The organism is Actinacidiphila cocklensis (assembly GCF_907177275.1).
In the GTDB taxonomy this organism is placed as follows: Bacteria; Actinomycetota; Actinomycetes; order Streptomycetales; family Streptomycetaceae; genus Actinacidiphila; species Actinacidiphila cocklensis.
In genome coordinates, this window is the sequence record NZ_CAJSLV010000103.1 from 57049 (window position 1) to 112429 (window position 55381).

At 73.3% G+C, this 55381-nt stretch carries 57 protein-coding genes (2 of these 57 running past the window's edge); 26 read left to right on the plus strand and 31 right to left on the minus strand.

Going from position 1 to position 55381, the window contains the following annotated elements:
* The 3 genes from NFU81_RS35450 to NFU81_RS35460 form a co-directional block, all read right to left on the minus strand.
* Positions 1 to 1046, minus strand: partial view of an ABC transporter substrate-binding protein gene (locus tag NFU81_RS35450; RefSeq protein ID WP_251499661.1) — the 5' portion only. It extends 631 nt beyond the left edge of the window; the window shows 1046 of its 1677 coding nt (coding positions 1-1046); its start codon is at positions 1044 to 1046; the stop codon falls past the left edge of the window.
* A 92-nt stretch (positions 1047 to 1138) separates the two neighbouring features.
* A complete protein-coding gene (locus NFU81_RS35455) occupies positions 1139 to 2053 on the minus strand; it encodes a carbohydrate ABC transporter permease (protein ID WP_422665379.1) in 915 nt (304 codons plus the stop codon).
* Between the two features lie 2 nt (positions 2054 to 2055).
* Positions 2056 to 3063 carry an ABC transporter permease gene (locus NFU81_RS35460; protein WP_251499663.1) on the minus strand — a complete coding sequence of 336 codons (1008 nt, stop codon included), beginning with the start codon at positions 3061 to 3063 and terminating at the stop codon, positions 2056 to 2058.
* A gap of 318 nt (positions 3064 to 3381) precedes the next feature.
* Here NFU81_RS35460 and NFU81_RS35465 point away from each other — a divergent pair, with 318 nt between their 5' ends.
* Positions 3382 to 4419: a substrate-binding domain-containing protein gene (locus NFU81_RS35465; RefSeq protein WP_251499666.1), complete on the plus strand. Its 1038-nt coding sequence runs from the start codon at positions 3382 to 3384 to the stop codon at positions 4417 to 4419.
* 44 nt (positions 4420 to 4463) lie between these two features.
* Positions 4464 to 5435, plus strand: coding sequence for an acetylxylan esterase (locus tag NFU81_RS35470; RefSeq protein WP_251499668.1), 972 nt, complete (start codon positions 4464 to 4466; stop codon positions 5433 to 5435).
* Here NFU81_RS35470 and NFU81_RS35475 read toward each other — a convergent pair.
* The 19 genes from NFU81_RS35475 to NFU81_RS35565 form a co-directional block, all read right to left on the minus strand.
* Complete coding sequence (locus NFU81_RS35475) at positions 5432 to 6376, minus strand: alpha/beta hydrolase (protein WP_251500130.1); 945 nt, start codon at positions 6374 to 6376, stop codon at positions 5432 to 5434. The genes NFU81_RS35470 and NFU81_RS35475 overlap by 4 nt on opposite strands.
* 257 nt (positions 6377 to 6633) lie before the next feature.
* Positions 6634 to 7338, minus strand: a complete 705-nt coding sequence (locus tag NFU81_RS35480; protein WP_251499670.1) for a 4'-phosphopantetheinyl transferase family protein — start codon at positions 7336 to 7338, stop codon at positions 6634 to 6636.
* The gene (locus NFU81_RS35485; protein WP_251499673.1) at positions 7335 to 8633 is read right to left on the minus strand and encodes an aminotransferase-like domain-containing protein; all 1299 of its coding nucleotides are present in this window, start codon (positions 8631 to 8633) and stop codon (positions 7335 to 7337) included. Before NFU81_RS35485 ends, NFU81_RS35480 begins: the two co-directional genes overlap by 4 nt.
* A complete protein-coding gene (locus tag NFU81_RS35490) occupies positions 8630 to 9766 on the minus strand; it encodes an alpha-hydroxy acid oxidase (RefSeq protein ID WP_251499675.1) in 1137 nt (378 codons plus the stop codon). The genes NFU81_RS35485 and NFU81_RS35490 overlap by 4 nt, the downstream gene beginning before the upstream one ends.
* Positions 9763 to 10668 carry a hypothetical protein gene (locus tag NFU81_RS35495; RefSeq protein ID WP_251499678.1) on the minus strand — a complete coding sequence of 302 codons (906 nt, stop codon included), beginning with the start codon at positions 10666 to 10668 and terminating at the stop codon, positions 9763 to 9765. The genes NFU81_RS35490 and NFU81_RS35495 overlap by 4 nt, the downstream gene beginning before the upstream one ends.
* Complete coding sequence (locus NFU81_RS35500) at positions 10668 to 10964, minus strand: phosphopantetheine-binding protein (protein ID WP_251499680.1); 297 nt, start codon at positions 10962 to 10964, stop codon at positions 10668 to 10670. The genes NFU81_RS35495 and NFU81_RS35500 overlap by 1 nt, the downstream gene beginning before the upstream one ends.
* A gap of 44 nt (positions 10965 to 11008) precedes the next feature.
* Positions 11009 to 11938 (minus strand): 3-oxoacyl-[acyl-carrier-protein] synthase III C-terminal domain-containing protein, encoded by a 930-nt coding sequence (locus tag NFU81_RS35505; protein WP_251499683.1) that lies wholly within the window; start codon positions 11936 to 11938, stop codon positions 11009 to 11011.
* Entirely contained in the window at positions 11935 to 13449 is a 1515-nt protein-coding gene (locus NFU81_RS35510) for a condensation domain-containing protein (RefSeq protein ID WP_251499685.1), read from the minus strand. Before NFU81_RS35510 ends, NFU81_RS35505 begins: the two co-directional genes overlap by 4 nt.
* A gap of 1 nt (position 13450) precedes the next feature.
* Positions 13451 to 15076 (minus strand): class I adenylate-forming enzyme family protein, encoded by a 1626-nt coding sequence (locus tag NFU81_RS35515; protein WP_251499688.1) that lies wholly within the window; start codon positions 15074 to 15076, stop codon positions 13451 to 13453.
* 58 nt (positions 15077 to 15134) lie between these two features.
* Positions 15135 to 16106 (minus strand): alpha-ketoacid dehydrogenase subunit beta, encoded by a 972-nt coding sequence (locus tag NFU81_RS35520; RefSeq protein ID WP_251499691.1) that lies wholly within the window; start codon positions 16104 to 16106, stop codon positions 15135 to 15137.
* Complete coding sequence (locus NFU81_RS35525) at positions 16106 to 17098, minus strand: thiamine pyrophosphate-dependent dehydrogenase E1 component subunit alpha (RefSeq protein WP_251499693.1); 993 nt, start codon at positions 17096 to 17098, stop codon at positions 16106 to 16108. Before NFU81_RS35525 ends, NFU81_RS35520 begins: the two co-directional genes overlap by 1 nt.
* Positions 17077 to 18012: a phytanoyl-CoA dioxygenase family protein gene (locus tag NFU81_RS35530; RefSeq protein WP_251499696.1), complete on the minus strand. Its 936-nt coding sequence runs from the start codon at positions 18010 to 18012 to the stop codon at positions 17077 to 17079. The genes NFU81_RS35525 and NFU81_RS35530 overlap by 22 nt, the downstream gene beginning before the upstream one ends.
* On the minus strand, positions 18012 to 19100 hold the full coding sequence (gene hppD, locus NFU81_RS35535) for a 4-hydroxyphenylpyruvate dioxygenase (protein WP_251499698.1): 1089 nt from the start codon (positions 19098 to 19100) through the stop codon (positions 18012 to 18014). Before hppD ends, NFU81_RS35530 begins: the two co-directional genes overlap by 1 nt.
* Positions 19101 to 19123: 23 nt before the next feature.
* Positions 19124 to 20389 carry a beta-ketoacyl-[acyl-carrier-protein] synthase family protein gene (locus tag NFU81_RS35540; RefSeq protein ID WP_251499701.1) on the minus strand — a complete coding sequence of 422 codons (1266 nt, stop codon included), beginning with the start codon at positions 20387 to 20389 and terminating at the stop codon, positions 19124 to 19126.
* Complete coding sequence (locus NFU81_RS35545; protein ID WP_251499704.1) at positions 20386 to 20607, minus strand: hypothetical protein; 222 nt, start codon at positions 20605 to 20607, stop codon at positions 20386 to 20388. Before NFU81_RS35545 ends, NFU81_RS35540 begins: the two co-directional genes overlap by 4 nt.
* An 821-nt stretch (positions 20608 to 21428) precedes the next feature.
* On the minus strand, positions 21429 to 22574 hold the full coding sequence (locus tag NFU81_RS35550) for a beta-ketoacyl synthase N-terminal-like domain-containing protein (RefSeq protein WP_251500132.1): 1146 nt from the start codon (positions 22572 to 22574) through the stop codon (positions 21429 to 21431).
* 34 nt (positions 22575 to 22608) lie between these two features.
* Positions 22609 to 22845: an acyl carrier protein gene (locus NFU81_RS35555; RefSeq protein ID WP_251499706.1), complete on the minus strand. Its 237-nt coding sequence runs from the start codon at positions 22843 to 22845 to the stop codon at positions 22609 to 22611.
* 116 nt (positions 22846 to 22961) lie between these two features.
* Positions 22962 to 23237 carry an acyl carrier protein gene (locus tag NFU81_RS35560; protein WP_251499709.1) on the minus strand — a complete coding sequence of 92 codons (276 nt, stop codon included), beginning with the start codon at positions 23235 to 23237 and terminating at the stop codon, positions 22962 to 22964.
* The gene (locus NFU81_RS35565) at positions 23227 to 24702 is read right to left on the minus strand and encodes a class I adenylate-forming enzyme family protein (RefSeq protein ID WP_251499712.1); all 1476 of its coding nucleotides are present in this window, start codon (positions 24700 to 24702) and stop codon (positions 23227 to 23229) included. The genes NFU81_RS35560 and NFU81_RS35565 overlap by 11 nt, the downstream gene beginning before the upstream one ends.
* A gap of 602 nt (positions 24703 to 25304) precedes the next feature.
* Here NFU81_RS35565 and NFU81_RS35570 point away from each other — a divergent pair.
* Genes NFU81_RS35570 through NFU81_RS35590 form a run of 5 tightly spaced genes read left to right on the plus strand, consistent with a single transcriptional unit; the run spans position 25305 to position 30432 of the window.
* Positions 25305 to 26513, plus strand: coding sequence for a methyltransferase domain-containing protein (locus NFU81_RS35570; RefSeq protein WP_251499714.1), 1209 nt, complete (start codon positions 25305 to 25307; stop codon positions 26511 to 26513).
* Positions 26513 to 27694 carry a glycosyltransferase gene (locus NFU81_RS35575; RefSeq protein ID WP_251499717.1) on the plus strand — a complete coding sequence of 394 codons (1182 nt, stop codon included), beginning with the start codon at positions 26513 to 26515 and terminating at the stop codon, positions 27692 to 27694. Before NFU81_RS35570 ends, NFU81_RS35575 begins: the two co-directional genes overlap by 1 nt.
* Positions 27691 to 28455 (plus strand): ABC transporter permease, encoded by a 765-nt coding sequence (locus NFU81_RS35580; RefSeq protein ID WP_251499720.1) that lies wholly within the window; start codon positions 27691 to 27693, stop codon positions 28453 to 28455. The genes NFU81_RS35575 and NFU81_RS35580 overlap by 4 nt, the downstream gene beginning before the upstream one ends.
* A gap of 34 nt (positions 28456 to 28489) precedes the next feature.
* Positions 28490 to 29446 (plus strand): ATP-binding cassette domain-containing protein, encoded by a 957-nt coding sequence (locus tag NFU81_RS35585; protein ID WP_251499722.1) that lies wholly within the window; start codon positions 28490 to 28492, stop codon positions 29444 to 29446.
* 2 nt (positions 29447 to 29448) lie between these two features.
* Positions 29449 to 30432 (plus strand): NAD-dependent epimerase/dehydratase family protein, encoded by a 984-nt coding sequence (locus NFU81_RS35590; protein WP_251499724.1) that lies wholly within the window; start codon positions 29449 to 29451, stop codon positions 30430 to 30432.
* Between the two features lie 34 nt (positions 30433 to 30466).
* Here the strand turns inward: NFU81_RS35590 and NFU81_RS35595 are convergent, their stop codons facing one another.
* A complete protein-coding gene (locus NFU81_RS35595) occupies positions 30467 to 32473 on the minus strand; it encodes an ATP-binding protein (RefSeq protein ID WP_251499727.1) in 2007 nt (668 codons plus the stop codon).
* Between the two features lie 498 nt (positions 32474 to 32971).
* On the opposite strand from NFU81_RS35595, the gene NFU81_RS35600 reads away from it, so the two are divergent.
* The 4 genes from NFU81_RS35600 to NFU81_RS35615 all read left to right on the plus strand — a co-directional run bounded on the left by NFU81_RS35600 (position 32972) and on the right by NFU81_RS35615 (position 38544).
* Positions 32972 to 34543, plus strand: a complete 1572-nt coding sequence (locus NFU81_RS35600; RefSeq protein ID WP_251499729.1) for a class I adenylate-forming enzyme family protein — start codon at positions 32972 to 32974, stop codon at positions 34541 to 34543.
* Positions 34544 to 34635: 92 nt separating this feature from the next.
* Positions 34636 to 35163: a cupin domain-containing protein gene (locus tag NFU81_RS35605; RefSeq protein ID WP_251499731.1), complete on the plus strand. Its 528-nt coding sequence runs from the start codon at positions 34636 to 34638 to the stop codon at positions 35161 to 35163.
* Positions 35164 to 35176: 13 nt separating this feature from the next.
* Entirely contained in the window at positions 35177 to 37168 is a 1992-nt protein-coding gene (locus tag NFU81_RS35610) for an FAD/NAD(P)-binding protein (RefSeq protein ID WP_251499733.1), read from the plus strand.
* Positions 37165 to 38544 carry a nitrosuccinate lyase gene (locus NFU81_RS35615; protein WP_251499736.1) on the plus strand — a complete coding sequence of 460 codons (1380 nt, stop codon included), beginning with the start codon at positions 37165 to 37167 and terminating at the stop codon, positions 38542 to 38544. The genes NFU81_RS35610 and NFU81_RS35615 overlap by 4 nt, the downstream gene beginning before the upstream one ends.
* Before the next feature lie 44 nt (positions 38545 to 38588).
* Here the strand turns inward: NFU81_RS35615 and NFU81_RS35620 are convergent, their stop codons facing one another.
* The gene (locus tag NFU81_RS35620) at positions 38589 to 39125 is read right to left on the minus strand and encodes a YceI family protein (protein ID WP_251499739.1); all 537 of its coding nucleotides are present in this window, start codon (positions 39123 to 39125) and stop codon (positions 38589 to 38591) included.
* Positions 39126 to 39375: 250 nt separating this feature from the next.
* On the opposite strand from NFU81_RS35620, the gene NFU81_RS35625 reads away from it, so the two are divergent.
* The gene (locus NFU81_RS35625) at positions 39376 to 39654 is read left to right on the plus strand and encodes a hypothetical protein (protein ID WP_251499742.1); all 279 of its coding nucleotides are present in this window, start codon (positions 39376 to 39378) and stop codon (positions 39652 to 39654) included.
* Positions 39651 to 40043 carry a type II toxin-antitoxin system VapC family toxin gene (locus NFU81_RS35630; protein ID WP_251499745.1) on the plus strand — a complete coding sequence of 131 codons (393 nt, stop codon included), beginning with the start codon at positions 39651 to 39653 and terminating at the stop codon, positions 40041 to 40043. The genes NFU81_RS35625 and NFU81_RS35630 overlap by 4 nt, the downstream gene beginning before the upstream one ends.
* A gap of 21 nt (positions 40044 to 40064) precedes the next feature.
* On the opposite strand, the gene NFU81_RS35635 is transcribed toward NFU81_RS35630, so the two are convergent.
* Positions 40065 to 40718, minus strand: coding sequence for a TetR/AcrR family transcriptional regulator (locus tag NFU81_RS35635; RefSeq protein WP_251499747.1), 654 nt, complete (start codon positions 40716 to 40718; stop codon positions 40065 to 40067).
* 109 nt (positions 40719 to 40827) lie between these two features.
* Between NFU81_RS35635 and NFU81_RS35640 the strand changes: the two genes are divergently transcribed.
* The 4 genes from NFU81_RS35640 to NFU81_RS35655 all read left to right on the plus strand — a co-directional run bounded on the left by NFU81_RS35640 (position 40828) and on the right by NFU81_RS35655 (position 43672).
* On the plus strand, positions 40828 to 41787 hold the full coding sequence (locus NFU81_RS35640) for an alpha/beta hydrolase (RefSeq protein ID WP_251499750.1): 960 nt from the start codon (positions 40828 to 40830) through the stop codon (positions 41785 to 41787).
* A complete protein-coding gene (locus tag NFU81_RS35645; protein ID WP_251499753.1) occupies positions 41784 to 41951 on the plus strand; it encodes a hypothetical protein in 168 nt (55 codons plus the stop codon). The genes NFU81_RS35640 and NFU81_RS35645 overlap by 4 nt, the downstream gene beginning before the upstream one ends.
* An 80-nt stretch (positions 41952 to 42031) precedes the next feature.
* Positions 42032 to 42628: a PadR family transcriptional regulator gene (locus NFU81_RS35650; protein ID WP_251499755.1), complete on the plus strand. Its 597-nt coding sequence runs from the start codon at positions 42032 to 42034 to the stop codon at positions 42626 to 42628.
* A gap of 27 nt (positions 42629 to 42655) precedes the next feature.
* Positions 42656 to 43672 carry a tyrosine-protein phosphatase gene (locus NFU81_RS35655; RefSeq protein WP_251499758.1) on the plus strand — a complete coding sequence of 339 codons (1017 nt, stop codon included), beginning with the start codon at positions 42656 to 42658 and terminating at the stop codon, positions 43670 to 43672.
* A 56-nt stretch (positions 43673 to 43728) separates the two neighbouring features.
* Here the strand turns inward: NFU81_RS35655 and NFU81_RS35660 are convergent, their stop codons facing one another.
* From NFU81_RS35660 to NFU81_RS35685, 6 genes are read right to left on the minus strand one after another with little or no spacing between them, the layout of a single operon-like run.
* Positions 43729 to 44799, minus strand: a complete 1071-nt coding sequence (locus tag NFU81_RS35660; protein ID WP_251499762.1) for an FAD-dependent monooxygenase — start codon at positions 44797 to 44799, stop codon at positions 43729 to 43731.
* Positions 44799 to 45704 (minus strand): class I SAM-dependent methyltransferase, encoded by a 906-nt coding sequence (locus NFU81_RS35665; protein ID WP_251499764.1) that lies wholly within the window; start codon positions 45702 to 45704, stop codon positions 44799 to 44801. The genes NFU81_RS35660 and NFU81_RS35665 overlap by 1 nt, the downstream gene beginning before the upstream one ends.
* A complete protein-coding gene (locus tag NFU81_RS35670) occupies positions 45701 to 46354 on the minus strand; it encodes a response regulator (protein ID WP_251499767.1) in 654 nt (217 codons plus the stop codon). Before NFU81_RS35670 ends, NFU81_RS35665 begins: the two co-directional genes overlap by 4 nt.
* On the minus strand, positions 46351 to 46968 hold the full coding sequence (locus tag NFU81_RS35675) for a sensor histidine kinase (protein ID WP_251499770.1): 618 nt from the start codon (positions 46966 to 46968) through the stop codon (positions 46351 to 46353). The genes NFU81_RS35670 and NFU81_RS35675 overlap by 4 nt, the downstream gene beginning before the upstream one ends.
* Positions 46965 to 47666, minus strand: coding sequence for a class I SAM-dependent methyltransferase (locus tag NFU81_RS35680; protein WP_251499772.1), 702 nt, complete (start codon positions 47664 to 47666; stop codon positions 46965 to 46967). The genes NFU81_RS35675 and NFU81_RS35680 overlap by 4 nt, the downstream gene beginning before the upstream one ends.
* A 14-nt stretch (positions 47667 to 47680) precedes the next feature.
* Positions 47681 to 48526, minus strand: a complete 846-nt coding sequence (locus NFU81_RS35685) for an SAM-dependent methyltransferase (protein ID WP_251499775.1) — start codon at positions 48524 to 48526, stop codon at positions 47681 to 47683.
* A gap of 220 nt (positions 48527 to 48746) precedes the next feature.
* Between NFU81_RS35685 and NFU81_RS35690 the strand changes: the two genes are divergently transcribed.
* The 9 genes from NFU81_RS35690 to NFU81_RS35730 form a co-directional block, all read left to right on the plus strand.
* Positions 48747 to 48995: an acyl carrier protein gene (locus NFU81_RS35690; protein ID WP_251499778.1), complete on the plus strand. Its 249-nt coding sequence runs from the start codon at positions 48747 to 48749 to the stop codon at positions 48993 to 48995.
* Positions 48992 to 50254, plus strand: coding sequence for a beta-ketoacyl-[acyl-carrier-protein] synthase family protein (locus tag NFU81_RS35695; RefSeq protein WP_251499781.1), 1263 nt, complete (start codon positions 48992 to 48994; stop codon positions 50252 to 50254). Before NFU81_RS35690 ends, NFU81_RS35695 begins: the two co-directional genes overlap by 4 nt.
* Entirely contained in the window at positions 50254 to 51492 is a 1239-nt protein-coding gene (locus NFU81_RS35700) for a beta-ketoacyl synthase N-terminal-like domain-containing protein (RefSeq protein ID WP_251499783.1), read from the plus strand. Before NFU81_RS35695 ends, NFU81_RS35700 begins: the two co-directional genes overlap by 1 nt.
* Before the next feature lie 337 nt (positions 51493 to 51829).
* Positions 51830 to 52456 carry a LuxR C-terminal-related transcriptional regulator gene (locus NFU81_RS35705; protein WP_251499786.1) on the plus strand — a complete coding sequence of 209 codons (627 nt, stop codon included), beginning with the start codon at positions 51830 to 51832 and terminating at the stop codon, positions 52454 to 52456.
* A gap of 159 nt (positions 52457 to 52615) precedes the next feature.
* Positions 52616 to 53344: a cupin domain-containing protein gene (locus tag NFU81_RS35710; RefSeq protein ID WP_251499789.1), complete on the plus strand. Its 729-nt coding sequence runs from the start codon at positions 52616 to 52618 to the stop codon at positions 53342 to 53344.
* The gene (locus NFU81_RS35715) at positions 53341 to 53673 is read left to right on the plus strand and encodes an antibiotic biosynthesis monooxygenase family protein (RefSeq protein ID WP_251499791.1); all 333 of its coding nucleotides are present in this window, start codon (positions 53341 to 53343) and stop codon (positions 53671 to 53673) included. The genes NFU81_RS35710 and NFU81_RS35715 overlap by 4 nt, the downstream gene beginning before the upstream one ends.
* A gap of 2 nt (positions 53674 to 53675) precedes the next feature.
* Positions 53676 to 54065, plus strand: a complete 390-nt coding sequence (locus NFU81_RS35720) for a nuclear transport factor 2 family protein (protein ID WP_251499794.1) — start codon at positions 53676 to 53678, stop codon at positions 54063 to 54065.
* 5 nt (positions 54066 to 54070) lie between these two features.
* Positions 54071 to 54973: an MBL fold metallo-hydrolase gene (locus NFU81_RS35725; RefSeq protein WP_251500135.1), complete on the plus strand. Its 903-nt coding sequence runs from the start codon at positions 54071 to 54073 to the stop codon at positions 54971 to 54973.
* Positions 54933 to 55381: the 5' portion of an ester cyclase gene (locus NFU81_RS35730; RefSeq protein WP_251499797.1), read on the plus strand. Its footprint extends 1 nt past the window's final position; only the first 449 of its 450 coding nucleotides appear in the window; its start codon is at positions 54933 to 54935; the stop codon is cut by the window's right edge — 2 of its three bases fall inside, at positions 55380 to 55381. The genes NFU81_RS35725 and NFU81_RS35730 overlap by 41 nt, the downstream gene beginning before the upstream one ends.

The following is a 55381-nucleotide window of genomic DNA, read 5'->3' on the forward strand; positions in this document are numbered from 1 at the left end:
ATCTTGACGACCTTCGCGCTCGGCACCGACTTGGCCAGGCCCGGACGGTAGGTGTTGACCAGCTCCTGCGCGTTGGTGCTGATCACGAAGGACTTGCCGGAGGTGAACTTGGCGTTCGCCTGGTCGTCGGTCTGGGTGAAGCTCTCCGGGTCGAGCAGCTTCTCGGCCACCAGCTTCTGGGCGTAGGCGATCATCGCCTTGTACTGGTCCATCGCGCCGGTGAGCACGAACTTGTCCGACGCGCTGTCGTACGCGGCGTTGGCGTAGCCCCAGCCGCCGCCGTAACCGGCGCCGAAGGCCTGGCCGAAGGTCTGCAGCATCGCGCCGCCCGGGGTGGGCTGGCTCCAGCGGTCGGTCATCGGGTACGAGTCGGGATGCGCGGCCTTCATCGCCTTCAGGACGCTGTAGAGCTCGTCGAGGGTCTTGGGGATCTGCAGGCCCAGCTCGTCGAGGACGTCGGTGCGGATCGCGAAGGAGTAGTCGATCCACACGTCCTCGTGCAGGCCCGGGAGGACGTAGTACTTGCCGTCGTCCTGCAGGACGGTGTCCAGGTCGCCCTGGAGGTTCCACTTGGCGAGCTTGTCCTTGAAGTTCGGCATCAGGTCGACGTAGTCGCTGACCGCCAGGATCGCGCCGGAGGACACGAACGCCGCCTCCTGGCCCGGGTAGGTCTTGGGGAGCAGCAGCGGGGCGTCGCCGCCGCCGATGATGACGCTGCGCTTGTTCTCGTAGTCGCTGAGCGGCACCACGGTCGGCTTGAGGGTGACGTTGGTGCGCTTGGCCAGCTCGGTCCAGAACAGCCAGTTGGCCTTCTCGGGATAACCGGGGTTGTCGTTGAGCAGGGTGGTGAAGGCCACCGGCTTGCTCGCCTTGAACTGCTCGTTGACGCCGAACTTGTCCATGGCGTCGGTTCTGTTCTTCGACAGGTCCGCGCCCTTGTCGTCGTCGGAGCCGCCGTCGCTGCTGCAGCCGGCGAGCCCGAGCGAGGCCGCGCCCAGCGTGGCGCCGAGCGACACGAGCATCGAGCGCCGCGAGATGTTGTTCATGTCAGACTCCATTCCCGCCGTTGCGGGAGTTCGAGGTGGGTGGTGGGTGCCACGGGTGGTGCGGGGAGCCGGCGGATGTGCGCCGCGGGACGTCAGCCCTTGACCGCGCCGAGCGTGACCCCCGAGACGAAGTACCTCTGGACGAAGGGGTAGACGACCAGGATCGGAAGCGTGGTCAGGACGATCGTCACGGCCTGGATGTTGGCGCCGACCGCGGTCGCGTCGGCCTCCGAGAAGCCGACGGAGGTCGCGTTGGTCGACCCGTAGATGAGGTTGCGCAGGTAGACCGTGACGGGCATCAGGTCGGAGTGGTCCATGTAGAGGAACGCGGCGAACCACGAGTTCCAGAAGGAGACCGCGTAGAAGAGGACCATCGTGGCCAGCACCGCCTTGGACAGCGGGAGCACCACCCGCCACAGCGTGCCGTAGGTGTTCAGGCCGTCGATGGCGGCCTGCTCCTCCAGCTCGACCGGCAGGCCCTCGAAGAACGCCTTCATCACCAGCAGGTTGAAGACGCTGATCGCGTTGGGCAGCGCGATCGCCCACACGCTGTTCTTCAGGCCGAGCGAGGTGACCAGGACGTAGTTCGGGATCAGGCCGCCGGAGAAGAACATGGTGAAGACCGCGACACCGACCAGCACACCGCGGCCGCGCAGGTCCTTCTTGGACAGCACGTAGGCGTAGACGGTGGTCAGGAGCATCGCGACGACCGTGGCGACCACGGTGTAGACCACCGTGTTGCGGTAGTTGACCCAGAACATCGAGTTGGTCATCACGGCCTTGTAGGTCGTGATGTTGAACCCGCGGGGCAGCAGGTTGACCTTGCCCGACCGGATGTAGCCGTCGCCGCTGAAGGAGCGGGCCAGGATGTTGATCATCGGGTAGAGCGTGACCACGATGACGGCGGTCAGGATGAGGGCGTTGACCACTTGGAAGATGCGGTAGCCGCGCGTGGTGCGGATGCCCGCCGGCTGCGTCGGCTTGTCCTCGATGGCGGTGGTATCCAGGGTCACCACAGGCTCGTCCCCACTGTGCGACGGGAGATCCGGTTGGCGGAGACGATCAGCACCAGCCCGATCAGGGACTCGAACAGCCCGATCGCGGCCGCGTAGCTGAAGTTGTTGGAGACCACGCCCATCCGGTACAGGTACGTGGAGACGACGTCGGCCGTCGGGTAGGTCAGCGGGTTGTACAGGAGCAGGATCTTCTCGAAGCCGACCGCCATGAACGTGCCGATGTTGAGGATCAGCAGCGTGACCATCGTCGGCCGGATGCCCGGCAGCGTGACGTGCCAGGTCTGCTTCCAGCGGTTGGCGCCGTCGATCCGCGCGGCCTCGTAGAGGTTGTCGTCGATCGAGGTGAGCGCGGCCAGGTAGAGGATCGTCCCCCAGCCCACGGTCTGCCACAGCTCGGAGGAGACGTAGATCGACCGGAACCAGCCGGGCTGCTGGATGAAGAGGACCGGCGAGTGCCCGAAGTGGTGCAGCGCCTGGTTCACCGGTCCGTCCGCGGACAGGAACTGCATCACCACGCCGGCCACGATCACCGTGGACAGGAAGTGCGGCAGGTACGAGATCGACTGGACCAGCTTCTTGAACTTCCGGCTGCGGACCTCGTTGAGCAGCAGCGCCAGGACGATCGGCATCGGGAAGCAGAAGACCAGCGTCAGCAGGCCGATCACCAGGGTGTTGGTGAAGACGTGCCAGAACGTCGGGTCGTGCCAGAACAGCCTGAAGTACCGCATGCCGACCCACTGGTCGCCGAACATGCTGCCGCCGGGGTGGAAGCGGCGGAAGGCGATGACGTTCCCGGCCATCGGCAGGTAGCGGAACACCGCGAAGAAGGTCAGCGGCAGCACCGCCAGCGAGTACAGCTGCCAGTCGCGGCGCAGCGACTGGCGCCATGTCCTGCGGCCCTGGTTGCCGCGCTTGCGGCCTCTGGGACGGGTCCGGGCGGATGTCCGCCCGCCCGCGCCGGCCGCTTCGGACGGCAGGTCCACCGTCCTGGTCGTGCTCATCGTGGGCCTCCGTGCGGTGGATGGGCGACGCGCGCCCACCGACGCTGGCGCTGGTGAGGCCGGGTGGGCCCTCCAGGGAGGCGGCGCGAGAAATAGCGGGCGGAGTCGAAACTTTCGAAACTCGTGCTTAATGTGTCGGGCAGCCTAAGGACGTGGCAGAACGGGTGTCAATAGGCGGGACGGCGGGTTTTCGGCCTGGCCGAAGCGTTCCTGGTGGCGTATATTCACCGCCTGGCCACCCATTGGGGTCACGCAATTTCACCCCAGAAGCCGAAAGTTTCGACATCCCAGCAGACCCAGCAGCGTAGGGCTCCCCCTTTGACCAGTTCCGTTTCAGCAGGCGGGCCGCGCGCCGCGACGATCGCCACCATCGCCACCGAGGTCGGCGTGTCGGTGGCGACCGTCTCCAAGGTCCTCAACGGACGTGCCGACGTCGCCCCGGAGACCAGGGCGCGGGTCGAGGCGAGCCTGGAGCGGCACCGCTACCGCCGCAGGACCCGCCGCCCGGCCGAGGCCACCAGCCAGATCCACCTGGTCTTCCACGAGTTCGACTCCGCGTGGGCGATGGCGATCATCCGCGGTGTGGAGGAGGCGGCCGCCGCCGCCGGGGTCGAGCTGGTGCTCACCCAGATGGGCGGCAGGCACCGGCCCTCCGACACCTGGCTCGACCTGATCGTCGGCCGCCAGCCGCTCGGCGTCCTGCTGGTGCAGTGCGGGCTGACGTCCGCTCAGCAGGAGAAACTCCGCAGGCAGCGGGTGCCCTTCGTGGCTGTCGACACCGACAGCGCGACCCCCGCCTCGGTCCCCACCGTCGGCTCCAACAACTGGAACGGCGGCCTGATCGCCGCCCGCCACCTGCTGGAGCTGGGCCACCGCAGGATCGCCGTCATATCCGGCCCCGAGGAACTGCTGTGCAGCCGCGCCCGGGTGGCCGGATTCAGCTCCGCACACGACGAGGCGGGCCTGGCGATGGACCCCGGCCTCGTCCGGCACGGCACCTTCTACCTCAACGCCGGCTACGAGTACGGCATGGAGCTGCTGCGGCTCCCCGAACCGCCGACCGCGATCTTCGCCGGGTCCGACGCGCAGGCCATAGGTGTGCTGCGGGCGGCCCGGCACCTCGGGCTCGACCTGCCGGGCGACCTGTCGGTGGTCGGCTACGACAACCTGCCGGTGGCCGAGTGGATGGAGCCCCCGCTGACCACCGTCCACCAGCCGCTGCACGACATGGCGGGCACCGCGACCCGGATGCTGCTCGACCTCGCAGCCGGCGTCGAGGTGCCGACCAGCAGGATCGACCTGGGCACCGAGCTGGTCGTCCGGGCGAGCACCGCGCCGCCCCGATCCGCGCGCTGAGCTGCGCCCGACCCTGACCCGACGGCTGGATCTCTGGAGGATTCGTGGCCCTGTTCGACCTTCCGCTCGCCGAGTTGCAGCGGTACGCCCCCGAGGTGCCGGAGCCCGACGACTTCGACGCGTTCTGGGACGGCACGCTCAAGCAGGCGGACGCAGGCCCGGTGCTGCTCGACGCCACACCGGTGGACGCCGGGCTGAGCCTGGTCGACACCTGGGACGTGGCCTTCGCCGGCTACGAAGGGCAGCCGGTACGCGGCTGGTTCACCCGCCCGCGCGGCGCCACGGCGGACCTTCCCGCGGTCGTCGAGTACCTCGGCTACGGGCGCGGGCGCGGCCTGCCGCACGAGCGGCTGACCTGGGCCGCGGCCGGCTACGCGCACCTGCTGATGGACAGCCGCGGCCAGGGCGACCTGTACGGCAACGGCGGCGACACCCCCGATCTGGGCGGCGGCGCCCTGGGCGGTCCTGGGGTGGCGACCCGCGGCATACGCTCGCCGCACGACTACTACTACCGGCGGCTGATCACCGACGCGGTGCGCGCGGTCGCCGCGGCCCGCGCCCTGCCGGGCGTCGACCCCGCGCGGGTCGCCGCGGTGGGCAACAGCCAGGGCGGCGGCCTGGCCCTCGCGGTCGCGGGCCTCGTCCCGGACCTGGCGGCGCTGATGATCTCCGCGCCCTTCCTGTGCCACATCCAGCGCGCCATCGACATGACCGACGCGGACCCGTACGGCGAGATCGTCCGCTACCTCGCGGTGAACCGCGAGGCCGAGGCGGAGGTCCGCAGGACCCTGTCCTACGTCGACGGCGTCCTCTTCGCCCGCCGCGCCACGGCCCCCGTCCACGTGGGCGTCGGCCTGCGCGACACGATCTGCCCGCCGAGCACGGTCTTCGCCGCCTGCAACCACTACGGTTCCGCGGACCGCACCGTCCACGTCTACCCGTTCAACCACCACGAGGGCGGCGAGGCGCTGCACACCCGCCGCCAACTTGACTGGCTGGGTGAGAAGTTGCGCTAGTCCTTCGGACTGGTGAAGCAGGCGCGGAGGAAGGCGGCCGCCTGGCGGGTGGCGGTGGTCGCCGCGTCGACGGTGCCGGCCATGGCGAAGAAGCCGTGCGCCATGCCCGGGTAGCGGGTCAGCTCCACCGGGACGCCGGCCGCCGCGAGGCGGCGGGCGTAGGCCTCGCCCTGGTCGCGGAGCGGGTCGTACTCCGCGGTGATGACCAGCGCCGGGGGCAGGCCGCCGAGGTCGGCGGCACGCAGCGGGGACGCCAGCGGGTCGGCGGCGTCGGCCGGGTCGGCGAGGTAGTGGCGGGCGTACCAGGCCACCGAGCGGTGGTTGAACAGCCACGGGTCGGTGTTGGCGCGCATCGAGGCGTCGTCGGCCGACTGGTCGGTGTTCGGGTACACCAGGAGCTGGCCGGCGAGCCGCACGTCGCCCGCGGCCCTGGCCAGCAGCGTCATCGCGGCCGCCAGGTTGCCGCCCGCGCTGTCGCCGCCGACCGCGAGGCGGGCCGGGTCTGCGCCGATCTCGCCGGCGTGCGCGGCGACCCAGCGCAGGGCGGCGTGGCAGTCGTGCACCGCGGCGGGGAACGGGTGCTCGGGCGCGAGCCGGTAGCCGACGCTGACCACCAGGCACCCGGCCTCCGCGGCCAGGGACCGGCACAGCGCGTCGGCGGTGTCGATGCTGCCCAGCGTCCATCCGCCGCCGAAGCAGTAGAGCAGCGCGGGGAGTTGCGGGTCGGCGCTCGGCCGGTAGACCCGCGCCGCCAGCACCCCGCCGGGGCCGGGGATCTTGCGGTCGTGGACCTCGTGCAGCGCACGCGGACTCCCCGCGTCGGCCTGGATCGCGGCCAGGTCGGCGGCCCGCGCCTGCTCGATCGAGAGCTCGTAGAGCGGCGGCTCCCCGGCTCGGGCACGCCGGTCGCGCATGGCCTGGATCTGCGGGTCGAGCGGCATGGTCGTCAACCTCCGGGTGGTGGGGGCGATGGTGCGGGTCCGGCCGGAAACGCGGCTGCGGCTGCGGCAGGGTACGTGGTTGGCGCGGCATGGCGGGTGGCGGTCCAGCGGATGCCGCGACGGCGGGCTCGGCCGTGGCTCAACCGGCGCCCTGGCCGGGCGAGTCACGGCTGCCCCGCGCGCGGCGGACGGCGGGTGCGCGGGGTCACGGTGGCGGGGAGGCCCGTCAGTGGGCGGGCCTTGCGCGGGTGCGGGTGTCACGGGGGCGGCGCCGGTGACGCCCAGCGGCGGGGGGTCACGCGGTAGTCCGCCAGGCCGGACAGGGCGACGGCCGCACGGTAGCCGGGTGGGGCCGGGACGTCCGTGATGCGGTAGCCGGCCGGCCAGGCGTCCCCGGCAGGGGTGTTCCCAGGCGGTGCGACGGGTGGGGTCACCGGGACGCGGAGGCCCTGGGTCAGGCGGCCGCCGTGGGCCTTGACCAGCGCCTCCTTGCGGGACCACAGGCGGGCGAAACGGGCCGCCCTGGCCACGGGGTCGGCAGCCGCCCGGACGAACTCGGCCTCCTCCGCCGGGAAGTAGCGGCGGGCCATCGCGACCGTGTCCAGGCCGGGCACGATCCGCTGGACGTCGACGCCCACCCGGCGGCCCGCGGTGACCGCGACCATCGCGACGTCGCCGGAGTGCGAGAGGTTGACCTGTACGCAGGAACCGGGGTCCGCCACCTCCGGCTTTCCGTGCGGGCCGCGCACGAAGCGGATCTCGGCGGCAGCCGCCCCGGTCCGCCCGGCCACGATGTGGCGGACGGCCCCGTGGGCGACGACGAACCGCCGCCGGTCGTCGGCCGAGCGGTACGCCGCCGCCCGCTGCCGCTCCCCCGCGTCCAGGACGCCGAGCAGGTGAGCGAGGACCCGGTCCGACCGCTCGTCGGGCACCAGCCACACCTGCACCTCGTCCGCGCTCACCGCGGCTCCGCCCGGTCCCTGACCAGCTCGGCCAGCCGGCGTACGCCCTCACCGACCCGCTCGGGCGGCAGCGCGCTGCACGACAGCCGGATCGACCGGCGGCCGCCGCCGGACCCGGGCGCGTAGAAGAAGCTCATCGGTGTCCACAGCACCCCGTACTCGCGCCCCGAGGTCTCCAGCATCGCCTCGTCCACGGTCAGCGGCACGTCGAGGACGGCGAAGAAGCCGCCCGCGGGGGTGTTCCAGCGGACCCGGGCGTCGTCGCCGAAGGACGTCTCCAACGCGGCCAGCAGCGCCCGCAGGTTGCCCCGGTAGAAGGCGGTCTTCGCCTTGCCCGCGGCCCGTACGCTGCACCCGGCCTCCACCAGGAAGCCGCCGACGACCGCCTGCGCCACCGGCGAGGTGTTCACCGTCAAGAGGCTCTTGACCGCGGACAGTTCGTCGGCCAGCAGGGTGCGGCGGCCGGCCGCGTCGACGACCGTCTGGTCGGCGACCAGGAAGCCCACCCGGGCGCCGGGAAAGCAGGACTTCGCGAACGAGCCGAGGTAGAGCACCCGTTGCCCGGTGTCCAGCGCCTTGAGCGTGGGCCGGGGTTCGTCGCCGAGGCCGAACAGCCCGTAGGGGTCGTCCTCCAGGATCAGCAGGTCCTGCTCGGCGGCCACGTCGAGCAGCCGGCGCCGTGCGGCCACCGGCATCGAGGCCCCCGACGGGTTGGCGAAGTTCGGCACCAGGTAGAGGGCGCGCGGCCGCCGCCCGGAGGCCCTGACCGCGGCCGCCACGGCGGGCACCGTGTCCGGGTCGAGCCCGTCCGCCGACTCCGGCACCGGGACGACCTCGACGCCGAGCAGCCGGGCGGCCCCGGTGAGCCCGACGTAGCAGGGCTCGACGGCCAGCACCACGTCCCCGGGCCGCGCGCACAGGCCGCGCAGCGCGATGACCATGGCCTCCTGGCAGCCGCTGGTGACCATCACCGCCTGCTCGGGCACCTCGATGCCCTCGTCGACCAGGAGCATCCGCGCGATGAGCGCGCCCAGGTAGCCGTTGGTCCTGCCGTACTGCAGGAGCCGGCGCTGCCGCTGCTCGTCGTCGAGGCCGAGCGCTTCGAGGTGGGCGAGGTAGCCGCGCAGGTAGCGTTCCAGGTCGTCGGTGCTGTGGAAGCCGTCGTAGGGGCGCCCGGCCGCGAGCGAGATCGCGTCGGGGAAGCGCGCGGCGACCTCGTTGAGGAAGTTCATCGACGCCGACTCCGGGTCGGACACCGAGGCGTGCAGGTCGTCCCGCCGCAGCTGGACCGTCATCGTCTCTCCGCTCGTAACAGCACCGCCGACCGGTCGAGGGACCCCAGGTCGGGGCGTCCGGCCAGTGCCATGGTGTGGGCCAACTCCTCGGTGGCCAGATCGAGTACGCCCGCGACACCGGCGGCGCCGTCCGCCGCCAGGCCCCACAGGGCGGGGCGGCCGAGCAGGACCGCGCGGGCGCCGAGCGCGAGGGCCGCGAACGCGTCGGTGCCGCCGCGCACCCCGCCGTCGAGCAGCACGGGGACCGCGCCGCCGACCGCGTCCACCACCTCGGCCAGCGCGTCCAAGGTGGCGGGTGTGCGGTCGAGTTGGCGGCCGCCGTGGTTGGACACGACGATCGCGTCGGCGCCGTGGCGCACCGCGAGCGCGGCGTCCTGGGCGGTGAGGATGCCCTTCAGCACCAGCGGGAGGTCGCTGCGCTCCCGCAGCCAGGCCAGGTCCGACCAGGTCACCGACGGGTCGACGGCCTCGGCCGCGTGATCCGCGAGCGCCGAGCGCCCGGTGCCCGGCAGGTGGGCCGCGGTCATCACCGCGGGGTCGAGGTTGGCGGCGCGGATGCCGGGGCCGATCGCGAAGCCGTTGCGCGCGTCGCGGTGGCGGCGGCCCAACCGGGGTGCGTCCACGGTCAGGACGATCGCGCGGTAGCCGACGGCCGCGGCCCGGCCGACGAGTTCGGCCAGCAGGTCGCGGCGGCGCAGCCAGTAGAGCTGGAGCCACAGGGGCGCGGCCGCCGCGGCGGCGATGTCCTCCAGGGTGTGGCTGGCGTAGATGCTGACCACGAAGAGCGCCCCGGCCGCCCCTGCGCCCCGGGCGGTGGCCACCTCGCCCTCGGGATGGACCAGTTGGTGGTAGGCGGTGGGCGCGATGCCCAGCGGGGTGCGCAGCCGCGCCCCGAGCAGTTCCGTGCCGGTGTCGCAGTGGGACACGTCCACCAGCACCCGCGGCCGCAGCGTCACCCGGCTGAAGGCCCGCCGGTTGTCCCCGACGGTCCGCTCGCTCTCGGCGCCGCCCTGGACGAAGTCCCACACCCGCCCGTCGAGCCGCCCCCGGGCGGCGGTCTCGTAGTCGCCGAGGACGGCGGGACGCGGCACCGGGGACGTCGCCGGCGCCGCCTGCGCCTCCCGGGCCGTCACGGGCGCCGGCCCGCGGTCGCGGCGTGGCGCACCGCGGCGGCCACGTCGAAGGCGGCGAGGGACACGGTGCCCCGGTCCGTGGCCTGGTCGGCGAGCACCAGGCGGTGCGGGCCGGGCGGCGGGGCGGCGAGTTCGGCCGCCAGCTCCCACCAGACGCCGGTGGTGGGACGCCCGGCGTCAGCGGTACGCACGCGGTGCGCGCCAGGGGGCGGTGGGAGCGCCGGGCCGACGATCGCGGTCACCGGCACGTGCGCGCCGCCGGCGCCGGCGAGCGCCTCCGCACCGGGGCGGCCCGGGGCCGCTGAGGTGGTCAACGCCCCGATGGTGGCGGTGCGTTCACCCGGAGCGGGTGGGCCGAGCAGGAGGGCCACACCGTGCGAGCCGGTCGGCAGCGCGACCGGGACGCCGGGGTCGTAGGGCAGCGCGTCCTGCTCGACGACCAGCAGCAGCGCGCGCAACAGGCCCGCACCGGCGGCGTACGCCTGGATCAGCCGCAGCGCGGTGAAGGCCGCCGCCGGCCCCTGGTCGCTGACGGCCAGGGCCATCGGGGTGCCCGGGCAGAGGTGGCTGAGCCAGGTGGTCGTGGCGCGGCCGGGGGTGATGTCGGGTACGGAGTAGGCCAGGACCAGCAGGTCCACGGACTCCCCCGGCGGGACGGCCTGCGCGATCAGCGCCTCGGCCATCTCGCCGTACGACTGCCCGCCGCGCGCCAACGCGGCCTCGTCCAGGGCGAGTCCGTATGGCTGGAGCAGGTCGGCGAGGTAGACCCGCAACCGCTCGGTGTGGGCGGGGTCGGCGGCCAGGGCCGAGGGTCCTGGGAAGGCCAGCCGTGCGGTCCTGCGCACTCCCCAGCCCGCGGGGAGTGCGGCGGCGGCGCCGTGTGGCACGAAGGTCCGCATCATCACGCTTCCGTGAGCAGGTTTCCCGCGACGTACTCGGCGAGCGAGCCGACCGTGCCGAAGTCGTCGCGGCCCAGCTCCTCGACGCTGATCTCCAGTTCGAGGCGCTCCTCCAGTTCGAGGACGAGTTCCAGGCCGGTGGTCGAGCTCAGCCCGAGCGCGTCCATCAGCGCGGTGTCGGCCGTGACCCCGGTGACCTCGCGCTTGAGTACCTGCGGGAGGAGGTCGCGGATGCTGTCGACCAGGCGGTCGCGCAGCGCCGGGTCGACGGCGCTCGCGGCGGTGTCCTGCTCCGTCATCGGTGGTCCCTTTCGGTGGGTGGGGGGTGGGGGTCGACGTCCGTTCAGTGCACGAAGGCCATGGCGGAGAAGGTCGCGCCGCGGCCGGCGCCCGCGGCCGCCATCACGTACGGCTCGCCCTGCCGCAGCAGTCCGCGGTCCTGCGCGGTGCGGTAGTTGACGAAGCTGTCGGCGCAGAAGACGTGGCCGGTGGTGGCCACGTTGTCGAGCACGACCCGCTCGCGCGGGTAGCCCAGAGTGCGGCAGACCTGGTGCCAGGCGACGCGGTTGACGTTGTGCGGCAGGATCACTCCGACGTCCTCCATCGCCAGGCCCGCGCGGGCGACCGCGGCCGTGATCGCCGAGGCCAGCTCGTCGGCGTACACCCGCTGGAACTCCAGGGCCGTTTCGGGGTCGTCGGTGTCGAAGTCGCCGCGCAGCTCGGTGGCGTAGGCGAGCAGCCGGTCGCGCTCGCCCTGCGCGGCGACCAGGCAGGCCGCGGCGCCCTCGCCGAAGAAGGAGGTGTCGGGGACGAGCCGGGCCTCGGCGGTGAAGGCCTTCTCGCCGGTCAGGACCAGGGCGAGGCCTTCGGGGTCGCCGTCCGCCGCGAGCAGCCGGCCCGCCGCGTCGAGCGCCAGCAGGCCGGAGGCGCAGGCGTGGTGGCCGACGGCGAAGACGGCCGCGTGCCCGAGCCCGAACTCCTCGCACACCTGCCGTACCGGGTCGTGCGGGTAGGGCACGACGGTGGGGAAGGTCCGCGCGTGCAGCACGTACCGCACCAGGTGCTCCCGCCCGCGCAGCGCGTCCAGCCTTTCCAGCGCCGCGCGCAGCAGGTCACGCAGCTCGCCGTCCGGATCGCGGGCGACCTCGCCCAGCCGGTGGTACCGCCGGAAGATCTTCACCTGCATCCCGCTCAGCCCGAGCCGCCCGGCGGGCTCCTCGATCGCCACCCGCCCGGGCGGCACCCACGCGGCGACCCCGACCAGCGCGGTCACCTCGCCGCATCCGCACGAACGCCCTCCGCGGGCACCCCGCCCGGACCGCCCGCGTCCCCGCCGACCGCCGCATCCAGGGCCACGTTGACCGCGCCGACCGCGCCGACCACCGCCGCGGCAGCCGCAACCGGGCTTCCGGCCGCCCCCGGACCGCCCTGCGCCGGAGCGGCGGAAGCCGCCTCGATCGCCGCCGCCTCCATCGCGCGGGCGAACGACTCGGTCGCCGCCGGGGAGATGTAGTGCGTGTCGGCGCGGATCTCGAAGAACAGGCCGTCGGGGGCGTCGTCGACGTGGACGAAGAAGCGTTCGGTCTGGATGTCCTCGCGGGCGATCCAGGTGAAGCCGGTCTCCGCCCGGAGCGCGCGCAGGTCCTGCGCGGCCGGGCGCGGGGCGTCCGGCGAAGGGCGGTAGGTGCTGCGGTCGTTGAGGTAGGTGCCGATGGTGACGTCCTCGCCGCGCTCCCGCGAGACCCGTTCGATCAGCTCGACCAGGTGCTCGGGGTTGAAGTAGGCGTGCTTGTACGCGGACATGCTGCTGCGCCTGGCCAGCCCGATCGCCTCCTCGGCCGTGGCACCCGCCACGTCGAGCACGCTGACGCCCGCCTGCGCGAGCATGCACACCACCTCCGAGAGCCCTGGCCTGAAGCGGTTGTTGACGACCGGCCTGACCACCACCGGGTTGATGCCGGTGGCCCGGTGCAGCGCCGTCGCGTACAGCCCCAGCAGCACGGCGGGCATGTCGGCGCCGGTGCGCGCGAGGATCGCCGGCAGGGACGCCGTCAGCGCCGGCGAGCGGAACACGGCGCCCCAGTGGCGCGGGCTGCGCGGGTCGGTGGGGCCGGGCAGCTGCCGCCCCGGCACGGCCCGCAGCACGCCCTCCCAGTGGCGCAGCGCCCGCGCGTTCTGCCGCTGCCCCGCGGGTGAGCCCTGCCAGCGGGCCTGGTCGAGCTGCTGCATGCCGTTGACCGGGGCGCTCTCCCGCGCCCTGACCTCGCGGAGCATGACCGCGCCGCCCATGCCGTCGGTGACCAGGTGGTGCATGACGGTCACCAGGTGGGTGGGCCGGCCGTGCTGCCGTACCGTGCCCATCCGGACCGGCCAGCTCCCGGCGAAGTCGAACTCCCGCTCCCGGTACTGCTGTTCCACCGCGGCGGCGACCGCGTCGGGGTCCGCGTCCGGCTCCGCGTCGTAGACGTCGAGCGCGATCCGGCCCCGGGCGAAGAGCTGCTGGGTGGGCCGCCCTGCCGCGTCGAAGACCAGCCGGGTGCGCATGGAGTGGAACCGGCACATCAGGTAGCGCAGTTCGGCGACCACGTCGGCCATGGTCGTCCCCGGTTCCAGCGGCGCCCGGCCGCCGATCGGCAGGGCGCTGCGCTGCCGGACCATCGCCTGCCAGATCTCCCACATGCCCCAGGACATCTCGTCCACGCCCTCGCCCTCGCCGGCGAAGTCGACGAGGACCCGGTCCGCGAGCACCGGCGCGGCCACCGGCGCCGCTCCCACGTCACCCATCTCAGACCCCTGCCGTCTGGGCGCGATGCCGCTGGCGCATCAGGAACTTGCGGACCTTGCCGGTCGGCCCGGTGATCAGGTCGGCCTCGGAGATGACGACGACCTGGCGCAGGGTCGCCGCCGCGGCGGCCGTCAGCGCGTCACGGATCGCCGGCGCGCGGTCGGCGGCCGGGTCGGCCCCGGCGTGCAGGGCGAGCAGGACGTCGGTGACGACGCGCCCGCCGACGTCCGTCGACACCACCGTGCAGTCGTGCACGTCGGGGCAGCGGGCGAGGATGCGCTCCTCCGTCATGGCCGTGTAGAGCCATTCGCCGCCGAGGTCCACCGCGTCCACCGCCCGGTCGACGTGGAAGTAGTAGCCCTCCTCGTCGCGGTACAACAGGTCGCCGGTGAGGTAGTAGCCGCCCAGCCGGTTGCGGTAGGTGGCCGCCGAGTCGTTCCAGTAGCCGGGGGCCAGCGTCGGTGCCTTCAGGCCCAGTTGGCCGACCTCGCCGACCGGCACCTCCTCGCCGGTGGCGGTGTCGAGCAGCGCCACGTCGGCGAAGCCGTGCGGCACGCCGACGCAGCGCCCGTAGCGCTCGGTCGCCGCGGTGTGGGTGATGTGGAAGGCGGAGTGGCCCATCTCGGTGGAGCCGAGGCCGTCGACGAAGCTGGAGCCCGGGGTGCGGCGCACGCCCTCGCGGGTGACCGTCTCGCGCGAACCGACCGCGACCAGGCGGCGGATGTGCGGCTCGTGGGCGCAGTCACCGGTGTTGAACCACAGCGACACCGAGTCCAGGTCGTGCGCGGACAGGTCCTCCCGGGCCAACTGGGTCCAGGTGGCGGCGAATCCGAGCACTCCGCTGGGCTTCCAGCGCTCGATGGCCCGCACCACCGCGGGGCCGTCGTTCTGCGTGGACAGCAGCAGCAGGTCGCTGCGCAGGCACAGCGCCATGTTCAGCGCCGAGATGCCGGCCGCGTGCGCGGCGGGCAGCGCGCTGAGTATCCGCTCCGCGCCGCGGGCGCGGGGCGCGGAGAGCCGGAAGAGCCGGGTGGCGGCGAAGAGGCTGGCGCTGGAGTGCACCACCGCCGCGGGCATCCGGGTGGTGCCGGAGGAGTGGGTGATCGCGATCGGGTCGTCGGGGTGGTGGCGGTACGGCGCCGGCGCCGTTGACGGGTCCCCGGTGCCGACGTCCGCCGCGTCCGCGTACAGCGCGAGGCCCAGGTCCTGGCCGGCCAGCCGGGCGCGGTGCTCGGGGTCGGCCACCAGGGCGACCCCGCGCAGCCTGCGGATGTACTCGGCGGCGATGTCGCCGGGCAGGTACGGGTTCATCAGCGCGGGGATCGCGCCGAGCCAGGCCAGCGCCTGGAAGTTCAGCAGGCAGTCCGCCGCGCTCGACACGTAGATCGCGACCGGGTCGCGCGGGCCGATGCCGTTCGCCTGCCACCAGGCCGCCCTGGCCGCGACGCGCTCGCGCAGCTGCCCGAGGGTCAGCTGCTGCCAGGCCGGGTACCCGTCGACCGGGGTGTCGAAGGCGGCGCCCGGCCCTTCGGGGTCGGCCCCGTGCTCGAACAGCTTGGGCAGGACGTTGCCCGCGCCGAGCTGCGGGTCGGCGGCCAGCCTGGCCCGGATGTTGGTGCCGGTCACAGCGTTCCTCCTTCGTGTAGCCCTGCCCTCGTGCGGGGTGCGGGGCCGGCCGTCCGGCTCATCCCGCACCCACCGACTTCTCGACCGCCGCCCGCAGTTGGGACCTGGTGGGCTGGCAGGCCAGGTCCAGCTCGCGGGCGAAGGGGAGCACCGCGCCGTCCGGCCGGGTCACCCGGCGCGGCGGCGCGACCAGCCGCATCTCCTCGGCCGCCGTGGCGACGATCTCCGCGCCGATGCCGCAGGACCGGTTGGAGTCGTCCACCACGACCAGCCGTCCCGTGCGCTCCAGCGACGCGGCCAGCCCGGCCCAGTCGAAGGGGTGCAGCGAGCGGGGGTCGAAGACCTCGACGGACACCGTCCCCGCCAGCTCGTCCGCGACCGCCAGCGCGTCGTGCACGAGGTGCCCCACCGCCACGACGGTGACGTCGGTGCCCGCCCGGTGGATGCGGGCGGAGCCGAGCGGTACGGGGGCGAGCCCGGCGAGGTCGACGTCCTCGCGCACGCCCAGCGCGCCGGACGGCGCGAACACGACCACCGGGTCGTCGTCCCTGATGGCCGTCACCAGCAGCCCGTACGCGTCCGTGGCGGTCGCCGGGACCACCGTCTTGACCCCGACGTGCGCGAACAGGCTGTACGGGTGGTCGGAGTGCTGGCCCGCCCAGCTGTCCCGGGAGCCCGAGCCGGGCAGCAGGTACGTCACCGGCACCCGCGTCTGGCCCCCGGTCATCAGGGAGAACTTGTGAGCCTGGTTGGCGATCTGCTCGAAGGCCAGGAAGAGCAGCGCCGGGATCTGGAACTCGATCAGCGGGCGCATCCCGGCCATCGCCGCACCGGTCGCGAAGCTGGTGAAGGCCTGCTCGGAGATGGGCGTGTCCAGCACCCTGTCCCTGCCGAAGCGGCGCAGCAGCCCCGCGGTGGCGTAGGTGACGGCCACCCCGATGTCCTCGCCGAGGACGCACACGGCCGGGTCGCGTTCCATCTCGTCGCCGATCGCGCGGTTGAGCGCCTTGAGGTAGGAGAGCCTGGGCATCACAGCGCCCCCGCCCTGGGCCGCAGCCCGGTGGCGTACAGGTGGTCGAGGGCGGTGGCCGGGTCGGGGTGCGGGCCTGCGAGGGCGAAGCGCACCGCCTCGTCGAGCAGTTCGGCGGTCTCGGCGTCGATCGTGGCGCGGGTGGCCGCGGGGATGCGGGCGCCCTGGATCTCCAGCGGGTCGCGGGCGGTGCCCGCGGCCACCTCCTCGTCGGTGCGGTAGCGGGGGCGTGCGGTGTGCTCCCAGGTGTGGTGGGCGTCGAAGCGGTAGGTGACGCACTCCAGCAGCGTGGGTCCGCCGCCCGACCTGGCGCGCTCGACGGCCCCCGTGGTGGCGTCGAGCACCGCCTGCGGGTCCATGCCGTCCACGACGGCCGCCGGGATGCCGAAGGCCGCCGCGCGGCCGACGACCGTGCCGGCCATGGTGTCCGCGGGGCGCATGGACGTGGCGAAGCCGTTGTTCTCGCAGACCAGCACGACCGGGACCCGCCACAGCGCGGCCAGGTTGAAGCTCTCCAGCACCACCCCCTGGCTGACCGCGCCGTCGCCGAAGTACGCCAGCGCGACCCGGTCGGCGCCGGCCTGCCGCATCGCCCAGGCCGCGCCCGCCGCGATCGGTACGGCGGCGCCCACGATCGCGTCGGCCCCCAGCACCCCCGCGGCGAAGTCGGCGGCGTGCATCGAGCCGCCGCGGCCCTGGTTGAGCCCGGTGCTGCGGCCGGCCAGCTCGGCCATCATGCGGGCCGGGTCCGCGCCCTTGGCCAGTACGTGGCCGTGCCCGCGGTGGGTGCTGGTGATCACGTCGTCCGGGCGGAGCGCGGCGCAGGTCCCCGCGGCGACCGCCTCCTGCCCGGTGCAGGGGTGGATGCCGCCGCGGATCACCCCGTCGCGCACCAGCTCGACCGCGCGCTGCTCGAAGCCCCTGATCAGGGCGACGGTCCGGTAGAGCCCCGACGGTTCCGCCGCCGCCGTCACGGCCGGTCCGCGCGCCACAGCACCGGGCAGTAGGCGGGGTCGGCGTAGTCGGGGCGGCCGTCGGGCAGTCGCCGCACCAGGACGTCGTGGTTGTACGCGGCCGGGCTGCCGTCGCTGAGCGCGAACCTGCGGTACTCGTTCCCGCCGTCCTGCAGATGGAAGGAGATCGCGCGGCGCGGCCGCCCGCTGCGGTTGGCGCCGCTGCCGTGGTAGGTCAGGCAGTGGTGGAAGCTCATGTGGCCCTTGGGGATGACCAGCGGCACCTTGCGGATCTCGGCGCCGTTGTAGGCGGCGTTCTCGGCGAGCACCCGCTCCAGGTCGTCGTTGTCGCGGTCGGCGAAGTGCCTGGTCATCGAGTCCTCGCGGCCGGTCTCCTTCCACTGGTGGCTGCCGTCGACGACGGTGAGGGTGCCCATCTCCTCATCGCAGTCGTGGAAGGGGATGAACGCGGTCAGCATCCGCTCGGAGGTGGACGTCGACCAGTAGTGCTTGTCGAAGTGCCAGGGCACGATGTTGCTGGGCTCGCCCTCGACGGGCGGCTTGAGGATCAGCGTCGACTGGAAGACCCGGATCTCCGCGGCCTGCGCCAGGCGTGCGGCGACCGCGCCGATCAGCGGCTTGCGCAGGATGCGGGCGATCGGGTCGCTCTCGACGTGCACGTAGTCGTTGTGCCGCTGGACGGGTCCGTCCGAGGGCTGCCAGGCCGCCAGCCGCGGCGGGCGGACCGGCAGCGTGCGGCTGCGCTCGCCGGCGTAGTAGCCCTCGCTTGCGGCGAGGAGTTCGTCGACCTCCGCGTCGGCCAGCAGCTTCTTGGTCAGGAACCAGCCGTGCCGGGCGTAGAAGGCGACGTCGTCGTCGTCCGGCAGCAGGGCGGCTTCCTCGTCGGTGAGCGCGAAGCGCGGGTCGCCGCCCGCCGGCGCGTCGCCGGTCATCACAGGCCCGCCTGCGTGGTCTCGCGTACGGCGGCCAGCTCGCGTTCCTTGGCCTCGTACAGGGCGGGGATGTTGCTGGTGCCGAAGGTGCGGGCGCCGTGCCGCTCGATCAGCTCCCAGAAGAACGTCCGCCGCACGTGCAGGGACTTGGCGAAGATCTGGTACATCTGCCCCCAGTGGTCGCGGTCGACGAGGATGCCGCGCGGCCGCAGCCGCTCCACCGGGAGGTCGACGGCCCCGAGCCGGCCGTCGAGCGAGCTGTAGTAGCTGCCGGGGGTGGGCGCGAAGCCGACGCCCCGCCCGCCGAGCGCGTCGACCGCGGCGACGATGTCCTGGCTGCCCAGCGCGAGGTGCTGGACGCCGGGGCCTGCGTGCCAGGCGAGGAAGTCGTCGATCTGGCCCGGCGAGCGGCTCAGGTCCGGCTGGATCAGCGTCAGCGTGACGCCGCCGCCGGGGCTCTGCACCACCTGCGAGAACATCCCCTGGCCGCCGACCTCGATGTACTCCTCGAAGATCAGGTCGAAGCCGAAGGCCTGCTGGTAGAAGCGGGTGGTGGCGTCCAGGGTGCCGGGCTCCAGGCAGACCGCGGCGTGGTCGATGGTCCGCAGCAGGTCGGGGTCCTCCGGCGGCGGCCCGTCCAGCATCTCGATCGCGCCGGGCAGGAAGTCCCCGTCGGCGCCGTGCCGTTCGACCAGCCGGTGCGACACGTCGCCGAAGCCGGAGACGGTGGCGGTCAGCACGGACGCGTCCTTGCCCTCGTGAGTCCGCGGCGCGTCGATCGCGGTCGCGCCGCCCGCCACGGCCGCGGCGAACGCGGACCTGGCGTCACTGGTGCCGAACGCGACGACCGCGACGCCGTCGCCGTGCCGGGAGACGTAGTCGACGGCCGGGTGGTCGGGCCGCAGCCCCGAGGTGAGCAGCACCCGGCAGTCCCCCTGGCCCAGCAGCAGGCTGCGCTGGCCCGGCATGCCGGTCTCGGGACCGCCCTGCCCGCACAGGCGGAAGCCGAACGCGGAGCACAGGACGAACGCCGCCTGGCGCGCGTCACCCACGTAGAACTCGACATGATCGATGCCGAGGTAGTCCATTTCCGCTCCTTCTCTCGGGGTCGTCAGACCGTGCGGGTCAGCCGGGTGCCCGGCATGCCGTAGACGAGGCTGACGTTGTGGCCGCCGAAGCCGAACGAGTTCGACATCACGTGGCCGATACGCGGGGCCGGGCGCGGGCTCTTGCGGACGTGGTCGAGGTCGCAGGCCGGGTCCGGGTCGTCCAGGTTGTGGGTCGGCGGCAGCAGGCCGCGGCGCAGCGCCAGGACGGCGACCGCGGACTCGACCACGCCGGAGGCGCCGAGCATGTGCCCGGTCACCGCTTTGGTGCCGCTCACCGGCGGGGCGTCGGCGCCGAAGACCCGGCGGATCGCCAGGGCCTCCGCGCGGTCGCCGATCTTGGTGCTGGTGCCGTGCGCGTTGACGTAGCCGACGTCGGCGGGCTCCAGGCCCGCGTCGGCCAGGGCCAGCCGCATGCACGCGGCGGCGCCCTCGCCCTCGGGGTGCGGGGTGGTCGGGTGGTGGGCGTCGTTGGTGGCGCCCCAGCCCTGGACGCCCGCGTAGCCGGCCGCGCCGCGCGCGTCCGCGTGCTCGGCGCGCTCCAGGACCAGGACGCCGGCGCCCTCGCCGAGCACCAGGCCGTTGCGGCGGCGGTCGAAGGGGCGGCTGGCGCCGGTCGGGTCGTCGGCCCAACCGCGGGCCAGGGCACGGGCGTTGTTGAAGGTGTCGGCCAGCGTCGGGAAGAGCGGCGCCTCGCTGCACCCGGCCACCACGACGTCCGCCTCGCCCGCGCGCAGCAGCCGCAGGCCCTCCCCGATCGACTGCGCCCCGGCCGCGCAGGCGGTGGCGATCGACGAGCTGTAGCCGCGGATGCCGTGCCGGATGGCGATACGGGCCGCGCCCATGTTCGGCAGCATGCCCGGCAGCAGGTACGGGCTGACGCCCAGCCGGCCGCGCTGCGTCCTGGTGACGACCTGCGCCTCCAGCGTGGCCAGGCCGCCGGTCCCGGACAGGATCACCCCGATCCGGTACGGGTCGACGTCCCGGCCCACCTCGATGCCCGCGTCGGCCAGCGCGTCGGCGGCCGCCCGCAGGGCCATCACGATGTAGCGGTCCACGACGCGGGTCTCGGGTCCCGACAGGACGGACTCCGGGTCGATCGGCGGCCCGAAGGCGGCCACGTCCAGGCTCCCCTCCAGCAGGCTCCCGGCCGGCGGCCGCCCGAGTCCCGACCGCCCCTCGCTCATCGCCGCCACGACCTCGGCGGCACTGGTGCCCACCGGGGTCACCATGCCCATCCCGGTCACGACGACGTCCGCGCCACGTGTCACAGCCGTTCCCCTTCGCTCGTGGGTGCCCCCGCGCCGACCAGCACGGCCTCGGCCCGATCCCCTGCACCGCCCTGCTCGACCCGCACGACCAGGACCTCGTCGGCGTCCCCGTCCTCGATCAGCACCCCGGCCACCTCGATCCCCCCGCCCGCGACACACACGACCGGCCCTTCCAGCCCCCACCGCGCGGCCACATGCCCGGCCACGGCATTCGGCACCGCCTGAAAGAACATCAACGGCCCCGGCCGCCCCCCGCCGTCGACGACTTCTGCGACATGCACGGCCCCGGCCAGGTCCCCGAGCGCACTGACGATGACGACTCCCGTCCTCCCCCCGCGGCCAACCCCTCGCGCCGCAGGCGCGGGCGCCGCACCGTGCGCGGCAGCGGTTGACGCGCTGGGCGCGGGCGCCACGGATGTGGCGGGCGCGGGCGCCGCGCGAACCGCGGGTACATCGCCGGCAGGCGCAGCCGCAGGATCCGCGGCCGAAGGCCGACCAGCCGCGGACGCCGCAGGCGCAGCCGCCGCGCGAACCGCGCGAACATCACCGGCACCACCAGCGGCAGGCACGTCAGCCGCCGCAGGCGCAAGCACCGCGCCGACCGCGCGCACCTCACCGGCGCCGGCGCCGGCAGGCGCAGCCGCCGGATCCGCGGCCGCAGGCCGACCAGAAGCAGCCGCCGCAGGCACGGCAGCTGCCGCAGCCGAAGGCCGACCAGCCGCAGACGCGGACGCGGCAGGCACGGCAGCCGCCGCAGGTGCTAGCGACGCGCGAACCGCGGGTACATGGCCGGCACCACCGGCCGCATGCACAGCCGCAGGATCCGCGGCCGAAGGCCGATCAGAAGCAGCCGCAGCCGCCGCGCGGGACAAGCAGCGGTTCGCCGTCGCCGCCGTCAGGGGGCTGAAGGTGGAGATCACGAAGCCCGGGATCGGAGGGGGGACGCGGTCGGTGGGGGATTCGGGCCAGGCTGATGAGGCGAGGACGCGCAGGCCTGCGGATTCGGCGCGCAGCGCGAGGCTGCCGGGGGGCGCGAGGGTCATGGCGTGCCCACCAGGAGTGCGGTGTTGGCCCCGCCGAAAGCCGTGGTCAGGCTGAGGGCGTACGCCGAGGTGGTGCGCGCCGCGCGGTCGAGGACCAGGCCGAGGCGGCAGTCCGGGTCGGGGCCGAGGTAGCCGGAGTTGACCGGGAGCCGGCCGGCGCGCAACGCCGCCATGCAGACGATGAGTTCGAGCAGCGCGCCGGCCTCCAGGGCCTGGCCGTGCACGGACTTCGTGGAGCTGACGGGTAAGGCCTCGGCGTCCTCGCCGAACACGCGGTGCAGCGCCGCGGATTCCGCCGCGTCGCCGGCCGGCGAGCCGGACCCGTGGGCGTTGACGTAGCCGATGTCCTCGGGCCGCAGGTTCGCGCGGGCCAGCGCGTCGTCCATCGCGCGGGCCAGGCCGGCGCCGTCGGGCCGCGGCCTGCACACGTGGTGGGCGTCGCCGGCCCGCCCCCACCCGGACAGCCGGGCCAGCGGCGTGGCCCGCCGCCGCCGGGCGGCGGCGGCCGACTCGACCACCACCGCCACCACGGCGTCGCCCAGCAGAAGCCCGCCGCGCCCGGCACTGAAGGGGCGTACCCGACCGTCGCGGGCGAGTGCCCCGCCCGCGTCGAAGACGGCGAACTGGTCGGCCTCGACCAGATATCCGGCCGCCACCACGATCCGCTCCGCCCGCCCCCGGGCGACCAGCGCGGCCGCGTCGGCCACTGCGGTGCTCGACGCCACGCAGGCCGAGGTGTACGCGCGCGCCGCGCCGGACAGCCCGGCGCGGCGGGCGACGGCGCCGGCGAACGTGTCGGCACCGTGGCCGGCGCGCTCGTCCCCGGGCACCCGCGGCAGCGCGGGATCGCCGTGCACCGCCAGGTGCAGCGGGCAGCCGCCGCGCTGCGCGGCGCTCAGGCCCGCCTCGTCGCAGGCGTGGTCGATGATCCGGGCCAACTCGTCGGCCAGCACCGGGTTTCCGGGGCGCGCGGCGGCATGGACGGTCCGCCGCCCGGTGACGCCGAAGCGCTCCACGGGCGCGAAGCCGGGCCTGCCGTCGAGGGCGGCGCCGAGCACAGGACCGACCCCGTCCCCGAAGGCGCTGAGCACCTCGGCCCCGGTGACGACGACATCCTCAGGGCCTCGCCGTACCCCGGCCATCGCGCTCACCCCCTCCCCCGCCCGCCGACGGCCCTCACACCGACCGCCCGCCCCCGGCGCCGCCGGGCTCCAACGCACCCGGCCCGGAGCGGAGTTCGGCCAGCACCTGGAGCGCGGTGGACACCGTCGTCATCCGGGACATCGCCTCGTCGTCCACGCTGTCGCCGTAGCGCTGCTCGATCTGGTGGACCAGCCACGCCAGTTCCATCGAGTCGATGCCCTCGGGCACCTCCTCGGGCGGCCGGTCGCCGAAAGCGGCGAGGATCGCCACGATCTCCTCCCGACCGGGACCGGGACCGGAGCCGGAGCCGGGACCGGAGCCGCCGGGACCAGGACCTGCACCTGGACCGGGCGCGGCGGGCGCCGAACCGCCCGCAGGCACGTCGCTCACTGGCCCGCGCCCGCAGCGGGCATCGCCGCGATCCGCGCGGCCAGCGCCGCCCCGAACTCGCCGACGGTCATCGTGCCGAGGAGCTCCGCCTCGTCCTCCTCGAACATCACGCCGAAGCGCTCCTCGACCCTGATCCCCAGTTCCGCCAGCGAGAGCGACTCCAGGTCGACGCCGGCGGGGCCGAGCGGGGTGTCGTCGTCGACACCGGCGACGCTGTAGTTCATCTCGGTCAGCGAGGTGAGCACAAACGCTCGGATCTCCTCAGTGGACATCGCGCGGATTCCCTTCCCTGGTGGCCTGTTGCCGGTCGGACGGACGGTGCGGATCGCGGGCGGCGGCCCGCAGGGCGGACTGGTCGCGCAGCAGCTTCCCGGTGGCGGTGCGCGGCAGCCGGTCGACGAAGTGCAGCAGCCGGGGCCGCTTGTAGGCGGCGAGCCGTTCGGCGAGCCCCGCCTCGACGGCGGGGCCGGTGCCGGCCTCGCGCAGGACCGCGTACGCCTCGATCGACGTGCCGAAGACGACGACCGCGTCGGCGACCTGCGGCAGCGCGGCGAGCGTGTGCTCGACCTCGGTGAGGTCGACCTTGAGCCCGCCCACCGAGACCTGCGAGTCGAGCCGGCCCAGCACCCGGACCCGGCCGGTGTCGGGGTCGACGGTGCCGCCGTCCCTGGTGTGCAGCCAGCCGCCGGACCAGCGCGACGCGTCACGGGTGCCGAGGTAGGGCGACTGCTCGGTGGCGACCAGCAGCTCGCCGCGGGACTCCCTGACGGTGATGCCGGGCGCCGGGGTCACCTCCGGGCGGTGCTCGCCGAAGAGGTCGGTGGCGATGACGCCGACCTCGGTCATCCCGTACATGCTGCCGAGCCGGATGCCGTAGCGGTCCACGAAGGCGTCGTGCACCTGCGCCCTGACCAGTTCACCGCCGGTGGTCATGCCGGTGAGCTGGGGCAGCGGGGGCGGGTTGGCGACCCAGCTGAGCAGTTCGATGTGGAAGGGCACGCCGAGCAGCGTGGTCGGCTGCGGCCCGGCGGCCACCGTGGCGAGGATCCCCTCGCCGGTCATCCGCGCGGGGAAGGCGAGTTGCACCCCGGCGTGCAGGCTGTGCAGCAGGCCGCCGACCAGGCCCAGGACGTGCACCATGGACGCCATCGACACGATGCGCTCGCCGGCCCGCGGCACCCCGTCCATCCGCGCGTACCTGCCGATCTCGGCGATCAGGTCGGCCGCGGTGCGCCCGATGATCTTCGAGGGTCCCGTGGAGCCCGAGCTGAGCTGGACCAGGGCGTGCGGGGTCCGGGCCGGGCTGCCGGGGCGGGCGCGGGCGGTGTCGCGCTGGGCGTAGAAGCCGCGGGCGGGACCGCCGCCGACCGGTTCCGCCGACACGACGACCTGGCTCTCCAGCCGGCCCAGCGCCCGTTCGGTCTCGAACGGGGTGAGCCGGTGGTCGAGTAACGCGACCTGCGCCCCGATCCGCCAGCCCGCCAGCAGGTTGGAGACCAGCGCGGGCGAGGGGGCCAGGCACAGCGCGGCCGTGCCGCCGGCGCGCAGGCCCGCCGCGATGAGCGCGGCCTGCCGCTCCGCGACCAGGCGGCGCAGCCCGTCCCTGCTGACCGGTGCGTCGAAGACGAGGCAGACATCGGCGCCGGGGCCGGCGAGCAACACGTCGTCCACCCATGAGGAGTCGGGCGGCGAGGGCGCCGGGCCGCTCTTCTGCTGGTTTGTCGATGCAGCCTTCATGAAGGGCCAGAACCTCTTTCCCGACGCGACCAAAAGAGCGACCGAATTCTCACGCCGAACTTTCAACTCTGAATTCATCGCTGTCAAGACCCCGCCTGACGGGCACAACTTCCCAATAATCTCTGGCGTATCAATGAGTCACACAGGGCACAAATTCCCCGCATTGACGAGGGCAACACCCTTCGCTAGCATGGCGCCAATTGGCCAACTGCCGTGATCCGGCAGAGAGTTGCCAGCCCAGCACGCCTGTACCACTCGTAGGTGATCTCCTAGCCACCCCTCACGGCTAGGCGGTCCTTTTTCCCTCGCGTACACCCCCCACGGCCTGCTCTTCGCGCCCTCCTGCGCGCTTCCCACGTACCGCTCGGCGTACCTGCTCACGCACACGCTCATGCACGCGTTCACGCACACGTTCACGTATCACGTACTTGTTCACGCACTCCGTCATGCACTCACCCCCGACCTCCGGGGGTGCAACATTTACCCTTCGCATGCCCTTGTGGACGAGACCAATTCACGGATCTCACCGGTCCGAGCCGACAGCTCTATTCGTGCTGCCTTCGTATTCCGCATTCCTGCCAGCATTCGAGGATTGGCCATCAGTGGAACCTGGGACCGGCGCCGGCCTGAACACGGCCGTGGAGCGCTACTACGACATCACTCTTGATCTGTACGAGGACCTGTGGGGTGAACACGTCCACCACGGTTTCTGGGACCCGGGAGAGGTGCCCGGTGTCACTGGCGCCGACCGCCACGCGGCCACCGACCGGCTGGTCCGCGAGCTGGTCGACTTCGCCCGCGTCCCCGCGGGTTCGAGGGTCTTGGACGTCGGCTGCGGCATCGGCGGCCCCGCACTGCATCTGGCAGGGGCGATGGGCTGCACCGTCGAGGGCGTCACGCTCAGCGCCCGGCAGGCGGCGAGGGCCAACGAGAAGGCGCAGGCCGCCGGGGTCGCCGGCCGCGCCCGCTTCCACCAGCTGGACGCCCTGTCCACCGGGTTCCCCGACGCGTCCTTCGACGTGGTCTGGGCGCTGGAGAGCCTGATGCACCTCCCCGACCGGCCGGCCTTCTTCGCCGAGGCGATGCGCCTGCTGCGGCCCGGCGGCACCCTGGCGGTCGCCACCTGGTCGGTGCGCGAGGGCGAGCTGGACGACGCCGAGCAGGACCTCGTACGGCAGATACTCCAGCACCAGGTGATGCCCGACTTCTCCTCCCTGGAGGAGCACGAGCGGCAGGCCGCCGCGGCCGGCTTCGCCGACGTCGCCTCGGTGGACTGGAGTTCGGCCGTCGCCAACTCCTGGGACCCGTCCTTCGCGCAGATCAGGCGGTTCGAGCAGGGCAGGACCGTGATGCGGCAACTGGCCCGCGAGCGCGGGGTGGACGTGCTGGGCTTCTTCCACGCGGGGCCGCTGATGAAGAAGGGCTTCGACACCGGCGTCGTCACCTACGGGGCGGTCCGCGCCACCAGGCCCGAGCCCGGCGACGCGGCGGCGGCCGCGCTGATCCGCCCGGTCGCCGACCTGCTGCGGGGCATCGTCGGCGAGGACGGCGCCTGGCTCGACTCCGTCGTCCCCGGCACCAGGATCGACGGCGACCTGCTGGTCGAGAGCCACGAACTGGCCGCGTGGAGCCTGGCGTTGCGCGACCGCTACGGTGACGGCGTCGACCTGGCGGCGTACGTCTCGGGCCTGGAGATCGACGAGATCGTCGAGCTGACCGTCGCCGACGTGGCCGGCTACGTCGCCGCCCACCGCAGCGACGACGCGGGCGGCTCCCGCGACAGCGGGCCGGCGCCCGCCGACGGCCGCTGATGGGCCGCTACCTGTTCGTCTCGCTGCCGCTGACCGGCCACGTGCACCCGATGGCCGCGGTGTCCGCGGCGCTGGTCGCGCGCGGGCACGAGGTGCTGTGGGCCGGCTCCGAGTCCTTCCTGCGGCCGGTGCTCGGCCCGGACGCCGCGATCGCCCCGATCCCGCTGCGCGCGCACCGCGGCCAGGCCGACCGGGGCATGGCGGCGGCCAGGTCGCGCTGGGAGGGCTACGTCGTCCCGCACGCGAAGGCCACCCTGCCCGGCATCGAGCGGGCGGTGGCCGCCTTCCGGCCCGACGTCCTCGCGGTGGACCAGCACGCCGTGGCCGGCGCGATCGCCGCGCACCGCGCCGGGCTGCCCTGGGCGAGCCTGGCGCCGACCACGATGGAGCTGACCCGGCCCTACCGGGCGCTGCCGAAGGTCGAGGCGTGGATACAGCGGCAGATGGCGGCGGCCTGGACCGCGGCCGGTATGGCCGGTGCGCCGCCGCACGACCTGCGCTTCTCCCCGCACCTGCTGATCGCCTTCACCGGCAGCGCCCTGAACGGCCCGCTGGACTGGCCGGACAACGCCGTCCTGGTCGGCCCCGCGCTGGCCCGGCGCGCGCCCGACACCGCCTTCCCGTGGGACTGGCTGGACCCGGGGCGCCGCCATGTCCTGGTCACCGTGGGCACGTTGTCGATGGACCTGGCGCAGGACTTCCACGCCCGGGTGGTCGAGGCGCTGCGCCCGCTGGGCCGCGACGTCCAGGCGATCGTGGTGGCACCGGACGGTACGGTCCCCGACGCGCCGCAGGGCGACGTCCTGGTCCGCTCCCGGGCTCCGGTGCTCGACCTGATGCCCCGTCTGGACGCGGTCGTCAGCCACGGCGGCCTGAACACCGTGTGCGAGGCGCTCGCCCACGGGGTGCCGCTGGTCGTCGCACCGATCAAGGGCGACCAGCCCATCAACGCCGCCCGGGTCGCCGCGACCGGCGCCGGGCGCCGGGTCAGGTTCGCCGGCGTCCGTCCCGAGCAGCTGCGCGCGGACCTGCTGGCCGTACTCGACGACCCCGCCTACCGCGCCGCCGCACGGCGCGTACGCGACTCCTTCGCCGCCGCGGGCGGCGCGGCGGCCGCGGCCCGGCACCTCGAAGGAATGCTCGAAGCAGGCTCGACGGATGGGGAGCGCATACCGGCATGAAGACACTCCGTGACACCTGGCTGGTCTTCCGGCGGCACGTGCTGCTGCTGACCAGGTCGCCGCTGTCGATCCTGCTGGGCGTGGCCCAGCCGGTGGTCTACATGGCGCTGTTCGCGCCGCTGCTGAAGCCCGCGCTGTCCTCCATGGGCGCCGACTCGATGACCGACGCCTACCGCATCTACGTACCCGGCATGCTCGTCGCCCTGGCGCTCGGCGGCGGGCTCTACGTCGGTTTCGGCCTGCTCGGCGAGCTGGCCTCCGGGGTCATCGAGCGGGCCAGGGTGACCCCGGTCAGCCGGGCGGCGCTGCTGCTCGGGCGGGCGCTGCGGGACGTGGTCGTCCTCGTCGTCCAGGCGGTGATCATCGTCGTCCTGGCCATGCCGCTCGGCCTGTTCGTGCACGTGACGGACCTGCTGCTGGCGTACGCGCTGCTGGCGCTGATCACCCTGAGCAGCTCGGCGATCAGCTACGGGATCGCGCTGAAGGTCAGCGACCCCAACGCGCTCGGCCAGGTGGTCAACAACATCGCCCAGCCGCTGATGCTGCTGTCGGGGACGCTGCTGCCGCTGGCACTCGCCCCGCTGTGGCTGCGCCGGATCTCGGACTGGAACCCCTTCAGCCGGGCGGTCGTCGGCATGCGCGCACTGTTCGCCGGGCACGCGGGCGACGCCTCGGTCTGGCAGAGCCTGGCGCTGATGGCCGGTGTCGCGCTGCTGGCACTCGCGTGGTCGGCCCGGCTGTTCGCCCGCTCGGTGCGCTGACCGCGCCCGATCCCGACACGACAAGGAGGCCTCGATGATCGAGACCAGGGGACTGCGGAAGTCCTTCCGCACCGGGCGCCGCCGCAAGGCCACGACCGTGGAGGCGGTGGCGGGCCTGGACCTGACGGTGGGCGAGGGCGAGATCTTCGGCTTCCTCGGCCCGAACGGCGCCGGGAAGACGACGACGCTGCGGATGCTCGCCACCCTGCTGCCGCCCGACGGTGGCGAGGCGGTCGTCGCCGGCGCCGACCTGCGCACCGCCCAGGCGGCGGTGCGCCGCAGCATCGGCTACGTCGCCCAGGGCGGCGGCACCTGGGACGACGTGACGGCCCGCGAGGAACTGGTCCTGCAGGCCAGGATGTACGGCATCGGCAGGGCCGAGGCGCACAGCAGGGCCGAGGCGGCGCTGGACGCCTTCGACCTGACCGCGTACGCCGACCGCCACTGCCGTACGTACTCCGGCGGGCAGCGGCGGCGGGTGGACATCGCGCTGGGGGTGATCCACCGGCCGAAGGTGCTCTTCCTCGACGAGCCGACCTCGGGCCTGGACCCGCAGAGCCGCGCGCACATGTGGGACGAGATCCGCCGGCTGCGCACCGGCGGCATGACCGTCTTCCTGACGACGCACTACCTGGACGAGGCGGACGCCCTGTGCGACCGGATCGCCATCATCGACGGCGGCGGGATCGTGGCCGACGGCACCCCGGCCGAGCTGAAGCGCGGGATCGACGGCGAGGTGGTCACCGTGGAGGTCGCCGAGCACGCGGCGAAGGCGGCCGAGGTGCTGGCCCAGCAGGACTGCGTACGGTCCGCCGAGCTGCGCGACGAGGGGGACCTGCGGCTGTCGGTGGACGCGGGCGAGACCGCGATGCCCCGGATCATGCGGGCGCTGGCCGACGTCGGCGTCGAGCTGACCACCATCGAGCTGCACCGCCCGACGCTGGACGACGTGTTCCTGGCCAGGACCGGCCGCTCGCTGCGGGAGTCCTGACCATGGCACGCGGTGCGACGACGAAGGAGACGGATATGGGCGGGGTCCTGCCGGTGCGCCGCGCGGTCGTCACGGGCGGCGCCGGTTTCGTGGGGTCGCACCTGTGCGACCGGCTGCGGGAGGAGGGCACCGAGGTCGTCTGCGTCGACAACCTGCTCACCGGCAGCACCGGCAACCTCCGTGCGCGCGACGGCGATCCGGGGTTCACCCTGGAGGTCCGCGACGTGTGCGAGCCCTTCGACGTGGCAGGCCCGGTCGACCTGGTGCTGCACCTGGCCTCGCCCGCCTCGCCGCACGACTACGCCCGGCACCCGCTGGAGACCCTCAGGGCCGGCGCGCAGGGGACCGCGAACGCCCTGGACCTCGCCCACCGCAAGGGCGCCCGCTTCCTGCTCGCCTCCACCTCCGAGGTGTACGGCGACCCGCTGGTCCACCCGCAGACCGAGCTGTACTGGGGCAACGTCAACCCGGTGGGCCCGCGCAGCCAGTACGACGAGGCCAAGCGCTACGCCGAGGCGCTGACCACCGCCTACCGCGGCGCCCGGGGCGTGGACACCGTCATCGTGCGGCTGTTCAACACCTACGGCCCGCGGATGCGGCCCGAGGACGGCAGGGCGGTGCCGACCTTCGTCACCCAGGCGCTCGCCGGTGAGCCGCTGACCGTCGCGGGGGACGGGTCGCAGACCAGGTCGCTGTGCTACGTCGACGACACCGTCGGCGGCATCCTGGCCGCGGCCGCCGCGACGCACCCGGGTCCTGTCAACCTGGGCAACCCGGTGGAACTGACCATCCTCGACCTGGCCCGCCGCATCCGCGAGCTGTGCGGTTCCGCGTCGGAGATCGCCTTCGTGGAGCGGCCGGTCGACGATCCGGGGCTGCGCAGGCCGGACATCGCGCTGGCCCGGGCCGAACTGGGCTGGCAGCCCGCGGTCGACTTCGACAAGGGCCTGGCGATGACCATCGACTGGTTCTCCCGGCTCGGCTGAGCCGGTGGTCCCTGCGGTCTCAGTCCCTGCGGTCTCACTGCTCGTGCGGCCAGTACCCGGCGCCCTCCAGGGTGCCGCTGGCACTGCCGGTCCAGGTGCGGGCCGCGGCCTGGCCGATCCTGCGGTGCAGGTGCGCCCGGCGCAGCCGCCCGGTGGCCCCGTAGAGCACCTCGGCGGTCACCGCGTGGGTGAAGCGGAACCAGCCGAGTCGCTGCTGGTCCTCGGTGATCAGGCCGGCCGCGACGGCGGCGTCCAGCGCTTCGAGTGCCGCCTCGATCCCGACCCCGGCGGCGTCGGCGACGACATCGATATCGAAGTGCCGCCCCGCGACCGCGGCCACCGACAGCACCCCCGCGGCCTGCTGCGGCAGTTGGGCCACCCGCCGCAGCACCACCTCGCGCACCGGTACCGGCACCGGCACGGTGTGGGGCTGTTCGAGGCGCTGCTCGCTGGTGAGCTGCTTGATCAGTTCGCGCAGGTAGAACGGGTGGCCCTCGGTGCGGTCCCACAGGCCCTCCGCGGTGTGGCTGCCGACCTCCCGGTGCAGCATCGCGCCCGCCAGCCGCTGCGTCTCCTGCACGTCCAGGCCGCACAACGCGATCCTGGTGGTCCCCGCGCGGGCCAGCGCGGCCGAGGTCTCGGTCAGGGCGGACTCGCCCGACCGGTGGCCGACCGCCACCAGCAGCCGGCCGCCCTGCACCGACTCGGCGAGGTGGGCCAGCAGCCGCAGCGAGCTGGGGTCGGCGCGGTGCAGGTGGTCGAGCACCACGACCAGCGGTGTGCCCTGCGAGGCGCCCGTCAGGTAGTCCACGATCGCGTCGAACCGGCGCAGCGTGGCGGCGTCCGCGTCGGTGCCGTCCGGGACCCGGCGGACGTCCTCGCGGTCGAGCAGTTCGGCCACAGGACCCGGTACGGGCCACTGCGGGCAGCACGCGGCCAGCGTGCGCAGCACCTGCTGCCAGGGCCACAGCGGCGGCGCCGCGACGTGCTCGGGGCAGGCGCCCCACAGCACCGGTACGCCCGCGGACGCGGCGAAGCGCCGCAGCAGGCCGGTCTTGCCGATGCCGGGCTCGCCCGACACGGTCACCACCTGCCCGCGCCCGGCGGCCGCGGCGGGCAGCGCATCGGCCAGTTGCCGCAAGGAGGCCTCACGGCCGACGAAGACGTCGGGGTCCGCGGCCCGCACGGCCGGCGTGCCGGAGCCGCCGGCCCTCGGGGCCGGCACGCCGGGCGCGGCCGGCACGCTCCTGACCACCGGCGGGGCCGGCGGCTGCCAGTCCAGGGCCGGCGCCTGGTTGAGTATCTCGCTCTCCAGGTGCTGGAGCGCGGGCCTGGGGTCGATGCCCAGCTCCCTGGCCAGCCGCTGCTGGTTGGTGCGCAGCACCGCGAGCGCGTCGGCCTGCCGGCCGGCCCGGTAGAGGGCCAGGCTCAGCAGTTCGCAGCCGTACTCGCGCAACGGGTGGGCCTGCGTGAAGGCTTCGAGTTCCGCCACCGCCACCTCGTGGGCGCCGGCGGCCAGCAGGGCGGCGCAGCGCCCCTCGACCAGCGAAAGCCGCAGCTCCTCCAGCCGCTCGACCTCGGGCACCACGTGGGTGGCGTTGGCCACCTCCGCGTAGGCCTGCCCCCGCCACAGCGCGAGCCCGGCCTCGAACTCGCCGAGCGCCTGCCGCCGGTCGCCGCGGCCCCACGCGTGCCAGCCCGCGGTGGCGCGCTCGCAGAACCGGTGGACGTCGACCCGGACGGCGCGGCTGTCCAGCAGGTAGCCCTGGCCGTGGGTGCGCAGCACGGTGGCCGGTGTCCTGCGCGCCCTGGACGGCTCCAGTACCCGGCGCAGGTTGGCGACGTAGGCGTGCAGCGAGGTGCGCGCGGAGGGCGGCGGCCGCCCCTCCCACAGCTCCTCCAGCATCACGTCGACCGTCACGGGGTGGCCGACCCGGCTCACCAGCAGGGCAAGCAGCGCGCGCTGCTTGGGGGTGCCCAGATCGACCATCCGGCCGTCGACCACGGCCTCCACGGGTCCGAGCGCGCGGAATTCCACCATGCCGTTCGGAGTGCCCTGGTTCTCCGCCGGCTGTGCCTCGGTCCACCGGATATAGCCCGGTCCCGTGGCCGGCCCGGATAAGGGGTTCCGCGCGAATGCCGCCACTCCGGGGCCGCCACCGGAGCCGCTGTCCTGCCCGACCATGAACATGGCCGCACCTTCCCCGTAAATCACACAGACAGCCAGGAACCTCTACTGATTAACAGTCGGATACGAGCGTGGCCATCGGGTGACTGCATGTCAAGGCCCCCCATTCGGTGCGCCTTTCGCCACGGTTTCGGCCGATTCCTCGGTTTGCCTGCCGTGGCGGTGGCGTTGCCGCCCGCCAGTCCATCGCCAAGCCGACGCCAACCCGATCGACAGTGGCGCGCAAGCCGGGTGGCCGATGCTGGGACGCCTCGGTGCTCGTTGAGCGTGTCCTGTCGCGCCGCCGAGCCGGCGACGACCCGAATTCCATCGCATTTCCTGGAAAGGGAGCTGGTCCCGATGATGGGCTTCATGGTCGACCGTGCGATAGCCAAGCACGGTCTTCAGCTCGGCAGCATGCCGGAAATGGCCGCGGCCAAGAACAGCTCGACGCGGCTCAGCCTCGACCACGACCTCGACGTGCTCCCGGGAGCCGGGCGGCGCCTGACGGCGGGCCGGCTCGCCGAGCACGTGGACGACCTCGCGGGGCGGCTGGCGGCGGCGGGCGTCCGCTCCGGCGACACCATCGCCATCTACAAGTCCCCCAACTTCGACGTCTGGATGCTGGCCTCGGCCGCCGCCCGCGTCGGCGCGGTCCCGGTGATGCTGCAGCCCGCTCTTGACGGTGCGACCGTCGGCATCCTGCTCGGCCGCCTGCACCGGCCGCACCTGCTCACCGACCTGCCCAAGCTGCACGTCCTGGCCGACGTTCCGGTCAAGGAGCTGGCCAAGACGGTGATCATCTCGCACGGCGAGTGGCCGGGCGCGGTCGCACTCACCGACCTGGCCGGCTCCCCGCGGGTCGAGCCGGTCTTCCGCGGCCTGGACGAGCCGGCGATGATCACCCACACCTCGGGCACCACGGGGGTCCCGAAGCTCGTCGTGCACACCCCGCGGACCATGGGCGTACGGCTGCGCCCGCAGTGGTGGCTGCTGTCGCTGATGTGGCGGCGCGACACCGTCGCGATCAACCTGCCCTTCGTGCACTCGCGGATGTACGCGGCGATGTCGCTGGTGCTGATGAAGGCGATGCCGGTGCTGCTGATGAACAACCCGAAGCCCGACGACGTGGCGGGCCTGCTGGCCGCGCACAAGCCGACCTTCATCGAGGCGCTGCCCAACGCGTTCATGGACTGGGAGCCGCTCGCCGAGGACCCGCGCAAGCCGTTCGCCTCGGTCAAGTACTTCAGCAGCACCTTCGACGCGATCCACCCCAGGACCATCACCCGGCTGATCGCGTCCTCCAAGCGCCGGGTGCCGCTGTTCTTCCAGATCTACGGGCAGAGCGAGGTCGGCCCCGCCGTCGGGCGGCCCTACTTCAGCAAGTCCGTGCACCGCACCGACGGCCGCTGCGTCGGCTACCCGATGCCGGGCTGCGCGCAGGTCCGGGTGGTCAGCCGCGACGGCAAGCGCCCGTCGAAGGCCACCCCCGGTGCCATCGAGGTCCGCTGGGACGGCATCGCGCACAGCTACTTCGGTGAGCCCGAGCGCTACGAGGCCAACAAGCACGACGGCTGGTGGCGTACCGGCGACGTCGGCTACCGCACCAGGCGCGGCTGCCTGCACATGCTCGACCGCGAGGTGGACATGGTCCCGGAGACCAGCAGCACCCTGGAGATCGAGGACCTGATGATCAGCCGGCTGGACGAGCTGACCGAACTGGTCGTCGTCATCGGCCCGAACGCCGAGCCGATCCCGGTGATCTGCACCGACGGCGACCGGCCGCTGGACCCGGAGCGCTGGCGCACCGCCGCCGCCGACTTCCCGCAGCTGGCCGACCCGGTGCAGCTCCCGCAGGCGGAACTGCCCAGGACGGCCACCATGAAGGTCCGCCGGATCGAGCTGTCGCAGCTGCTGCAGAGCCGGCTGGAGAAGCGGGTCTGAGCCGTGCGGCGCCGCCCACCCGGCGGCGCCGCCACCGACGGCGATCTCGTCACCGAAGGCGGTCTCGTCACCGCGACAGGGAGGGCAAGCGCATGAAGGGCCTCATCGTTCCGCCGGGCCAGGGCAAAAGGCTGCTGACCAAGGCTCAGGACGTCACGTTCAAGGTCACCGGGGCGGACGGCGGTTTCGCCTCGACCTTCGAGGTGGTGGTGCCGCCGGGCTTCAACGTCGGCGCCCATGTCCACGAGCACTCCACGGAGTTCTTCTACGTCCTCGAAGGCGAGCTGGACGTCTTCGCGTTCGAGCCGGTGGAGCGCACGCCGGACGACTGGGCGGACTGGAAGTCCCCCGACGGCGAGCAGATCCTGCGGGCCGGCCCCGGCAGCTGCATGTTCGTGCCCACCGGCACCCCGCACGCGTTCACCAACGCCACCGAGAACCCGGTGCGGATGCTCTTCCAGGCGTCCCCGCCGCCGGACCACGAGCGCTACTTCGAGGAGATCTGCGAGATCTTCTCCGCGGGCACGACGGTGGACTCCGGCGCGGTGCAGCGGCTGCGCGACCGCTACGACGTCCACCAGATCACCCCGCTGCGCTTCGAGCCGCCGGCCCCCCAGTGAACGGAGTCACGCTGTGAGCGGCGGACCCATCGAAGTGTGCCTCGTCGGCGCAGGCCCGCGCGGGCTGTCCCTGCTGGAGCGGATCTGCGCCCAGGAACGTGTGGACCCCCGCAAGCGCCCCCTCACCGTCCACGTCGTCGACCCCGACCCGCCGGGTGCGGGCCGGGTGTGGCGGCCGACGCAGTCCCGGCACCTGCTGATGAACACCGTCGCCTCCCAGGTGACGGTCTTCACCGACGCCAGCGTCCACATCGAGGGGCCGCTGGAGGAGGGGCCGAGCCTCTACCAGTGGGCGAAGGCCCTGGAACACATCGCCGCCGCGTCCGGTGCGACGTCACCCGACGACGCGGCGCTGTCCGAGGCGCGGGCGCTCGGCCCCGACACCTACCCCACCCGGGCGCTCTACGGCCAGTACCTGACCTGGGCCTTCCGGCACGTCGCCGCCAACGCGCCCGCGCACGTGGCGGTACGCGTGCACCCGGCGCGGGCGATCGGCCTGGTCGACGGCGACGCCGAACTCGGCGGCTCGGGGCCGCAGACCGTGCTGCTCGACGACGGCACCCTGCTGACCGGCCTGTCCGCGGTGATGCTCGCCCAGGGGCACGTACCGGTCCTGCCCACCGGCGACGAGGCCGAGCTGGCCGGTTTCGCCGCGGGCGCCTCGCTGACCTACATCCCGCCGGCCAACCCCGCGGACGTGGACCTGTCGTCCGTCGCGCCCGGCGAGCACGTGCTGATCCGCGGTCTGGGCCTGAACTTCTTCGACTACATGGCGCTGTTCACCCACGGCAGGGGCGGCGCCTTCGAACGCGTCGACGGGCAGCTGGTCTACCACCCCTCGGGCCGCGAACCGCGCCTGTTCGCCGGCTCCCGGCGGGGCGTGCCCTACCAGGCCCGCGGCGAGAACGAGAAGGGCGCGCACGGCCGTTACGCCCCCCGGCTGCTGACCGCCGAATACGTCGCCGCGCTGCGCACACCCTCCACCGCCAGCGAGCCGATACGCTTCGGCACCGGCCTGTGGTCGCTGATCGCGATGGAGGTGCAGAGCGTCTACTACGAGACGCTGCTCGCCGCCCGCGACACCCCCGACGGCGCCGCCGACTTCTCCGCCCGCTACCTCGGCGCCCCGTCCGGCGACGCCGAGCAGCAACTGCTGGACGAGGCGGGCATCGACCCGGCGGAGCGCTGGGACTGGGAGCGGGTCGCCCGCCCCTACGACCCCGGCGACCTGCGCGACCTGGCCGCCTTCCGCGCCTGGCTGCGCGGCTACCTCGACGAGGACGTGCGCAAGGCCCACGAGGGCAACGTCAGCGGCCCGTTCAAGGCGGCCCTGGACATCCTGCGCGACCTGCGCAACGAGGTGCGGCTCGCCGTCGACCACGGCGGCCTGGACGCCGCGTCGCACCGCGACGAGCTGGACGGCTGGTACACCCCGCTCAACGCGTACCTGTCGATCGGCCCGCCGGCGTCCCGTATCGAGGAGATGGCCGCGCTGATCGACGCGGGGGTGCTGGAGGTGACGGGACCCGGCATGCGGGTCGACACCGACCCGGACGGGCGGGCCTTCGTGTGCACCTCGGACGTGATCCCCGACGTGCTGGTGCGGGCCACCGTGCTGGTCGAGGGCCGGCTGCCGGACATCGACCTGCGGCGCACCGCCGACCCGCTGATGGGCCAGCTGCTGCGCACGGGCCAGTGCCGCCCCTACCGGGTGCCGGGCTCGGACGGCCGGGACTACGAGACCGGCGGGCTCGCGGTGTCCGAGCGGCCCTACCGGCTGCTGGACGCCCGCGGCGGGGAGCACCCGCGGCGGTTCGCGTACGGGGTGCCCACCGAGGCCGTGCACTGGGTGACCGCGGCGGGCATCAGGCCGGGCGTCGGCTCGGTCACCCTGGAGGACTCCGACGCCATCGCCGCCGCCGCCCTCGCGCTGCCCGCGCCCCAACTGCCGCCGGTACGGCTGCCCGAGCAGGTCGTCCTGACCGGTTACGGCACCACCGCGTGAGCGCCGAGCCGTACGCCGACACCGGGCTGCTCTCGCCGGTCCGGGTGGGCACCCCGGTGGAGGCGGCGGTCGGCGACACCGCGTGGCTGCAGGCGATGCTCGACGCGGAGGCCGCGCTGGTACGCGCCCAGGTCCGCTGCGGCACCGTCCCCGCGCACGCGGCCGCCGCCATCACCGCCGCGGCCCGCGCCGAGCACCTCGACGTACGCCGGCTCGCCGTGGCCGCACGGGAGACGGCGAACCCGGTCGTCGGCCTGGTCGCGGCGCTGACGCAGGTGGTGGCCGCGCAGTCGCCGACCGCGGCGGAGTACGTGCACCGCGGCTCCACCAGCCAGGACATCCTCGACACCGGCGCGATGCTGGTGGCCGCCCGCGCGCTGCGGCTGATCGGCGCGGACCTGCGGGCGGTGGCCGACTCCCTGGCCGGCATGGCCGCCGCGCACCGGGACACGGTGATGGCCGGCCGCACGCTGGCCCTGCACGCCGTACCCACCACCTTCGGCCTCAAGGCCGCCGGCTGGCGGCAGTTGGTGCTGGAGGCGGCCGAGCGGCTGGAGCGGGTCGCCGAGCGCGGGCTGCCGGTCTCCCTCGGCGGGGCGGCCGGCACCCTGGCCGGCTACCAGCAGTACGCCGGGGACGACGCGGCGCCGGACGCGGTCATCGACCTGGTGGCCGCGTTCGCCGACGAGACCGGCCTCGCGGTGCCCGTCCTGCCCTGGCACACCCTGCGCACCCCGATGGCCGACCTGGCCGCGGTGCTCGCGCACACCGCGGGCGCCCTCGGCAAGATCGCCGTCGACGTCCTGGTGCTGAGCCGTACCGAGATCGGCGAGGTCGCCGAGCCCTCGGGGGCCGGCCGCGGTGTGTCCTCCGCGATGCCGCAGAAGCGCAACCCGGTGCTCGCCACGCTGATCCGCTCCGCCGCCGTGCAGGTCCCCGCGCTGGCCTCGGTCCTGACGCAGTGCCTGCCGGCGGAGGACGAGCGGGCGGCGGGCCTGTGGCAGGCCGAGTGGCTGCCGCTGCGCGAGTGCCTGCGGCTGGCCGGCGGCGCGGCGCACACCGCCGTCGAGCTGGCGGCGGGCCTGACCGTGCACCCCGAGCGGATGCGCGCCAACCTCGCCGCGACCGGCGGGCGGATCGCCGCCGAGCGCGTCTCGGCGGTGCTGGCCCCCCGGTTGGGCAAGGCCGCCGCCAAGGAGCTGCTGGCCGACGCCTCGCTGCGGGCGGCCCGCGAGGCACGGCCGCTGGCCGACGTCCTGGCGGAACTGCCGCAGCTGGACGGGGTGCTCAGCGCCGAGGAGCTGGCCGCGCTGCTCGACCCGGCCGCCTACACCGGGGCCGCGGGGCCGCTGGTGGACCGGGCGCTGAAGCAGTGAGGGAGGGGACCGCCCACGGTCCCCTCCCCCCTGGCCCTGCGGTGTCAGTCCTGCTTGGTCGCCACGATGTCCAGCTCGATCGCGGTCGTGTCGTTGATGAAGGCCGAGCCCTTGGTGACGCCGACCTCCTTGTTGCTGATCTGCGTCGTCGCCGAGAACCTGGCCACGGGCTTGCCGTCGGCGCCGGTCTCGAAGGCCTTCGCCGACAGCCGCAGCGTCACCTGCTTGGTGACCGCGAGCGCGGTGAGGTCGCCGTCGACCAGGAAGTCGTCACCGTCGACCCGTACGCCGGTCGAGGCGAACGTGACGGTCGGGTACTGCCCGGTGTTCAGATATCCGGCGTGCTGGATGTCCGTGTCGCGCCTCTTGTGCTTGGTGTTCACCGAGGTGGTCGAGATGACGGCGTTCACCGTGGAATCCAGCGGATTCTCCGCTAATACGACGGAACCCTCGAAGGCGTCGAAGGTTCCGCGGGTCTTCATGAAGCCGAGCATGCGTACCTGGAAGGCGACCTCGGAACGGCTGGCGTCGATCACCCACGTGCCGACTTCGTAACCGGGAATGCTGACCTGCGTGGACATGGCGTTGAGTGCTCCTCGCGGTGAAATCGAACCGGAACAGCTGGTGATGGTGATACCAGAGTGGTCACCCCGCCATGCGCAGGTTATCCCGCACGACGGGTTCGCACGCTGCGTCACCAATCATGACACGAGCGTTTTCGCGACCTCACTCGGCGTCAGCTCCGATGCACCGTCCGACGCCACCGACCCGGACCCCGTCGACCCTGACCTCCCTGCGCGCAATAACAAGAGTTTTGTTAAAGTGGGGGCTATGACCACCACCCCCGATCCCGCACCCGGCGAAGGTCCCGTCCGCCCGGTCTCGGTCTCGCTGCACGAAGGGACCATCGCCGCTCTCAGGGCACGCACCGGCAGGCGCGGGATGTCCGCGTACGTCGAGTCCCTCATCCAGCGCCAACTGGAGCGGGACCGGCTGCGGGAGCTGATCGAGGACGCGGAGGCCGAACACGGGCCGGTCGACCAGGCCGCGGTCGAGGCCAAGCGGGCGCTGCTGCGCGGCGACGCGGCCGGCTCGGTCGACGCCGCATGAGCGGCACCCTCGTCCTGGACTGCGAAGGCCTGTCGGGACTCGTGCACCGCAGGCCCGAGATCACCGAGTGGCTCGCCGCGGCCGAGGTGGAGGACGTTCGTGTCGTCACCAGCTCAGTCACCCTCGTCGAAGCCCGCGACCCCAGGACGCACCAGGCCCGGTTCGACTACGCCGTCTCGCGCGTCGTCATCGTCCCGCCCACCGAGGCCATCGCCCGCCACGCGAGCAAACTGCTCGCCGCAGCCGGTCTGCACGGACACAAGTATGCGCTCGACGCCCTCGTCGCAGCCACCGCGCTCGCCTCGCCGGCTCCGGTGACCGTCCTGACTTCGGACCCCGAGGATCTCCTGGTGCTGTGCGGCCCCGGCGTCCGGGTGGTGAAGGTCTGAGACGCGCCACCGCCACCCGGCTCAGGGGAGGGTGGCGGCGATGTGGGCCAGGTGGGCCGTGAGGATGTCGTCGAAGGCGGGGGTGCGGTCGACGCCCAGGGGGCGGATGTCGCGGGCGTAGTGGGACAGGGCGGGGAAGTGTTCGGGGTCCGCGCCCAGGACCGAGACGCGGAAGAGCTCCATGCCCTGGTCGTACTCGTCGGGGGCGAGCGAGTCGACGCCGCCGTCGGCGGCGATGAGGGCGGTGAGCAGGACGGCGAGGCGGTGGTAGTGGACCGGGACCTGCGCGTCGGGCAGGCCCGACGCGCGCAGCGCCTGCAGGAGTTCCTCCATGACCAGCCGGGAGCCGGTGCCGCCTGAGGCGTAGCGGCCCCAGAGCGCGGCGAGTTGGGGCTGCTGCCCGAAGGCCCCGCGCACCCGCAGGGCCAGGGCGCGGACGCGCTGCTGCCAGTCGCCCTCGGGGCGGTGGCCCTCCATGGCGGCCACCAGGATGCGGTCGGCGACCGCGCGCAGCAGGTCGGTCTTGTTGCGGAAGTGCCGGTAGAGGCTGGAGGAGTCCGTCCCGAGCGCCGCGGCGAGCTTGCGCAGGCTGAACGACTCGGCGTCGCCCGTACGCAGCAGCTCCGCCGCCTTGTCCAGGATCTCGTCGGTCGACCAACGCCTTCTGCCGGCCATCTCGCCCCTCTCGTCCCGGCCCAGCCTAACCCATGCACTTGGCGTTGCACGCGGTGCGTGCAACACTGAGTGCACCTGGGCTCCCGGCCCGGGGAAGGGAGCAGGAGCCATGAGCGAGCCCACGGCGACGACGCGGCCGGCCGAACCCGACTGGTCGGCGATGACGGACGGCGACCTGGCCGTCTACCGCGAAGCGGAGAACCGCTTCCGGGCCTCCCCCGCGGCCCGGGCGGTCACCGGCGAGCCGGACCCCGGCGCCGGGATCGGCTGGGAGTCGATAGCCCTGCCCGGCCGCGAGCTGCCGGTCCGGGTGTACCGGCCGGCGCCGGAGCAGGGCGGCGGCACGCGGCCCGCCGCCCTGCCGCTGGTCGTCCACGTCCACGGCGGTGGCTTCGTCGGCACGGCGGTGCAGTGCGACTGGGTGACCAGCCACGTCGCCGCGCAGCTGCCCGCGGTCGTCGTCTCGGTCGAACACCGCCTGCTCGCCGCGGACACCTCGCTCGCGGACGCCGCCGGCGACGGCTGGGACGCGCTCGGGCACGTGCTGCGGAACGCGGCGCGGTGGGGCGTCGACCCGGAGCGGGTGGCGGTCTTCGGGGAGAGCTGCGGCGCCCTGATCTGCGCGCTGACCGCGCTGCGGGCCAGGGACGCCGGCCTGCGGCTGCGGGCGCAGGTGCTGGTCAACCCGGCCGTCGACGTGAGCGGCACGGCGTACGACCACGCGTCGATGACGGAGTACGCCCGCACCCCGACCCTGACCGTGGAGGTCCTGCGCCTGTTCCAGCGGCTCGCCGTCCCGCGGGGGACCGACCCGCGCGCGCTGTCGCCGCTGCACGCCGGCGACCTGGGCGGGCTGCCCCCGGCACTGGTCGTGGTGCCGACCGCCGACCCGCTGGCCGACCACGGCCGGCGCTACGCCGAACGCCTGCGGGCCGCGGGCACCCCCGCGCGGCTCACCGAATACCCGGGCGCGGGCCACGCGTTCCTCAGCCTGCCGGGGCTGGTGCCGCAGGCCGGCCCTGCCCGGGAGGAGATCACCGGCTTCCTGCGCGCCGCCCTGGCCGCGTGAAGCCGGACGAGGGGGCCGGCCGCCCGGAGGTCAGGGCGTCGCGGCCCCCGCTCGCGGGAGCCGCCGACGACCCGGCCGCCGTCACCGCGGCCCTGAACGTCGCGACCCCGCTCCCGGTGGGGCTGCTCCCCCGGCACGCCCGGCAGGCGCACGGCCACGGCTGATCGGCTCTGGTGCGGCCGCGGACCCGCTTGTATAGTCGAACTCGGTTACTCGAACTCGACTATCCACGGGGGGAGTTCTGATGCCGCCACGCGCGTTGCGGACGCCGCTGACGCTTGCGGTGCTCAGCCTGCTGCGAGAACGCCCCCGGCATCCCTACGAGATCCAGGCGCTGGTCCGCGAGCGGCACATCGACCAGGTCGTGAAGATGCGCGGCGGTTCGCTCTACGACGCGATCGACCGGCTGGCCGACGCCGGGCTGATCACCACGGTCAGCTCGGAGCGGGCCGGCGCCCGCCCGGAGCGCACGGTCTACGCGATCACCGCGGAAGGCACCGCGGTGGCGGACGCGCTGGTCCGGGACTACCTGCGCACCCCCGCACAGGACTTCCCGGTGTTCGCCACCGGTCTCGCGCACATCCTCACCCTCGACGCGGCGACCGCGGCAGACCTGCTGCGCGAGCGCCGGGAGGCGATCCGGGCCACCCACGACCGGACCGCCCGCCAACTCGCCGCCGACACCGCGGGCCTGCCGCGCGTGGTGACGCTGGAAGTGGAGTACGCACAGGCGCTGCGCGTCGCCGAACTGGCCTGGCTGGACCGGGTCGTCCGCGACATCGACGCGGGCGCGCTGCCCTGGCTGGACGTGGCCGACGCGCCGCCGTCCGGCGCCCCGTAGCCGCGCACGGACAATCGGAGGAATCACATGGGAACGGTCGTGCTGGCGGTCGACGTGGTTCGCGACGGCACCGGGGGCCTCGGGGTGTCCTGGGAACTGTCCGGCGCCGGTCCTGTGGAGCTGTCGGTCGGGCCGACGCCCGAGTCCGTAGGCCGCGGCGGGCCGGTCGCCCGGGTCGACGGTGCGACGCGGACGTCGCTGGCCGGCCTCGGTCCCGGCCGGCACTACGTGTCCGTCGCGCCGGTCGGCGGCGGCGGTGCGCTGCTCGCCGCGGAACGCGTCATGCCGCTGGAGGGCGCGAGCAACTTCCGCGACCTGGGCGGCTATCGGGTCCGAGGCGGCGGCCGCACCCGGTGGGGCATGGTCTTCCGCGCGGACGCGCCCGACCGGCTCACCGCCGCCGACCTCGCCGCGATCGGCCAGCTCGGCCTGCGCGTCGCCTACGACCTGCGCACCGACGACGAGCGCAGCACGGCGCCCTCCGCGCTGCCGGCCGCCGTACGCAGCGAGCTGCTCGCCATCGGCGGCGACGCCGCGCGCACCAGCCCGCTCGGCGAGCTGTTCCGCAGCGGCCGGGCCGGCGCCGTCCCCGACGACTTCCTGCAGCGGGTCTACCTCGACATGGCCGAGCAGGACGCGCCCGCCCTCGGCCGGGTCCTGACCGGGCTCGCCGCGCCGGACGGCGTGCCCGCGGTGATCCACTGCACGGCGGGCAAGGACCGCACCGGTCTCGCGGCCGCGCTGCTGCTGTCGGTCCTCGGCGCGGACGACGCGACCGTACTGGACGACTACGCGCTCAGCCGGATCTACTTCAGCGAGCGCCGGATGGCCCGGCTGCTGCCCAGGCTCGCGGAGCTGGGCCTGGACCAGGAGCGCTACCACGCGGTCTTCGGCGCACCCCGGCACGCGATGGCGACCACGCTGGACACCCTGCGCGAGCGGTACGGATCGCTGGAGGCTTACCTGACCGGGCCCGGCGGGGTGACGCCCGGGACGCTCGCGGCGCTGCGGGCGCGGCTGGTGGCGCCGGCCGCGGACGCATGACAGGAGGGGGCGCGGCGGTTTCGCCGCGCCCCCTCGTGCCGTCCGGTGCGGGCCGGTCAGACGCGGGCCGCCCAGTCGATCCGGTAGTCCAGGACCCAGTCCAGCGAGTTGTCGGGCAGGGCGTCGTTCAGCTTGGCCGCCGACGCGCGGGCGCCGAGCGCGACGATGCCCTCGACCCGTTCCCTGCGCAGCTGCTCGTAGCGGGCCGGGGCCTGCGCCCTGGGCAGGTCGCGCAGGCACTTCGCCAGCACCACCGCGTCCTCCAGTGCCATCGACGACCCCTGGCCGGACGTCGGCGTGGTGGCGTGGGCCGCGTCGCCCAGGATGACCATGTCGCCCCGCCACCAGGTCGGAACGGTCGGCAGGTCGTGGGTGGGCAGGGCGTACAGGTCGGTGTACGTCCCGCGGATCAGGTCCGCCACGTAGGGCGGGGCCTCGGCGAAGGTGTCCAGCAGCCGTTCGGTGAGGACGGTGCGGTCCATCTCCGCCAGTTCCGCCCGGGTCGGCTCCGCGCCCCACGGCAGGTTGGCGAACCACCACACCTCGCCCCGGCCCGAGGCGGCGTAGCCGAAGAAGCCCTTGCGGCCGCGGACGAACTGCAGTTGCGCCGGCTCGCCGGGGGCGTCGACGCCTGAGGTGAAGCCGCCGAGGTTCAGCAGCGGGACGTAGCGCGTGTCCGGTGCGGCCGGGTCGATGACGGACCGGGTCCTGGAGTGGATGCCGTCGCAGCCGACGAGCAGGTCGCCCTCCAGGGCCGTCCCGTCGGAGAACCGGGCGACCACCCCGCCGCCGGGGGCGGTGTCGGCGGCGACCAGCCTGCGGTCGTGCGCGATCCGGGCGCCGCGCGCCACCGCGGCCTCCCGCAGCACCCGGTACAGCCCGACCCGGCGTATCGGCGCGAAGCCGGAAGGGCCGACGGCGCCGGTGAGGGACTCGCGCAGCACGGCCTCCTTCAGGTCCAGCGCCTCCAGCGCGGCAAGGCCGTTCGGGGCGACCATGACCCACAGGCCGACGTCCTTGTCCTCGGCGGGGCGGGCCTCGCAGATGGTGACCTCGACGCCGATCGCGCGCAGCGCGACGGCGGTGGCGGGTCCTGCCACCCCGCCGCCGATGACCAGGGCGTGCATCACTGGCTCCTCTCTGTTCCGGCCGCGGCTGCGGTCACCGCTCCGGTCGCGGTTGCGGCAAGCGCTCCGGTCGCGGTTCCCTTCGCGCGGGCGTGGACGATCCGGCCGCCGAACAGGTCCTGCAGCGAGCCGTCGAGCGCGTAGCGCGCCACGCACTCCCGCCAGCCGGCGTCGGCGACGTCGAAGAACCCGGCGTCGGCGAGTTCCGCGGCGATCTCGTCCGGGGTGAAGAACGACTGCCACGGCTCGCCCGTCCGGGCCATCGCCTCGACCATCGCGGCCCGCGCGGGCCTGCGGTGCGGCGGCAGGGCGGCGGCCGGCTGGTTGTAGTCGAAGACGATCTCCGCGGGCGCGGGCAGCCCGCCGATGAAGTGCACGGTGTCCAGCAGCGCGTCCGTGGTCAGATAGGGGACCACGCCCAGCATCAGGAAGAACGCCGGTGCGTGCCGGTCGAATCCGGCGGCGTCGAGGGCCTCGTCCGCGTTCCGCTCGGCGAAGTCGACCGGGCAGAACGCGACCGTGTCGGGCACCTCGATGCCGCTCGCGGCCAGCCGTTCGCGCTTCCACGCCTGGGTGGCCGGAAGGTCGACCTCGAAGACCCGCAGCGCCGGATCGCGGTTGCGGTAGGCGAAGGTGTCCAGGCCCGCGCCGAGGATGACCACCTGCCGGGTGTGCGCGGACGCGCGCAGCGCGTCCTCCGCCACCCGGTGGCGCAGCGCCATGAACAGCCGCACCTCGGCGGGCATTCCGGGCGTGCCCGGCGGCGTGGGGGGCTCGCCGAGGCCGTCGACGATGCGCTCCGCCAACGGGTCCGCGAACACCGGGGGCGAGTCCGCCCGCTGGTGCACGGCGCGGGCGCGCGCCGAACTCAACGCCGTACGGCTGGGCCGGCCGGTCTGCGTCACCGCTCGCCTCCTGTCGTGGTCAGCCGCAACCGCCGGGCGCAGCTGATGAGTTCCGCCCGGCGGCTGACGCCGAGCTTGACCTTGATCGACGCTCGCTGCGCCTCGATGGTGCGGACCGACAGGCCGAGCTCGTCGGCGATCTGGTCGTGGGTCAGACCGTCGGCGATCAGCCCGAGAACCTCGCGCTCCCTCCTGCTCAGGGTGCCGTCGGGATCGGCGTGCAGGTCCAGCAGGGCCGCGCCGAGCGCCGGATCGAGGTAGCGGCCGCCCGCGGCGAGCGCGTCGACCGCGGCGACGAGCTCCTCGGCGGCCGCGTCCTTGGCCAGGAACCCGTGCGCGCCCGCGGCGAGCGACTCCCGAGCGGATTCCAGGTCGTTGTGCATGGTCAGGATGAGCACCCGGGTGGCCGGCGACACCGCCCGCACCGTGGGCAGGACGCCGAGGCTGGGGGTGCCGAGGAAGCTCAGGTCGAGCAGCAGCACGGTGGGCCGGTGCCGGTCCACCTGCTCGACGGTGCCGGCCAGGTCCGCCGCCTCGCCGGCGACCCGGTAGCGGTCGTCGGGCAGCAGGGTGCGGATGCCGCAGCGCACCACCGGGTGGTCGTCGCAGATCAGGATGGTCGGCCGGAGCGCGGCAGCGGGCGCCGTCATCGCGTGACCGCCCCCTGCGGCGCCGGGTCCCTGGGCAGCGACAGCGTCACGAACGTGCCCGTGCGGCGGGACTGGACGGCCAGGTAGCCGCCCGCGTCCCTCGCCTGCGCGTGCATGGCGGCCATCCCGAAGTGGCCGCCGGCCGCGGGCGGTTCGAAGCCGCCGCCGTCGTCGCAGACCACGCAGACCAGCCGGTCCCGCCCGCCGGCCACGGCCACCCAGGCGTGCCTGGCCCCGCTGTGCTTGGCGGTGTTGTGCAGGGCCTCGCGCAGGATCCGGTACGCGACCAGGTCGTTGCCCGCCCACCGACCGCGTGGCGTAGTGCGGTTCTCGACCCGGATGCGGATACCGGTGACGGACTGGAGCTGTTCCGCGGTGGCGGCCAGCGCGCTGGGCAGGTCGGGTTGCGGCGGGCCGGCCGGGGCCGTACCGCCGATCAGCCGGCGCAGGTCCGCGATCTCCCGGTCGAGCAGCGCCTTCAGGTCCACGGCCAGCTCGCGGGGCAGCGGCCCGGGCTGGGTGAGCGCCCGGCCCAGCTGGATGCGGGCGACGGCCAGGGACTGCAGCACACCGTCGTGCAGGTGCTGGGCCAGCGGGGGCAGCTCGCCGCTCATCGCACCCCCGGGAAGCGTGCGGAGAACAGGCAGACCGCACCGGTCCTGGCCGTCTCGACGTCGGTGAACCGGGCGCGCAGCTGCTCGTCGAGGTCCTCCAGCCGGTCGTCGAGGTTGCTGAACACCTCGCTGCGGTTGAGCTTGGCCAGCAGCTTGCCCGAACGCCCGGTGTGGTGCGGGCCGTTGCCCAGGACGGTGCTGCCGAAAACCCGCGCGCCCGGCCGCAGGAACGGCACCACGTGGTCGAACACCACGGACTTCTGCGCCATCGACCCGGGCAGGCAGTGCAGCAGGAAGTTCATGCCGACCGAGTCGAACCGCGCGGTGCCCAGCGGGAACGGTTTGAACGCGTCGCCGACCCGGGTCTCGGGGTGGTAGCGCCTGATGCGGTGCGCCGCGGTGGCCAGCACCACCTCGTTGAGGTCGAGCAGGGTGATCGAAGGGGATTCCACCGGAAATCTGCTTTTGTCCAGAAACCAGCCGGTGCCGGGTCCGATATCCAGATGTGCCGCGCCGACCTGCCGGTCGTAATGCGCGAGCATTCGCCCGCGCGGGCAGCGCCACATGAACCGGCTCATCATGCCGAGCACGAACATGTCATAGGTGGCGAGCATCGGCCGCCGATAGGACTCGGCGGCGGCCTGGATGCGCGCCTCTGTCGGATTCGGGAGTTCGGTCTGCGCCTGGTTCGATTCCATGTCCTTCGTCCCCGTCAGTCGCGGGTCGCGATGATGAACTGGCCGCCGGGCAGCCGGTCGTCCGGCCGCCCGTACCGCGGTCCCAGGTCGCCGCGCTCGGTGACGCCGATGCTCCAGCCCTGGCCGGCCACCCAGTCACGGCCGCCCGGGCCGAGGCCGCCGCGGACCATCGCGCTGATCCGGTTGGCTCCGGGCGTGGTCAGCGCCGTGGCGGCGGCCCTGGGGTCGGGACCGGCCTTGTCGGAGTGCTCGAAGACCAGCCGGCTGCCCGGCGCGGACAGCGCGCCGACGTCGGTGATCACCTGCCGCGCCTGCTCGGCGGTCAGGTAGGGCAGCACGCCCTCGGCGACCCACGCGGTGGGCCTGCCGGGGTCGAAGGCGGTGCCGCCCAGCCGCGCGGCGAAGTCTTCGCGCAGGTCGGCGTGGACGGCGGTGCGCGAGCGGGCGGTCGGCTGCGCCCCCGCGTCGGCCAGCACCTGGTCCTTGAAGGCGAACACCGACGGCGTGTCCACCTCGTACACGTCCGCGGCCGGCAGCGCCAGCCGGAAGGCGCGCGCGTCCAGGCCGGCGCCGAGCAGCACCACCTGCGTGCAGCCGGCCGCCGCCGCGTCGCGCACGAAGTCGTCGATGAACCGGGTGCGCACCACCCCGCGGGAGTAGAACAGGTCGACCCAGGCGACCAGCGACGGCCACTCGTCGGCGTCGAGGACCGCCTTGGCCGCGTCGACGAACGGCTGGGCGTAGGGGTCGTGGAACATCCGGTCCGCGCGGCCGGACTCCATGGCCCTGGCCATCGCCACGGCGACCGCGGTGACGCCGGCGCCCGCCGGTGCGGTTGTCGGTGCTGCTGACGCGTCCATTCCCGTCTCCTCAAATCGGGGAAATCAATTGGGGTCAGTGAATCACCGAGTTCGAAATGGCGTCAATAATTCGAGGGGTCGGCAATGCTCATTCGCGAGGATGGTGCCGCCTCATTCTCTGGTATGAGCCGATTTAGTTCGCTGGGCTGAAGATAATCTGGACCATTATTGCGTAGCCTTGGTCGCCGGGATCGTCGCCTAAATGTGAAGGGGAATCACTGTGCCGACATTCACAATTAACGACCTGATGGAGATCCTGGTCGTAAAAGCCGGACTGCCTCGTTCCGCGATAACCGCCGACCCGTCCGCCACTCTGAGCGACGTCGACCTGGACTCGCTCGCGCAGCTGCAGGTCAAGGCGGAGATCGAGGAGCGCTACGGGGTCGAGCTCGACGACGAGCACCCGAACGCGACCTTCGGTGAGCTGGTGACGCTGGTCAACGAGGGACTGAGCGAGCACGCGCGATGAGCGCGCGACGCGTCGTGGTCACCGGGATCGGTGTGGTCGCGCCCGGTGGCGCCACGAGGAAGGCATTCTGGCAGCAGATCACCGACGGGCGTACCGCCACCCGCCGCATCTCGCTGTTCGACCCGGCGCAGTTCCGCTCCCAACTGGCCGCGGAGGTCGATTTCGACCCGCTCGCCGCGGGGCTGACCCGGCAGGAGGTGTTCCGCAACGACCGCTCCGTGCAGTTCGCGCTGGTCGCCGCCGACGAGGCGATGGCAGACTCGGGCCTGGTGCTGGACGGCGGATTCGACCAGGACCGGATGGCGGTGTGCCTGGGCAGCGCGGTCGGCGCGAGCACCCGCCTGGAGGACGAGTACGTGGTGGCCAGCGACGGCGGCCGGAACTGGCTGGTCGACCCGGAGTTCGCGTCCGGGTTCCTCCACCAGGCGTGGGTGCCCAGCACCATGGCCGCCGAGGTGGCCTACCGGTTCGGCGCGCACGGCCCGGCCTCCGTGGTGTCCACCGGCTGCACCTCGGGCATCGACGCGATCGGGCAGGCGTACCAGCTGATCCAGGACGACATGGCCGACATCATGATCGCCGGCGCGAGCGACGCGCCCATCACGCCCATCTCGATCGCCTGCTTCGACGCGATCGGCGCCACCAGCACCCGCAACGACGACCCGGAACACGCCTCCCGGCCGTTCGACGCGACCCGCGACGGATTCGTGATGGGAGAGGGCTCGGCCGTGCTCATCCTGGAGGAGTACCAGCACGCCCGGCGGCGGGACGCGCACATCTACGCCGAGGTCGCCGGCTACGCCAACCGCTGCAACGCCTTCCACATGACAGGACTGCGCCCGGACGGCGTCGAGATGGCCGCCGCGATCGGCAGCGCGCTGGACCAGGCCCGGCGCGACCCCACCGCGCTGGACTACGTCAACGCGCACGGCTCGGGCACCAAGCAGAACGACCGGCACGAGACCGCCGCCCTCAAGCGCAGCCTCGGTGCGCACGCGTACCGGGTGCCCGTCAGCTCGATCAAGTCCATGGTCGGGCACTCCCTCGGCGCGATCGGCTCCATCGAGGTGGCCGCGACCGCACTGGCCATCGAGCACAACGTCGTGCCGCCCACCGCCAACTACGCCCACCCCGACCCGCTCTGCGACCTGGACTACGTCCCCAACACCGCACGCGACCACCGGGTGGACCTCGCGCTGTCCGTCGGCAGCGGGTTCGGCGGGTTCCAGTCGGCCATCGTGCTGGCCGGTGTGCACTGATGCCCGCCGTGATCACCGGCCTCGGCGTCGTCGCGCCGACGGGCATCGGCGCGGCCGAGCACTGGCGCGCGACCCTGGCGGGCGAGTTGGCGGTGCGGCCGATCGACACCTTCGACACCAGCCGCTACGCCACCACGCTGGCCGGCCAGGTGCCCGGCTTCGACGTCGGCGAGCACGTACCGGACCGGCTGGCCGTCCAGACCGACCGGTGGACCTGGCTGGCGTTCGCCGCCACCGGCATGGCGCTCGCCGACGCCGGTTACGACCCGTCCGCCCACGACCCGTACGCCACGTCGGTGATCCTCGGCTCCGGCTCCGGCGGCAACGAGTTCGGCCAGCGGGAGATCCAGGCGCTGTGGAGCCGGGGCCGCAAGGCCGTCGGGGCGTACCAGTCCATCGCCTGGTTCTACGCCGCGAGCACCGGCCAACTGGCCATCCACCACGGGGCGAAGGGGCCCTGCGGGGTGCTGGTCTCCGACGCGGCGTCCGGCATCGACAGCCTCGGCTGGGCCGACCGGGCCATCCGCCGCGGCACCGGCGCCGTACTGGCCGGCGGCACCGAGGCGCCGATCGCGCCGTACGCGCTGACCGCCCAGATGGCGGGCGGGCAGCTGTCCACCGCGACCGACCCGAGGGCCGGCTACAAGCCGTTCGACCGGTCGGCCAACGGCCATCTGCCCGGCGAGGGCGGCGCGGTGCTGCTGGTGGAGGACGAGGACGCGGCGCGCGCGAGGTCCGGGCCGGCCGGCTACGGCGTGATCGCCGGCTACGCGTCCACCCAGGACGCGCACCACTACCGGGACACCGCCCAGGACGGGCGGCAGTACGCCCGGGCGATGGAACTGGCCCTGCAGCGGGCCGGGGTGCGCCCGGACGAGGTGGATCTGGTGGTCGCCGACGGCGCCGGCCGCCCGGACGCCGACGCCGCGGAGGCCAGGGCGCTGTGTGCGGTGTTCGGCCCGCACGCGGTCCCGGTCACCGCGCCGCAGGGCCTGGTCGGCCGGCTGCTGTCCGGCGGTTCCGCGCTCAACGTGGCCACCGCGCTGCTCGCGATGCGGGCCGGCGTCATCCCGCCGGTGGGCAACCTGGACGACCCCGATCCGGCGTACGGCCTCGACCTCGTACGCGAACCGCGCGAACGCGCGCTCGGCACCGTACTGGTCACCGCGCGCGGCCAGGGCGGTTTCAACAGCGCGCTGGTGCTGCGCGCCCCGGGGAGGCCGGCGGCCGGCCGTTAACGAGTGACCCCGCATGTGACCGGGGGCGGGACCGTGAAACGACGGTGGCCGCGCGGGCTTCTTCGAGTGCGTCCAAGAAGTATGCCCGCGCGGCCTCTTGTCTCATCCCGCCCGCTGCGGCCTATACACCCCGTTCGCGACGAAAATCGGCAGCACGACCGCCACCGGTTACACAAGTGCGCCGCGGGGGGAGCCAACTGCGGGTGGCGGCGTCGCCGGCCACGCAAATCCACAGATGGTTTATCACTCTGCGGGGGTCTCGATGGACATTGTACGCGGTTTAGATGATTTGTTGCCGGTCGCAGTCTGTGGTGGTCCAGGGGTCTACCGGGCGGGCATGATGACGGTACTGCGCGGTATCCCGGGGATCGACGTGGTGGTCGAATTCGACACCGAGAGTTACAGTCCCAGGCTGCTTCGGGACCATCGCCCGCGCGTGCTGCTGATGGACCTGGACAGCTTCGACATAGGGGATCTGCTGTCCAGACAGCTCGTCGGCCGGAGCGCGGAGCAGGCGGTGAAGGTCCTGGCCCTGTCGGCCAACCTGACCCCGGGCACCGCGATCAAGGTGCTCCTCGGCGGCGCCCAGGGGTTCCTGCACAAGGACACGCCCGTGCAGGGGCTCGTCGACGCGATCAGGGCGGTCGACCGGGGCGGTGTGGCCCTGGACCCGCTGGTGGCGGGCGAACTCGTCACCGCGCTGCGCTACAGCGGCCCCTCCGAGGCCCCGTCGGGACCCGGCGACGGGGTCAAACTCACCCCGCGCCAGCGGCAGATCCTCGGCCTGATCGGCCACGGGCTGACCAACGTGGAGATCGCCGACCAGCTGCAGCTGGGCAGGCCCACCGTCAAGACGCACATCTCCTCGCTGCTGCGCGCGCTCGACCTGCGCGACAGGACCCAGCTGGCCGTCTACGCCTGTATGCACGGTTTCCGTGCGCACGCGGCGATGCCCCTGGGCTGAGAGGCGTCCACTGCCGGCGTCCCGGCCGCGCGAAGGTGCGCGGCCGGGACGCCGGCCTGCGCTTTCGCGGGCTTCCCGCAGCCGGTTGCGGATTTCCCGCAGTTTATTCGCGGCAGATCGCCGATGCGGACCGCAACGGCCGTCGGAGATGCTTTCCCCATGAGTAATTCAGAGGTGAGCCGAATCCACGCCGAGGAAATCGAGCCCTATCGGGCGCGCGGCGGGCAGTTGCGTATGGTGCTCCACCCCGGTTCCGTGGGAAGCCGTTCCGGCTATATGGGGACGGCGGTTCTCCAGCCCGGCGAGCACGTGGTGGAGCATTTCCATCCGTATTCCGAGGAGTTCCTGTTCGTCATCAACGGCGACCTGGTGCTCGAGGTCGAGGGGGACACCTGGGAACTGGGCGCGGGCGACGGCATCTACGTGCCGATCGGCAAGCGGCACCGGCTGCGCAACGTGGGCACGACCGAGTCGCTGACGGTCTACCACGTCGGCCCGCTGGCACCGGACCCCTCGCTGGCGCACGTGGACACCGAGGTGCTCGGCGAGCAGGAGGCCGAGGAGGCCGACGACGCGGCCGGCACCGTCCGCGTCCTGTTCATGATGACGGTGGCCGAGGAGAAGTGGGAGGACTTCCTGGCCGCCTACGAGAAGGTCCGCTTCAGCGTCGCGGCGACCCGCGGGCACATCCGCGACGAGATCTGCCAGTCCCCGGACAACCCGGAGAACTGGATGATCGCCAGCGAGTGGACGTCGATGGCCGACTTCGTCACCTGGAAGGACGCCGACGACCACAAGGACCTCGTCCGGCCGATGCGGGAGTGCTACTCGGCGCCGGCCTTCCACAGCTTCACCGTGGTCGCCGAGACGAAGGCGACCTGGTCATGAGCACGATTGCCGCCGAGGAGCGGCTGATGACCTACATCAACGTCTTCCACTGCAAGCCGGAGAACCAGCAGGCGCTGTCCGCGGCGATCCGCAAGGAGACCGACGACATCGTCCGGCACATGCCCGGCTTCGTGTCGGCCAACGTGCACTGCAGCGTCGACGGCAGCCGGGTGACGAACTACGCCCAGTGGAGCGAGCTGGCGGCCTTCCAGGAGCACATCCGCAGCGAGGCCGGCCGCGCGCTGATCCTCGAACTCCACAAGTACGCCGACGACGTGGACGTGCACGTGTACCAGGTCGACTGGATCGTGTCAGGCGAAGGGAAATGACCATGAAGACCGCACGGGAACTCTGGGACGCCGTCTACGCGGCGGTCGAGGCGGAGAACCACTTCGCCTTCTACGAGCTGTGCGACGCGGAGATGGACATCCGCACCGCGAGCCAGCAGAAGACCGGCCCCAAGGCGCTCGCCGGGATGTTCACCCAGCAGCGCGGCCTGTACGTCGAGCTGGAGCACGAGGTCGAGGGGCTCATCGAGTCCGCGGACGGCTCCGCGCTGTCGGCCGAGCTCATCCTGTCCGGCGTGCCCAAGGGCTCCGGCGAGCGGCTGGTCTGGAACGTCGTGGAGACGATACGGGCCGACGCCGGCCGCATCGTGTCCTGGCACGCCATGCTCGACCGCACCGGCCTGGTCCAGAAGATCCGCGCCCTGCAGGGGTGAGCGCCATGCCGGTCGCGATACCCCTGCGCCAGGAGGTCGAGGTCGCCGACGGCGTGGTCGCCGTGGTCAACGGCGACGGCAGCGCGGGCCTGTCCAACAGCGTGCTGCTGCTCGGCGGGCCTGCCACGGTGATCGACACCATGCTGCTGCCGGAGATGGCCGGCAGCATCGTGGCGGCACTCGACCGCAGGCGCCGCCGCGCGGAACTCGTCGTCAACACCCACATCCACACCGACCACATCGGCGGCAACGCCCTGTTCGGCGACGTGCCGATCCTCGCCCATCCGCGGACGGCGGCCGGGATGCGCAAGATGATCGGCGAACCGGGACTGCCCACGCTGCTCGCCAAGGTGATGCCCGCCTTCGCCGAGCGGCTGGCGGACTGGGACAGCGTGGCCGCGCAGCCCCTGCCGCCCGCGGGCATCGAGAGCGCGCTGCCCGAGGGCGCGCGGGTCGTCGAGTTCACCGACGCCCACTCCGCCGCCGACCTCGTGGTGTGGCTGCCCGCGCAGCAGGTCCTGGTCACCGGCGACCTGTGCTTCTCCGGGGTGACACCGCTCGCGGTGCACGGCCGGGTCGGCCGCTGGCGCACCGCGCTCGACCAGCTGATCGCGCTGCGCCCCGAGGTGGTGCTGCCCGGGCACGGCCGGCCGGCCGGGATCGGGGCGCTGCACGACCTGGCGGACTACTTCGACCGGGTGCTCGCCGCCGCCCGGCTGGCACACACCGAGCAGCTGACCGCCGAGGCGGTGTGGGCGCGGTTCGACCCGGGCCCCGCAGCGGGCTGGCTCGAACCGGAACGGACTCTCGTCAACATCCAGGTCGCCCTTTCCGAGGAGACCGGACAACCCTTCCAAGGAGAACATCGTGTCCAAGAACATCCTGCTCGCCCGTCGCATTCTGGATGAGGGATTCTCCCAGGGCAACGCCGACGTCCTCGACGAGGTGATGAGCGAGGACTTCGTCAACCACAACGCCCCGCCCGGAATGGACACCAGCCGCGAGGGCGTCAAGTCGGTGATCCTCATCGAGCGGCAGGGATTCCCCGACCTGAAGGTCAACATCATCCGCGAGTTCGAGGACGGCGACTTCGTCATCCAGCACGTCGAACTGACCGGCACCCACAAGGGCGTCGTCTTCGGCGCCGAGCCGACCGGCCGCACCATCAGCTGGAACGAGATCCACATCGCACGGATCCGCGACGGCCGCGTCAGCGACCACTGGGCCTGCAACGACCTGCACGTCCTGATGATCCAGCTCGGCAAGATGGCGCCGCCGGACACCTCCGCCTTCCGCAGGGCGCCCGCCGCTTCCTG

Bases quoted from the DNA above. Each gene is read 5' to 3' on its own strand.
- NFU81_RS35650 (WP_251499755.1), top strand. From the start codon at position 42,032: ATGCCGCCACGCGCGTTGCGGACGCCGCTGACGCTTGCGGTGCTCAGC.
- NFU81_RS35715 (WP_251499791.1), top strand. From the start codon at position 53,341: ATGAGCACGATTGCCGCCGAGGAGCGGCTGATGACCTACATCAACGTC.
- NFU81_RS35500 (WP_251499680.1), bottom strand. From the start codon at position 10,964: ATGACGGAGCAGGACACCGCCGCGAGCGCCGTCGACCCGGCGCTGCGC.
- NFU81_RS35635 (WP_251499747.1), bottom strand. From the start codon at position 40,718: ATGGCCGGCAGAAGGCGTTGGTCGACCGACGAGATCCTGGACAAGGCG.
- NFU81_RS35625 (WP_251499742.1), top strand. From the start codon at position 39,376: ATGACCACCACCCCCGATCCCGCACCCGGCGAAGGTCCCGTCCGCCCG.
- NFU81_RS35605 (WP_251499731.1), top strand. From the start codon at position 34,636: ATGAAGGGCCTCATCGTTCCGCCGGGCCAGGGCAAAAGGCTGCTGACC.
- NFU81_RS35680 (WP_251499772.1), bottom strand. From the start codon at position 47,666: ATGGAATCGAACCAGGCGCAGACCGAACTCCCGAATCCGACAGAGGCG.
- NFU81_RS35475 (WP_251500130.1), bottom strand. From the start codon at position 6,376: ATGCCGCTCGACCCGCAGATCCAGGCCATGCGCGACCGGCGTGCCCGA.
- NFU81_RS35595 (WP_251499727.1), bottom strand. From the start codon at position 32,473: ATGGTGGAATTCCGCGCGCTCGGACCCGTGGAGGCCGTGGTCGACGGC.
- NFU81_RS35720 (WP_251499794.1), top strand. From the start codon at position 53,676: ATGAAGACCGCACGGGAACTCTGGGACGCCGTCTACGCGGCGGTCGAG.
- NFU81_RS35710 (WP_251499789.1), top strand. From the start codon at position 52,616: ATGAGTAATTCAGAGGTGAGCCGAATCCACGCCGAGGAAATCGAGCCC.
- NFU81_RS35550 (WP_251500132.1), bottom strand. From the start codon at position 22,574: ATGGCCGGGGTACGGCGAGGCCCTGAGGATGTCGTCGTCACCGGGGCC.
- NFU81_RS35485 (WP_251499673.1), bottom strand. From the start codon at position 8,633: ATGACGGTCCAGCTGCGGCGGGACGACCTGCACGCCTCGGTGTCCGAC.
- NFU81_RS35560 (WP_251499709.1), bottom strand. From the start codon at position 23,237: ATGTCCACTGAGGAGATCCGAGCGTTTGTGCTCACCTCGCTGACCGAG.
- NFU81_RS35520 (WP_251499691.1), bottom strand. From the start codon at position 16,106: ATGCCCAGGCTCTCCTACCTCAAGGCGCTCAACCGCGCGATCGGCGAC.
- NFU81_RS35675 (WP_251499770.1), bottom strand. From the start codon at position 46,968: ATGAGCGGCGAGCTGCCCCCGCTGGCCCAGCACCTGCACGACGGTGTG.
- NFU81_RS35565 (WP_251499712.1), bottom strand. From the start codon at position 24,702: ATGAAGGCTGCATCGACAAACCAGCAGAAGAGCGGCCCGGCGCCCTCG.
- NFU81_RS35640 (WP_251499750.1), top strand. From the start codon at position 40,828: ATGAGCGAGCCCACGGCGACGACGCGGCCGGCCGAACCCGACTGGTCG.
- NFU81_RS35600 (WP_251499729.1), top strand. From the start codon at position 32,972: ATGGTCGACCGTGCGATAGCCAAGCACGGTCTTCAGCTCGGCAGCATG.
- NFU81_RS35725 (WP_251500135.1), top strand. From the start codon at position 54,071: ATGCCGGTCGCGATACCCCTGCGCCAGGAGGTCGAGGTCGCCGACGGC.
- hppD (WP_251499698.1), bottom strand. From the start codon at position 19,100: ATGGACTACCTCGGCATCGATCATGTCGAGTTCTACGTGGGTGACGCG.
- NFU81_RS35655 (WP_251499758.1), top strand. From the start codon at position 42,656: ATGGGAACGGTCGTGCTGGCGGTCGACGTGGTTCGCGACGGCACCGGG.
- NFU81_RS35585 (WP_251499722.1), top strand. From the start codon at position 28,490: ATGATCGAGACCAGGGGACTGCGGAAGTCCTTCCGCACCGGGCGCCGC.
- NFU81_RS35530 (WP_251499696.1), bottom strand. From the start codon at position 18,012: ATGACCGGCGACGCGCCGGCGGGCGGCGACCCGCGCTTCGCGCTCACC.
- NFU81_RS35685 (WP_251499775.1), bottom strand. From the start codon at position 48,526: ATGGACGCGTCAGCAGCACCGACAACCGCACCGGCGGGCGCCGGCGTC.
- NFU81_RS35660 (WP_251499762.1), bottom strand. From the start codon at position 44,799: ATGCACGCCCTGGTCATCGGCGGCGGGGTGGCAGGACCCGCCACCGCC.
- NFU81_RS35630 (WP_251499745.1), top strand. From the start codon at position 39,651: ATGAGCGGCACCCTCGTCCTGGACTGCGAAGGCCTGTCGGGACTCGTG.
- NFU81_RS35700 (WP_251499783.1), top strand. From the start codon at position 50,254: ATGCCCGCCGTGATCACCGGCCTCGGCGTCGTCGCGCCGACGGGCATC.
- NFU81_RS35495 (WP_251499678.1), bottom strand. From the start codon at position 10,668: ATGATGCGGACCTTCGTGCCACACGGCGCCGCCGCCGCACTCCCCGCG.
- NFU81_RS35705 (WP_251499786.1), top strand. From the start codon at position 51,830: ATGATGACGGTACTGCGCGGTATCCCGGGGATCGACGTGGTGGTCGAA.
- NFU81_RS35460 (WP_251499663.1), bottom strand. From the start codon at position 3,063: ATGAGCACGACCAGGACGGTGGACCTGCCGTCCGAAGCGGCCGGCGCG.
- NFU81_RS35575 (WP_251499717.1), top strand. From the start codon at position 26,513: ATGGGCCGCTACCTGTTCGTCTCGCTGCCGCTGACCGGCCACGTGCAC.
- NFU81_RS35590 (WP_251499724.1), top strand. From the start codon at position 29,449: ATGGCACGCGGTGCGACGACGAAGGAGACGGATATGGGCGGGGTCCTG.
- NFU81_RS35620 (WP_251499739.1), bottom strand. From the start codon at position 39,125: ATGTCCACGCAGGTCAGCATTCCCGGTTACGAAGTCGGCACGTGGGTG.
- NFU81_RS35580 (WP_251499720.1), top strand. From the start codon at position 27,691: ATGAAGACACTCCGTGACACCTGGCTGGTCTTCCGGCGGCACGTGCTG.
- NFU81_RS35670 (WP_251499767.1), bottom strand. From the start codon at position 46,354: ATGACGGCGCCCGCTGCCGCGCTCCGGCCGACCATCCTGATCTGCGAC.
- NFU81_RS35510 (WP_251499685.1), bottom strand. From the start codon at position 13,449: ATGGGTGACGTGGGAGCGGCGCCGGTGGCCGCGCCGGTGCTCGCGGAC.
- NFU81_RS35695 (WP_251499781.1), top strand. From the start codon at position 48,992: ATGAGCGCGCGACGCGTCGTGGTCACCGGGATCGGTGTGGTCGCGCCC.